This window comes from Vibrio zhanjiangensis, from assembly GCF_030161235.1.
Taxonomy (GTDB): domain Bacteria; phylum Pseudomonadota; class Gammaproteobacteria; order Enterobacterales; family Vibrionaceae; genus Vibrio; species Vibrio zhanjiangensis.
Genome location: NZ_BSPW01000068.1, coordinates 1 through 57,671, shown reverse-complemented (window position 1 = coordinate 57,671; position 57,671 = coordinate 1). Strand labels below are relative to the sequence as shown.

The 57,671-nt window shown below is 41.2% G+C and carries 51 protein-coding genes and 1 riboswitch; of the genes, 25 read left to right on the top strand and 26 right to left on the bottom strand.

Going from position 1 to position 57,671, the window contains the following annotated elements; genetic code table 11:
• Positions 1-394: 394 nt before the first annotated feature.
• Together QQK21_RS15625 and msrB are read left to right on the top strand one after the other, a co-directional pair.
• Positions 395-1,600, top strand: coding sequence for an aromatic amino acid transport family protein (locus tag QQK21_RS15625; RefSeq protein ID WP_284193118.1), 1,206 nt, complete (start codon positions 395-397; stop codon positions 1,598-1,600).
• A 143-nt stretch (positions 1,601-1,743) separates the two neighbouring features.
• Positions 1,744-2,874 (top strand): peptide-methionine (R)-S-oxide reductase MsrB, encoded by a 1,131-nt coding sequence (gene msrB, locus QQK21_RS15620; RefSeq protein WP_284193117.1) that lies wholly within the window; start codon positions 1,744-1,746, stop codon positions 2,872-2,874.
• Positions 2,875-2,949: 75 nt separating this feature from the next.
• On the opposite strand, the gene dbpA is transcribed toward msrB, so the two are convergent.
• On the bottom strand, positions 2,950-4,326 hold the full coding sequence (gene dbpA, locus QQK21_RS15615) for an ATP-dependent RNA helicase DbpA (RefSeq protein WP_284193116.1): 1,377 nt from the start codon (positions 4,324-4,326) through the stop codon (positions 2,950-2,952).
• Positions 4,327-4,437: 111 nt separating this feature from the next.
• Entirely contained in the window at positions 4,438-5,091 is a 654-nt protein-coding gene (gene folE, locus QQK21_RS15610) for a GTP cyclohydrolase I FolE (protein WP_284193115.1), read from the bottom strand.
• Between the two features lie 231 nt (positions 5,092-5,322).
• Between folE and moeA the strand changes: the two genes are divergently transcribed.
• The 5 genes from moeA to QQK21_RS15585 all read left to right on the top strand — a co-directional run bounded on the left by moeA (position 5,323) and on the right by QQK21_RS15585 (position 9,383).
• Complete coding sequence (moeA, locus tag QQK21_RS15605) at positions 5,323-6,558, top strand: molybdopterin molybdotransferase MoeA (RefSeq protein WP_284193114.1); 1,236 nt, start codon at positions 5,323-5,325, stop codon at positions 6,556-6,558.
• 8 nt (positions 6,559-6,566) lie between these two features.
• Positions 6,567-7,328: a molybdopterin-synthase adenylyltransferase MoeB gene (gene moeB / locus QQK21_RS15600; RefSeq protein ID WP_284193113.1), complete on the top strand. Its 762-nt coding sequence runs from the start codon at positions 6,567-6,569 to the stop codon at positions 7,326-7,328.
• A 66-nt stretch (positions 7,329-7,394) separates the two neighbouring features.
• Positions 7,395-8,225, top strand: a complete 831-nt coding sequence (locus QQK21_RS15595) for a sulfurtransferase (RefSeq protein ID WP_284193112.1) — start codon at positions 7,395-7,397, stop codon at positions 8,223-8,225.
• Positions 8,226-8,307: 82 nt separating this feature from the next.
• A riboswitch (FMN riboswitch) is annotated at positions 8,308-8,449 on the top strand.
• Positions 8,448-8,657: a hypothetical protein gene (locus QQK21_RS15590; protein ID WP_284193111.1), complete on the top strand. Its 210-nt coding sequence runs from the start codon at positions 8,448-8,450 to the stop codon at positions 8,655-8,657. (Overlaps the previous riboswitch by 2 nt.)
• Positions 8,658-8,669: 12 nt before the next feature.
• Entirely contained in the window at positions 8,670-9,383 is a 714-nt protein-coding gene (locus QQK21_RS15585; protein ID WP_284193110.1) for a riboflavin synthase subunit alpha, read from the top strand.
• Between the two features lie 54 nt (positions 9,384-9,437).
• Here the strand turns inward: QQK21_RS15585 and QQK21_RS15580 are convergent, their stop codons facing one another.
• Both QQK21_RS15580 and QQK21_RS15575 read right to left on the bottom strand, forming a co-directional pair.
• Positions 9,438-9,626 carry a hypothetical protein gene (locus QQK21_RS15580; RefSeq protein ID WP_284193109.1) on the bottom strand — a complete coding sequence of 63 codons (189 nt, stop codon included), beginning with the start codon at positions 9,624-9,626 and terminating at the stop codon, positions 9,438-9,440.
• Between the two features lie 675 nt (positions 9,627-10,301).
• Positions 10,302-12,047, bottom strand: a complete 1,746-nt coding sequence (locus tag QQK21_RS15575) for a bifunctional metallophosphatase/5'-nucleotidase (protein WP_284193108.1) — start codon at positions 12,045-12,047, stop codon at positions 10,302-10,304.
• Positions 12,048-12,265: 218 nt separating this feature from the next.
• Here QQK21_RS15575 and QQK21_RS15570 point away from each other — a divergent pair, with 218 nt between their 5' ends.
• The gene (locus QQK21_RS15570; RefSeq protein WP_284193107.1) at positions 12,266-13,897 is read left to right on the top strand and encodes an ATP-dependent endonuclease; all 1,632 of its coding nucleotides are present in this window, start codon (positions 12,266-12,268) and stop codon (positions 13,895-13,897) included.
• 59 nt (positions 13,898-13,956) lie between these two features.
• Here the strand turns inward: QQK21_RS15570 and QQK21_RS15565 are convergent, their stop codons facing one another.
• Both QQK21_RS15565 and QQK21_RS15560 read right to left on the bottom strand, forming a co-directional pair.
• Positions 13,957-14,529, bottom strand: coding sequence for a YceI family protein (locus QQK21_RS15565; protein ID WP_284193106.1), 573 nt, complete (start codon positions 14,527-14,529; stop codon positions 13,957-13,959).
• Positions 14,526-15,065 carry a cytochrome b gene (locus QQK21_RS15560; RefSeq protein WP_284193105.1) on the bottom strand — a complete coding sequence of 180 codons (540 nt, stop codon included), beginning with the start codon at positions 15,063-15,065 and terminating at the stop codon, positions 14,526-14,528. The genes QQK21_RS15565 and QQK21_RS15560 overlap by 4 nt, the downstream gene beginning before the upstream one ends.
• Positions 15,066-15,464: 399 nt before the next feature.
• Between QQK21_RS15560 and QQK21_RS15555 the strand changes: the two genes are divergently transcribed.
• Entirely contained in the window at positions 15,465-16,100 is a 636-nt protein-coding gene (locus QQK21_RS15555; RefSeq protein WP_284193104.1) for a hypothetical protein, read from the top strand.
• A 66-nt stretch (positions 16,101-16,166) separates the two neighbouring features.
• On the opposite strand, the gene galE is transcribed toward QQK21_RS15555, so the two are convergent.
• Positions 16,167-17,183 (bottom strand): UDP-glucose 4-epimerase GalE, encoded by a 1,017-nt coding sequence (gene galE / locus QQK21_RS15550; RefSeq protein WP_284193103.1) that lies wholly within the window; start codon positions 17,181-17,183, stop codon positions 16,167-16,169.
• A 220-nt stretch (positions 17,184-17,403) separates the two neighbouring features.
• Here galE and QQK21_RS15545 point away from each other — a divergent pair, with 220 nt between their 5' ends.
• Genes QQK21_RS15545 through QQK21_RS15535 form a run of 3 tightly spaced genes read left to right on the top strand, consistent with a single transcriptional unit; the run spans position 17,404 to position 19,789 of the window.
• Positions 17,404-18,147 (top strand): 5-oxoprolinase subunit PxpA, encoded by a 744-nt coding sequence (locus QQK21_RS15545; protein WP_284193102.1) that lies wholly within the window; start codon positions 17,404-17,406, stop codon positions 18,145-18,147.
• Positions 18,148-18,149: 2 nt separating this feature from the next.
• Positions 18,150-18,860, top strand: coding sequence for a 5-oxoprolinase subunit B family protein (locus QQK21_RS15540; protein WP_284193101.1), 711 nt, complete (start codon positions 18,150-18,152; stop codon positions 18,858-18,860).
• Positions 18,857-19,789: a 5-oxoprolinase subunit C family protein gene (locus tag QQK21_RS15535; protein ID WP_431313126.1), complete on the top strand. Its 933-nt coding sequence runs from the start codon at positions 18,857-18,859 to the stop codon at positions 19,787-19,789. Before QQK21_RS15540 ends, QQK21_RS15535 begins: the two co-directional genes overlap by 4 nt.
• Before the next feature lie 54 nt (positions 19,790-19,843).
• On the opposite strand, the gene QQK21_RS15530 is transcribed toward QQK21_RS15535, so the two are convergent.
• The 3 genes from QQK21_RS15530 to QQK21_RS15520 form a co-directional block, all read right to left on the bottom strand.
• Complete coding sequence (locus QQK21_RS15530) at positions 19,844-21,283, bottom strand: FAD-dependent oxidoreductase (protein WP_431313127.1); 1,440 nt, start codon at positions 21,281-21,283, stop codon at positions 19,844-19,846.
• Between the two features lie 288 nt (positions 21,284-21,571).
• A complete protein-coding gene (locus QQK21_RS15525) occupies positions 21,572-24,004 on the bottom strand; it encodes an ABC transporter permease (RefSeq protein ID WP_284193098.1) in 2,433 nt (810 codons plus the stop codon).
• Positions 24,004-24,678: an ABC transporter ATP-binding protein gene (locus tag QQK21_RS15520; RefSeq protein WP_284193097.1), complete on the bottom strand. Its 675-nt coding sequence runs from the start codon at positions 24,676-24,678 to the stop codon at positions 24,004-24,006. The genes QQK21_RS15525 and QQK21_RS15520 overlap by 1 nt, the downstream gene beginning before the upstream one ends.
• Here QQK21_RS15520 and QQK21_RS15515 point away from each other — a divergent pair.
• The 3 genes from QQK21_RS15515 to QQK21_RS15505 all read left to right on the top strand — a co-directional run bounded on the left by QQK21_RS15515 (position 24,677) and on the right by QQK21_RS15505 (position 29,178).
• Positions 24,677-25,276 carry an arylesterase gene (locus QQK21_RS15515; RefSeq protein ID WP_284193096.1) on the top strand — a complete coding sequence of 200 codons (600 nt, stop codon included), beginning with the start codon at positions 24,677-24,679 and terminating at the stop codon, positions 25,274-25,276. The two genes, QQK21_RS15520 and QQK21_RS15515, sit on opposite strands and share 2 nt — an antisense overlap.
• Positions 25,277-25,560: 284 nt before the next feature.
• Positions 25,561-27,456: a putative bifunctional diguanylate cyclase/phosphodiesterase gene (locus QQK21_RS15510; protein ID WP_284193095.1), complete on the top strand. Its 1,896-nt coding sequence runs from the start codon at positions 25,561-25,563 to the stop codon at positions 27,454-27,456.
• A gap of 75 nt (positions 27,457-27,531) precedes the next feature.
• Positions 27,532-29,178: an ABC-ATPase domain-containing protein gene (locus QQK21_RS15505; protein WP_284193094.1), complete on the top strand. Its 1,647-nt coding sequence runs from the start codon at positions 27,532-27,534 to the stop codon at positions 29,176-29,178.
• 62 nt (positions 29,179-29,240) lie between these two features.
• Here the strand turns inward: QQK21_RS15505 and QQK21_RS15500 are convergent, their stop codons facing one another.
• A complete protein-coding gene (locus tag QQK21_RS15500; RefSeq protein WP_284193093.1) occupies positions 29,241-29,861 on the bottom strand; it encodes a DNA-J related domain-containing protein in 621 nt (206 codons plus the stop codon).
• A gap of 132 nt (positions 29,862-29,993) precedes the next feature.
• Positions 29,994-30,833, bottom strand: a complete 840-nt coding sequence (locus tag QQK21_RS15495) for a 2OG-Fe(II) oxygenase family protein (RefSeq protein WP_284193092.1) — start codon at positions 30,831-30,833, stop codon at positions 29,994-29,996.
• Positions 30,834-31,066: 233 nt separating this feature from the next.
• On the opposite strand from QQK21_RS15495, the gene QQK21_RS15490 reads away from it, so the two are divergent.
• Positions 31,067-31,690, top strand: a complete 624-nt coding sequence (locus QQK21_RS15490) for a DUF2238 domain-containing protein (protein WP_284193091.1) — start codon at positions 31,067-31,069, stop codon at positions 31,688-31,690.
• Here the strand turns inward: QQK21_RS15490 and cutA are convergent.
• Both cutA and helD read right to left on the bottom strand, forming a co-directional pair.
• The gene (gene cutA, locus QQK21_RS15485) at positions 31,654-31,974 is read right to left on the bottom strand and encodes a divalent-cation tolerance protein CutA (RefSeq protein WP_284193090.1); all 321 of its coding nucleotides are present in this window, start codon (positions 31,972-31,974) and stop codon (positions 31,654-31,656) included. The genes QQK21_RS15490 and cutA overlap by 37 nt on opposite strands.
• A gap of 4 nt (positions 31,975-31,978) precedes the next feature.
• The gene (helD, locus tag QQK21_RS15480) at positions 31,979-34,054 is read right to left on the bottom strand and encodes a DNA helicase IV (protein ID WP_284193089.1); all 2,076 of its coding nucleotides are present in this window, start codon (positions 34,052-34,054) and stop codon (positions 31,979-31,981) included.
• A 195-nt stretch (positions 34,055-34,249) separates the two neighbouring features.
• On the opposite strand from helD, the gene yccS reads away from it, so the two are divergent.
• The 6 genes from yccS to glpD all read left to right on the top strand — a co-directional run bounded on the left by yccS (position 34,250) and on the right by glpD (position 44,250).
• Complete coding sequence (yccS, locus tag QQK21_RS15475) at positions 34,250-36,400, top strand: YccS family putative transporter (RefSeq protein ID WP_284193088.1); 2,151 nt, start codon at positions 34,250-34,252, stop codon at positions 36,398-36,400.
• Between the two features lie 210 nt (positions 36,401-36,610).
• Complete coding sequence (locus QQK21_RS15470; protein WP_284193087.1) at positions 36,611-36,772, top strand: hypothetical protein; 162 nt, start codon at positions 36,611-36,613, stop codon at positions 36,770-36,772.
• Between the two features lie 57 nt (positions 36,773-36,829).
• The gene (locus tag QQK21_RS15465) at positions 36,830-37,108 is read left to right on the top strand and encodes a hypothetical protein (protein ID WP_284193086.1); all 279 of its coding nucleotides are present in this window, start codon (positions 36,830-36,832) and stop codon (positions 37,106-37,108) included.
• A gap of 88 nt (positions 37,109-37,196) precedes the next feature.
• On the top strand, positions 37,197-38,456 hold the full coding sequence (locus tag QQK21_RS15460; protein WP_284193085.1) for a hydroxymethylglutaryl-CoA reductase: 1,260 nt from the start codon (positions 37,197-37,199) through the stop codon (positions 38,454-38,456).
• Positions 38,457-38,690: 234 nt separating this feature from the next.
• Positions 38,691-42,311, top strand: a complete 3,621-nt coding sequence (locus QQK21_RS15455) for an Ig-like domain-containing protein (protein ID WP_284193084.1) — start codon at positions 38,691-38,693, stop codon at positions 42,309-42,311.
• Between the two features lie 406 nt (positions 42,312-42,717).
• Complete coding sequence (gene glpD, locus QQK21_RS15450) at positions 42,718-44,250, top strand: glycerol-3-phosphate dehydrogenase (RefSeq protein ID WP_284193083.1); 1,533 nt, start codon at positions 42,718-42,720, stop codon at positions 44,248-44,250.
• Between the two features lie 87 nt (positions 44,251-44,337).
• On the opposite strand, the gene luxQ is transcribed toward glpD, so the two are convergent.
• The 6 genes from luxQ to QQK21_RS15420 form a co-directional block, all read right to left on the bottom strand.
• Positions 44,338-46,905 carry a quorum-sensing autoinducer 2 sensor kinase/phosphatase LuxQ gene (luxQ, locus tag QQK21_RS15445; protein ID WP_284193082.1) on the bottom strand — a complete coding sequence of 856 codons (2,568 nt, stop codon included), beginning with the start codon at positions 46,903-46,905 and terminating at the stop codon, positions 44,338-44,340.
• Positions 46,905-48,002, bottom strand: coding sequence for a substrate-binding domain-containing protein (locus QQK21_RS15440; protein WP_284193081.1), 1,098 nt, complete (start codon positions 48,000-48,002; stop codon positions 46,905-46,907). Before QQK21_RS15440 ends, luxQ begins: the two co-directional genes overlap by 1 nt.
• Before the next feature lie 194 nt (positions 48,003-48,196).
• A complete protein-coding gene (locus QQK21_RS15435; protein WP_284193080.1) occupies positions 48,197-49,336 on the bottom strand; it encodes a conjugal transfer protein TraF in 1,140 nt (379 codons plus the stop codon).
• Positions 49,337-49,491: 155 nt separating this feature from the next.
• A complete protein-coding gene (locus tag QQK21_RS15430; protein WP_284193079.1) occupies positions 49,492-49,824 on the bottom strand; it encodes a GIY-YIG nuclease family protein in 333 nt (110 codons plus the stop codon).
• On the bottom strand, positions 49,825-50,484 hold the full coding sequence (locus tag QQK21_RS15425) for a YceH family protein (protein ID WP_284193078.1): 660 nt from the start codon (positions 50,482-50,484) through the stop codon (positions 49,825-49,827).
• Between the two features lie 29 nt (positions 50,485-50,513).
• Positions 50,514-50,708 (bottom strand): hypothetical protein, encoded by a 195-nt coding sequence (locus QQK21_RS15420; protein WP_284193119.1) that lies wholly within the window; start codon positions 50,706-50,708, stop codon positions 50,514-50,516.
• 190 nt (positions 50,709-50,898) lie between these two features.
• Here QQK21_RS15420 and QQK21_RS15415 point away from each other — a divergent pair, with 190 nt between their 5' ends.
• Positions 50,899-51,219: a DUF496 family protein gene (locus QQK21_RS15415; RefSeq protein WP_284193077.1), complete on the top strand. Its 321-nt coding sequence runs from the start codon at positions 50,899-50,901 to the stop codon at positions 51,217-51,219.
• Positions 51,220-51,703: 484 nt separating this feature from the next.
• Here the strand turns inward: QQK21_RS15415 and QQK21_RS15410 are convergent, their stop codons facing one another.
• From QQK21_RS15410 to QQK21_RS15395, 4 genes are all read right to left on the bottom strand, one after another.
• On the bottom strand, positions 51,704-52,336 hold the full coding sequence (locus tag QQK21_RS15410; RefSeq protein WP_284193076.1) for a hypothetical protein: 633 nt from the start codon (positions 52,334-52,336) through the stop codon (positions 51,704-51,706).
• Positions 52,337-52,890: 554 nt separating this feature from the next.
• A complete protein-coding gene (locus QQK21_RS15405; protein WP_284193075.1) occupies positions 52,891-53,715 on the bottom strand; it encodes an alpha/beta fold hydrolase in 825 nt (274 codons plus the stop codon).
• Positions 53,716-53,847: 132 nt separating this feature from the next.
• Positions 53,848-54,297 carry a hypothetical protein gene (locus tag QQK21_RS15400; protein WP_284193074.1) on the bottom strand — a complete coding sequence of 150 codons (450 nt, stop codon included), beginning with the start codon at positions 54,295-54,297 and terminating at the stop codon, positions 53,848-53,850.
• A 110-nt stretch (positions 54,298-54,407) separates the two neighbouring features.
• A complete protein-coding gene (locus QQK21_RS15395; protein WP_284193073.1) occupies positions 54,408-55,118 on the bottom strand; it encodes a hypothetical protein in 711 nt (236 codons plus the stop codon).
• 380 nt (positions 55,119-55,498) lie between these two features.
• Between QQK21_RS15395 and QQK21_RS15390 the strand changes: the two genes are divergently transcribed.
• Both QQK21_RS15390 and QQK21_RS15385 read left to right on the top strand, forming a co-directional pair.
• Positions 55,499-55,780 (top strand): type II toxin-antitoxin system TacA family antitoxin, encoded by a 282-nt coding sequence (locus QQK21_RS15390; RefSeq protein WP_284193072.1) that lies wholly within the window; start codon positions 55,499-55,501, stop codon positions 55,778-55,780.
• Positions 55,780-56,058: a type II toxin-antitoxin system RelE/ParE family toxin gene (locus tag QQK21_RS15385; protein WP_284193071.1), complete on the top strand. Its 279-nt coding sequence runs from the start codon at positions 55,780-55,782 to the stop codon at positions 56,056-56,058. The genes QQK21_RS15390 and QQK21_RS15385 overlap by 1 nt, the downstream gene beginning before the upstream one ends.
• Positions 56,059-56,148: 90 nt before the next feature.
• On the opposite strand, the gene QQK21_RS15380 is transcribed toward QQK21_RS15385, so the two are convergent.
• Together QQK21_RS15380 and QQK21_RS15370 are read right to left on the bottom strand one after the other, a co-directional pair.
• Positions 56,149-56,334: a hypothetical protein gene (locus QQK21_RS15380; RefSeq protein WP_284193070.1), complete on the bottom strand. Its 186-nt coding sequence runs from the start codon at positions 56,332-56,334 to the stop codon at positions 56,149-56,151.
• 297 nt (positions 56,335-56,631) lie between these two features.
• A complete protein-coding gene (locus tag QQK21_RS15370; protein ID WP_284193069.1) occupies positions 56,632-57,069 on the bottom strand; it encodes a hypothetical protein in 438 nt (145 codons plus the stop codon).
• Positions 57,070-57,671: the final 602 nt, after the last annotated feature.

Sequence of the window (57,671 nt, the reverse complement as noted above, 5' to 3'; positions counted from 1 at the left end):
TGCGTCTATAAGCTCAAGACTTTCGTCGTTTACGATTTGGTCATTCATTCTGACCTCCTTATGTACAATAACATCTGGGATTTATCTTTATCCCGACCAGACTATAAGATGCGCCTCTCATTTTTACACCAACTTTATGACAATTTTTTGAAAGAAATATTCATCCACGCAGAATAGGCGGCATATTGTCCGTGAGATTGAGTCCTGTTATCAGCCAAGCACAATGATGGATGTAAATTTTAAATTACAGTCATGGGCAAATGATATGTACACTAAGCTTGAAATTGTCCGTTTTTTTTTAGAAAATATTCGACACAACATGGTTTAATGAGATATTTGTCATATTCAGATAGCATTAATACCCCCACCCCAATTACTGTAAAGAAAATAATACATGAAGAAATCAAAAGTACTGGGCAGCACTTTGATCATTGCAGGAACAACCATTGGTGCAGGAATGCTCGCTCTACCACTTGCTTCTGCTGGGATAGGATTTTCGGCATCCCTAATTATTATGTTCGCGTTATGGGCATTGATGTCATACACCGCACTATTAATGGTTGAGTTACATCAACACGCTGATTCAAGTGCCACCTTGCACACGCTGGCTAAACAATTTTTAGGCAGCAAAGGAAAATGGATTGCCAGTTTTTCTATGTTTTTCCTCTTCTATTCTTTGTGTGCTGCATATATAGCAGGAGGTGGCGCTCAATTTGGGCAACGTCTATCCCACTTTACAGGGCTAGAGCTAACCAGTACCTCGTCAACCGTCTTGTTTACATTCATTGTTGCTTCTGTAGTCACAATTGGGACAAGTACAGTAGATAAAGTTAATCGTATCCTGTTTACAATTAAACTGGTTGCCATGGCAATTGCCCTGAGTTTTTTGGCACCTAATGTGACCGAGTCATATTTACTCAGTATGCCAATAGAGCAAGGACTCATCATTGCCGCAATTCCGGTTATTTTTACTTCATTCGGATTCCATGGCAGCATTCCTGCGATCGTTAACTACTTAGATGGGCACACTTCTTCGCTACGTAAAGCCATTATTATTGGTTCTTCTATACCTTTGCTGGTTTATGTCTTTTGGCAAGTGGTAACGCTGGGAGTCGTAAGTCAAGATGCCTTATTGGAGAACCAAGGCTTAAGTGGTCTTATCGCGACTTTATCAACCAAAGTACAACAGTCAAATCTCAGTCAGGCTATCGGTGTTTTTGCCGACCTAGCACTTCTGACCTCATTTTTGGGTGTGAGCTTAGGCTTATTTGAGTTTTTAGGAGACAGCTTTAATAAGGAAAACGCAGCTTCTAATCGTGTGATCATCGGTGCTGTAACCTTCTTGCCACCAATGGGATTTGCGCTTTTTTATCCACAAGGCTTTATTATGGCATTGGGATATGCAGCAATATCGCTCACAGTTCTTGCGATTTTCTTACCCGTTTTGATGATTAAAAAGTCGCGTGTTATTCAAACCAATCAAGAGACTTACCAAGTAATGGGTGGTAACTGGGGACTCATGGTTAGTGGTTTTGTTGGGGTTGTTATCATTGCAGCTCAGATCCTCATTACTACAGGCGTCCTCCCTTCTTTGGGCTAAGAACCTATCTTTTAAATCAAGGCAACGTTAGGTTGCCTTTTTTGTATCTTACGATTCGTAGTGTAAAAACTCACTTTGATTGCAATTTTTTCCAGTGATTGCCTTTCTTATTAATCAAAGGCAAAGCATTATAAGAGGTTGATATGAGAGTTAAGTCAAAGATAGTCCTTTCTACTCTAGCTTTAATCGCGATTTTATTATCGTTTTTTAGCACTGCGAAAACTGAAATAAAGAAAGAAACCAAGAATCAATATGAAACAGCAACGCTTGCTGGCGGTTGTTTTTGGTGTACTGAGTCGGATCTGGAAAAACTGGAGGGTGTGATTGACGTGGTATCGGGTTACTCAGGTGGTGACTTGGAAAATCCAACATACAAGCAGGTTTCCTCCGGGACATCTGGACATATAGAAGTAATCGAAGTGAAATTTGATCCAAATACCGTCAGTTATGAGCAAGTGTTGGATCAATTCTTTCGTCACATAGACCCTACGGATAATAAAGGCTCGTTCGTAGATCGTGGTCCTCAATATCGTCCAGCTATCTTTTATCACAATAATGAGCAAAAACAGATAGCGCAAGATTTTATGGATGAAATAGAAAACCTTGGTATTTTTAAGAAACCTCTAAAGACGGAATTGATTGAATTTTCGAAATTTTGGCCAGCTGAGGCCTATCACCAAGATTATTACAAACATAATAAGATTCGTTACAACTACTATCGTTATGCATCAGGTCGAGACCAGTATCTCAATGAAATATTTGGCGACGACAGGGAGAAAAACCCCAAGACACTTCGTCAATTGATTGATGAACGCAACGCAGTTACCAAGATAAAGCCCTATACAAAGCCAACAGATAAAGAAATTAAAGCAACACTTACCGAATTGCAGTACTACGTTACTCAGAAAGAAGGCACTGAGAAAGCCTTTAAAAATGAGTATTGGGACAATAAAAAAGAAGGTATCTATGTTGATATAGTCTCTGGTGAACCGTTGTTTTCCTCAACCGATAAATACAAATCTGGTACCGGATGGCCTAGTTTTACCAAACCTATTAACGAAGGATACATAGTCACCAAAACAGATTACTTTCTTGTTTATCCGAGAACTGAGGTTCGAAGCCGCTTCGCTGATTCGCATTTAGGGCACGTGTTTAAAGATGGCCCTGCTCCAACGGGATTACGTTATTGTATGAACTCCGCAGCAATGAAATTTATTCCCAAAGAAGAATTAAAGCAACTGGGTTATGCTGAGTACTTGTACTTATTTGATTAGTTAAGAAGTACCATTGGCCTTACTGGTGTTTATCATGTAAGGCCTTATGCTATCGGATACTTAGAATCAATAACGCTACTTCATGACTCGCGCTTTAAAGTTTCGACCTTTCATCTTTCCGTTCTGGAGTTGTTTGAGCGCTGGTTTTACAAGCTCATGTTCGACAGCAACATAAGAAACCATAGGTAAAATCTTTATTTTGCCTATTTTCTTTCCATCCAGCCCTGCTTGCTTTGTGAGGGCCCCTAGAATATCACCAGCACGAACTTTTTGCTTTTTACCACCCAAAATCTGGATGGTTTGCATCTTGGGGTAAAAAGGTCTTTCATTGGGTTTGCTAGGTAAGGATATAGGTAAAATTTCAATATCCATATATTCATCAATTTGCGCGACACGATAAGACTCTTTGGCATTAAAAAAGCTAAATGCGACACCTTTTGATCCCGCACGCCCTGTTCTTCCGATGCGATGCACATGCACTTCTGGGTCACGAGATAACTCATAGTTAAAAACCGCGTCTAGGTTGTCTACATCGAGACCTCGCGCTGCTACATCCGTTGCAACCAATACAGAGATACTCTTGTTCGCAAACATGGTTAATGCTTGTTCACGATCACGTTGTTCCATGTCACCGTGGAGTTCTGTAACACTGAAACCTCGATGGCTGAGTTCATCGGCGACATTCTGAACTTCTTTTTTTGTGTTACAAAATACAACCGAAGACTCAGGTTTGTGCGTTAAAAGCAACGTTTCGAGCGCTTCATCTCGCTCTTCTACTGTGTCAAGTTGGAAGAATTGCTGTTCGATGGTACTCATTTGATGTGTTGATTCAACCTTTACCATCAGTGGTTCCCGCATCACTTTCCCTGCCAACGCCTCAATATTGGCAGGGAAAGTAGCACTAAATAGTAGAGTCTGTCTTACTCTAGGTGCTCGCCTAGTAATGGCATCGATGGCATCTTCAAAACCCATTTCTAACATTCTATCGGCTTCGTCCAATACTAGAGTGTTGAGATCATCTAAATTGATACGATCTTTAGACAAATGATCAAGTACTCGCCCAGGCGTACCCACTAATATATGTGCGCCATGCTCAAGCGAGCCAATTTGTGGCCCCATAGGCATTCCACCGCACAAGGTTAATACTTTGATATTGTGAATTCCGCGAGCAAGTAAGCGTATCTCTTGTGCGACTTGATCCGCCAATTCACGAGTTGGGCACAAAACCAGTGACTGAACCCGAAAATGCTTTACTTTTAGGTTGCTCAATAGTCCAAGCGAAAAAGTAGCCGTTTTACCTGAACCCGTTTTACCTTGTCCTATAACATCTTTTCCTTCCAGTACAACGGGTAACGCTTTCTGTTGGATCGGCGTCATCTCAATAAAATTTAAACTGTCCAATGTTTCAATTAGTTCATGTCTTAGCTTCAGACTCTTAAATGTGTTGGTCACAAGGAAACCTCAAAAATGACCTGTGTATAAATTTACCTAGGTCGTTCAAAGCAAAAAACCGCTTCGAGCGAGAAGCGGTTCATACATAGTTAAGTTAACTAGATTTAAAATCTAGCGGATGCCATGCAGAAATTCATGGCGCGTGGCTGGATTACTCTTAAAAATACCACCAAGAGCTGTGGTGGTTGTTTCGCTGGTTGCGTCCATAACACCACGAGATTTAACGCAATAGTGAGTAGCATCAATAGTCACAGCCACATCATCAGATTCAAGCAGGGTTTGCAAAGCAACCAAAATCTGCTGTGTCATTCTTTCTTGAACTTGAGGGCGCTGAGCAAAAAAGCGAACAATACGGTTAATTTTGGATAAGCCAATGATCTTACCTCTAGGAATGTATCCAACGGTGGCTCGACCATCAATAGTGACCAGATGGTGTTCGCAAGTACTGGTGACCGTGATGTCTTTGACACGAACCATCTCGCTCATGTCCATCTTGTTTTCGATCACCGTGATTTTGGGGAAATTTGAGTAATCAAGTCCAGAAAAAATTTCATCCACGTACATTTTGGCTACTCGATGCGGCGTTTCTTCTAGGCTATCGTCCGTAAGATCGAGCTCTAAGAGAGACAAAATTTCGCGCATATGGTGCTGAATTTTTTCTTTCTTCTCTTCTCGATTCATCAGATTAGGTACCATTGGCGTCTCTAAGCCCCTGCTTTCTAACGCTTTCTTTACCAATTTTGCGGATTCGCTCAGACCTGACATCCTACTTCCTCTCAAATTCTATTCGCCAAACAAACATTCATTCACTTAGAGTGATTACACTTTCTGTCGTGAAAGGGATCAGTAGCTTTTTCTGACAGACAAGGATACTCGTATTTTTGCACAATTACACCCATATTTTATCCGTGGCTATTATTGTGACTACGATTATGTGTGATACCATAATAGTCATTGAAATATATACCGACATTACAATTAATTAGGGGTAATCTAATGGGTTGCTGCGACGCACTAAACTTAATGCCAGTTGAAGAAGCAATAGACAAAATGCTATCGTCGGTTAAACCGATTCAATCAAGCTTACTACTTCCTCTCGTCGACGCTATCGGTTATGTACTTGCAGAGAACATCCACTCTCCTATTTTCGTCCCTCCTTTTGCCAACTCCTCTATGGATGGTTTTGCTGTACGTATCAACGAAGTGAGTCGTGACCAACCTCTTCCAATTGCAGGGACGTCTTATGCGGGGCAGCCCTATACTGACCGATGGCCTGAGAATACTTGTATAAAAATCATGACAGGAGCACAGATTCCAGAGAGTTGTGATGCTGTCATCATGCAAGAAGAAGCCAAAGAAACAGCACAAGGTGTTGTATTTGAACAGGCCAAGATCAAGCCACAAACCAATATTCGACCTAAAGGTGATGATGTTTGTGAAGGTGACTTGGTGTTACCAAAAGGCGCTCGCTTGACCGCTCGGGACATACCGATGATCGCAACCTTAGGCATTAGCCATGTGAGCGTTTTTAGAAAGCCACGTGTCGCTTTTTTCTCAACAGGAGATGAGCTGGTCGCACTTGGTGAGCCTCTTCAAACCGGCCAAATATACGATAGCAACCGCTATGGGATTAAACCTCTTATAGAGAATTTTGGTTGTGAGGCCATCGATCTTGGTATCGTTCCAGATTGTCCATCCCAACTACGTTTGGCCTTTGAAAAAGCACAAAACCTAGCAGATGTTTTGATTACCTCAGGTGGTGTGAGTGTCGGTGAAGCTGACTATACGAAAGATATATTATCAGATATGGGTAAAATTGATTTCTGGAAGTTAGCAATAAAGCCCGGCAAACCGTTTGCGTTTGGCTCTTTACCCAATGCATGGTTCTGTGGACTTCCTGGAAATCCGGTTTCTGCGGTTGTCACCATGTACGTTTTGGTCCAACCTTTCTTAGCAAAATTGGCAGGACACACTCAGTGGAAATTTCCCGAATCGATACCCGCCACAACTCGAACTGCCTTTAGAAAGGCCCCTGGACGTACAGACTATCAACGTGCGATATATAGCATCGAAGATGGCCAGTTTTTTGTAGAAAGTACAGGAAATCAAAGTTCGGGAGCTTTTCGTTCGATGAGTCTAGCCAACTGTTTTGCTGTTCTTGAACAAGAACGTGGCAATGTTGAACTAGGTGATACCGTAAATATCCAAGTATTCAATTCGTCACTCTACTAGGAAGCCATTTGAGTATTCTTTCTGATCAAGAAATCTTGCGCTACAACCGCCAAATTATTTTAAATAACTTCGATTTTGAAGGGCAGGAAGCGCTAAAGCAAAGTCGACTCCTTATTATCGGACTTGGTGGTCTCGGCTGTGCGGCTAGTCAATATTTGTCAGGAGCTGGTATTGGTCACTTGACCTTGGTTGATGATGATATTGTTGAGCCATCCAACCTTCATAGGCAAGTTTTACATCATGACATGAATCAAGGGCAGCACAAAGTATATTCTGCTGCACAGTCTCTTAGACAACTCAATCCGAATCTTGATATCTCCTCGATACCTAAGCGCTTGGACGAGCAAGAGCTTGAAGCCGAGATCAATCAGCATACTCTTGTTGTTGATTGTTCAGACAATCTTGAGACTCGTAATCAGCTAAATCGTCTTTGTTATAGGTTAAAAGTCCCTTTAGTTTCGGGTGCAGCGATAAGAATGGAGGGGCAAGTGAGTGTCTTTACGTATGAAGATGACAACCAGCCATGTTACCAGTGCCTCAGCTCACTATTAAACCATACACCTTTAAGCTGTGTTGAGTCTGGTATCATGTCCCCAATAGTGGGTATCATCGGTGCTGTCCAAGCCTTAGAGGCAATCAAAATTGTTGCAAAATTTGGACAATTAAAACTGGGGAAACTTTTGCTGATGGATGGAATGAGTATGACATGGCGAGAAATGAAATTGGTCAAAATAGCACACTGCACTGTTTGTGGCCGCAATCCTAGTTAAACATCTGATTTTTGGAAGGTTTTGTATCACACAGTAAAACTCGACACATTTAAATAAGGAATATTTATGTCACCGATCGTCACGCCACAGCAGCTACAAGAGTTACGTAACACGGGAAGATTAATTATCTTAGATGCAAGTATAGAGTTTCAGATTCCATCCGCTCCTATAAGTGATAAAGATAATATTATTCCCGATGCGATTCGCTTTGATTACGACAAAGTCTTCTGCGATCCTAATTCTTCACTTCCCCATATGATGCCCAGTGAAGAACGGTTTAATTCACTCGCCCAAGAGATTGGGTTAAACCAAAATTCGATCATTGTTGTTTATGACAACAGTGGAACTTTTGCTTCACCGCGAGCGTGGTGGATGTTTAAAGCGATGGGGCATAAAGAGGTTTATATCCTAGATGGAGGGCTGACTGAGTGGAAACGCTTGGGTCTTGAGATAACAACATCTTATCGAGACATCTCCTCTAAGGGTGACTTCAGCGGGCAACTTAACCCGCATTATTTTGCCGATTTTCATGTTGTCTTAAGTCATTTAAACAATTCAGATTGTCAAATCGTTGATGCTCGTTCTAAAGAGCGATTTGAAGCAAAAGTTGCTGAGCCAAGGGCTGGTATACGTTCAGGCCATATTCCCAATTCAATTTGCCAGCCGTTTATGGATCTAATTGATGGACATAAGTTTAAGTCTCCATCCGAGCTAAAGCAGGTCCTTTCTTCGAGCCTTGGTGCTAACAAGGCAAAGTACATATTTAGTTGTGGTTCTGGCGTTACCGCTGCGATTGTCTTAGCGGCTGCTCATATTTCAGGTTACCAGCATCTAAGCATATATGATGGCTCTTGGACAGAATGGGGGGCAAATTATGATTTGCCGATCGAAAACTAACACCTTACGAGTCAGGTGTACCTCTGTCTTCCCTATTAGTTTGAAATGAATTATCCTGCCAAAGTCCAAATCTTGGACTTTATATTATTCTCAGGGCGGGGTGAAATTCCCCACCGGCGGTGAATCTCAATCAGATAAGCCCGCGAGCGCTCGATTATTCGAGGTCAGCAGATCTGGTGAAAAACCAGAGCCGACGGTGATAGTCCGGATGAAAGAGAATGAGTGTCCGCATTCACTTCAATTCTTTTGGAGCGTCTAGTGCTGCCTCTTATCCCATACAGCCCTGATTCAGGTTCACAACCAAGGAGTATCCATGAATCAGAATCATCAAATCAGCAATTATCTAGTGACAAAACATCCACAATATCCGCTAGCTCTAAAGGTAAAGCAACCTCGCTTGGTTTTCAGTTTATTCTCGATTTCAAAGAATAGGAGAAAGCGCTAATGTTTACCGGAATTATTTCGTCAATAGCAGTGATTCTAGATATTAAGGATCACAACGGAATTAGAACTTTTGAGATTGAATTTGATAGAGATTTTTGCCGCGATATTAATATTGGAGCAAGTGTTGCTGTCGACGGAGTATGCTTAACTGTCACTGAGCTTAAATCTACATCCCGTGTCACTTTTGACGTAATGCTCCCGAGTATTAAGATCACCACTCTTGGAAGTTGCAACGCAGGTGCACGAGTCAATGTTGAACGAGCAGCCAAAGACGGCGCAGAGATCGGAGGTCATCCTCTGTCTGGTCATGTTGACGATAAAGCAGTAATCACCGAGATAGAAGCAATAGAAGGTAACTACAGGGTCAGGTTTGACCTGCCTCAATCACTTAAACCCTACGTTTTTTCAAAAGGATACATAGCTATCAACGGGGCAAGTCTTACCATAGCCGATGTAAATAAATCGAATAATTGGTTTGAAGTTTGGCTTATCCCAGAAACGAGACGCCAAACAACATTTGAAGATAAGCAAGTTGGCGAGCATGTTAATATAGAAATTGAGCGTGGTACCCAAGTTGTGGTTGACACAATAAAAGACACACTGAACGAAGCTATAGGGCCGCTTTTGCCTGACTTTGAACGTTACCTAAAAACAAAAAATACCGATATTGATTCTATTGCAGGGGCAACCGTTCACCACCTTGCCAAGAAATAAAAGCTAGAGATAAAAAAGCCAACAATAAAGTTGGCTTTTTTATTTAACTTTCAGTTAGCGGTATAAACCAATATCTTTTTGCAAATGCCCAGACATATCAGTCGCATAATATGCTCGAGGGGTATTGTCTGTAAAAAGAATATCTAACAGGTGTGCAATCAATCCTTTGAATGAAACCGTGTAGGTTTTCTTGTCCATAGAGATGGGAGCTTCAATAGTTCCGATACGCATTGCTTGTGCCATGATTGCCTCTCTATAAATTTTGGGTAACTGTTTTCAATGCATGAATATTAGGCAATATTTCATTGTTCAAAAAATGACTATTTTTTTGATTTGACATTAGTTTTTCTAATGAAACACATTATTAACATTACAGAATGGGAAAATTCACTAAAGCATCAAAAATGTGGATATAAAGCTAAATTTAATACATATTTAGTCTATAGATAGAGCGAGATACATTTATCTTAACAAACTATTTACAATAATTTTTTTGTAAAAGTTCATCTATAAAATCAATATTTAAACGAAACCACCCCCCACTGACAACCCACCGAAAGATGACAATATAATGACAAATGGATTGCAGCTAGTCATTAAGCAGTATTTGGGACACTGAGTACACAGGTAAGGAAAGATTGACGTTATCTTTTGAGAATTTTGGAATACCTAAACTTATAGATATCTGTCGATAATCAGGTCAGAGCGTTTTGTAAAAATTTGAGAGCAAAAGGTTGTATTAAAGCCCATGGGGATAGCATCCCCATAAAGCTTCTATCGGAAGGCTATATCCCTCCTGACGGGATAAAATAAACCAGTGCTGACCAGACGCCGACCCAACTCACTACAACGACAATATCGAACCAATTTCTCTTTAACATAGGTCCCCCAGAAAGTAATATTAGCTCGATAAAAAAGCTAGCAACCTTTGTGCCACCATGTTTGCTGAGTTAGCTGAGTCCGATTAAGTTCATCAGGCTTATCTGTGAGTAGCTCGATAAAACAGTCCGTCATCGACTTGTCTGTAACAATCTCGTCTCCAGAAATATTGAGCAAGGCTTCATAACCTTCCTTGCCTTTCATCGTATAAGCTGAAGAACTGCCCAGATAAAATTTATTTGGATCAATTGGTTGCCAGCCTAACTCAGGGGAATATATCTCAAAATCGACAACCCTTTGCCCTTTTGGAGCGTCACTTAAGTATGTGAAGTTGAGATTATAGGTATATGGATAAGAGCCATCACCTGTACCTTTTACGCCATTATTGAGAGCATTGTTAATCGCCCCTTCAAGCGCTGCGGCAATATCCTTCCCTTTTATTTTATAAACCCCAACTGGAACGGCAAACGGAAGTAACTTTCCGGCAATATCACCCACAGAAACATTGCCCTGATGAAGTGAATTTCTCACGCCACCGGCATTGTGAATCGCAAACTCCACTTCATAACCGAGTTTCTGCATAGTATACGCAAAAGACTCTGCGACAAACGGAGCCAATTCGCTTGCTCCTATTTCATCAGGGATACGTACATGTCGCATGGGTTTATTTGCTATCGCTACGATCCTATCTTGTAGCTTTCGAACCATAGGGACATACTTAGTATTCAATATTTCCTGAACATCCGGATCTTTTTTGCAGACAACAACATTGGGATGACTGTCGATAAATTGACGGGCATGGGTGTAAGGTATTTGATCCGTCGCTTTTGTCATGCTTGCATCAAGAAAAACCCTTCGTCCTAATAGCAGTTCATTTTTTCCGTTGAAACGTACAATTTTGCCATTCGCGTCAAAATCAATGTCACAATGTCCCATGCTAAGTGAATGATAGCCAGCCTGCACAATATAGGTATCATTTACCACCATCCCATAGTCATCGTCTTTTTTAAGGCCCAAAGCACTAAAGTCACCTTGCAGGCGATGGCTGTGCCCGCCAACTATAATGCCAATTCCCTCAACCTTTTCAGCGAGCTCAAAATCAGCTTCATAGCCCATATGACTAAGTAAGATAATGTTGTTGATTCCCTGAGACCGGATTGCTTTCACCGTATTTACGGCTGTCTCAATTGAATCAACAAAAGGTGTATCATGATCTGGATTTGAAATATCGAGCATTTGGTCAAGCGCCAAAGAAAAGATGGCTATAGGCTCTCCCTGAGCATACTTTACAATCCATTGAGCCGTGCAAGCTAATGGATCATAAGCATAAACATTTTCCCTGCCTCTTATTGTTAATTTTTTGTTACTCGCTTCTTGCGAAAGGTCCCAATTCCCTGCAAGCAAAGGGAAATTGATTTGCCTAACAAATTTTGCAACAGGTAAGTTACCCATGTCTAATTCGTGGTTTCCCAGAGCCATAGCATCAAGATTGAGTGTATTCAGCATTTCTGCGTTAGCTTCCCCTTTAAACAAGGAAAAATACAAGGTGCCTTGGAAACAGTCGCCCGCGTGGAGAAAGACCATTTCTCTTGTGTCACAAAGTGTTGCTTCAAGCTGCTTTTTTCTTGCGGCAATACGGGCAAACCCACCCGCACTGACATAAGGGGCTAATGTTTGTCCTGATAGCGAAATTGACAATTGCAGAGAGGTTGGCTCGAAGTGTGAGTGGGTATCATTAATGTGTATAAGTCTTATTTTGGCCATTTTATTATTTTTATCGTGCATAAATTATTCTCATTATCACACATATGTTATCTCATCACTTATGACAATTTCATTAACTTTCAATTTTTTATACATTTTAGCTTTGCAAATACCCACAGTACCACTGCATAAAACAGCGTGCGCAATTTTAAAATTCGTAACTTTGTGAGCTAACCTTCTGCTTATTCGAATGTTTTCTATTATGCTTTTATGAATAATAGCTCATTTGGAGTCTGTCAATGCTTCTAGAGCGGATAGAAATTTCCGGCTTTCGTGGGATCAAGCGACTTTCCATCGCATTTGAAGAGCTTACGACCCTTATCGGGGAAAATACATGGGGGAAATCGTCACTATTAGACGCACTGGCGGTCGCTTTGCCCCCCAAAGGTATACCATATCAATTCGAAATGGCAGACTTTCACGTCGATTATTCCGTTGCGCATCCACAGACTCAACATCTACAAATCGTACTCAGCTTGATTTCCACTGACAAAAAAGAAATCAATTCAGGTCGATATCGCAAAATTAAACCAGTGTGGATTCAAAATGCACAAGGCGTCAATAATATAATATACCGCTTAAGTGCCAGTCGAGAAGGCCATGAGGTAAAAACTCGTTACGCATTTCTTGATAATCAGGGGAATCCCCTACCATTACATCACTCTGAAAAGCTTGCCCAAGAGTTAATGTCACTTCACCCCGTGATACGGTTGAAAGACTCCCGCCGTTTTGAACGACCGATAAGAAACGGTGGGGATACCAGTGACAGGATAGAAAAGCGAATCAATAACACTTGTAGGCGTTTAATGGCTGTACCTGGGCATGTCAACAAAGGAGAAATGAAAAGCAGCCTAAATTCAATGAATGCTTTAGTTGAACACTATTTTTCCTTTAAATCCAATACGCGAAAAAACCTTCGCAAACAAAGAGACGGCATCTTTTTTAACAGCTCACCGAGCAATAAAAGTATTTCTCAAATCGTCGAAGAGACACAAAGTAAGCAGACTCGATTATTGTTTATGGGATTACTGAACGCTTATTTGCAAGCTAAAGGCCCTAACAAGTTACGTCGGTGTGCAAGGCCACTGCTTATCTTAGAAGATCCTGAGGGACGTCTGCATCCTACGCATTTAGCGCGAGCTTGGAGCCTGCTTCAGCTATTGCCAATGCAAAAAATACTCACAACCAACAGCGGCGATCTGCTTGGGCAAGTGCCACTGAATAGCATTCGACGTTTAGTTCGCCAATCAGATAAAACCATAACCACTTACCTTCCGGCTCAAGGTTTTTCCAAAGATGAGCTTAGACGCATCGGGTTTCACATTCGATTTCACCGCTCAGGAGCACTGTTTGCTCGATGTTGGCTATTGGTAGAAGGAGAAACAGAGGTATGGCTGTTTAATGAGCTCGCCAACCAATGTGGTTATAATTTAGCAGCCGAAGGTGTACAAATTATCGAGTTTGCTCAATCTGGCTTAAAATCATTGGTCAAAATAGCAAAAGCCTTTGGTATTGATTGGCATGTCGTCACAGATGGTGATGCTGCGGGGAAAAAATACGCCTCAACCGTCCGTGCTCAACTTGGTAACGATCAAGAACGCCATCGGCTAACAGAACTTCCAGACCGAGACATTGAGCACTATCTATATAACAATGGGTTTGAAGCGTTTTTTAAAGACATGGTCCGAATACCCTTAGACCACCCCATCCCAGCTAAAAAAGTCGTCACTCGAGTACTTAAAAAGTTTGCTAAGCCAGATTTGGCACTGGCTATTGTCTCCTACTGTGAAACTCGCGGTATGGATTGCATACCAATCCTACTCAGATGGACCTTAAAACGCGTAGTCACAATGGCCAATGGTAATACGTGATTCATGGATATATTTTAATAACGTAAGCCCCCAACACCTATGCTGGGGGCTGCTAGTTACTATTTTTTAATACCTTCGACATGCAGCTCCATGTCTACGTAACTGGAAGAACCCATCACCGGAATTTTAAAATCGGCAAGCTCAAGTCGAACAGTACCATTAAAACCTGCTCTCTCTCCACCCCATGGATCTGCACCAGATCCTATAAATTCAGCATCAATCGTTATAGGTTTGGTTACACCATGAAGATTTAAGTCACCATTCACTTCCAATTTACCGTCACCCTTGTCTACCACGCTTGTACTTTTAAACGTTGCGGTCGAAAATTTTGAAGCATCAATGAAATCACCGCTTCGTATATGTTTATCGCGCTCTGCATGGTTAGAATCTAAACTGGTTGTATCAACAGTGACTGAAACCTTTGAGGCACTGACATTGCTAGGATCATAGGAAAAATCACCTTCAAATTTATTAAAACGCCCCTTTATAAAACTGTATCCCAAGTGGCTAATCTTGAAGTTAATTGATGCATGAGCACCCTTGGTATCAATAACATAATCCGCAGCACTAGCGCTAAACGGCAATGCAATAGCTAAAATAGCCAGTCCAGTGGCGAATACATTTTTTCTCATTTCGAAGCTCCTATCATCTTGCGTAGAGTATTGTCTTTGGTTATCACGTGGTGTTTGATAGCTGCCAGCGCATGTGCTGCAGCCATAATAATAAGTGCCCAAGCGCAGTAAAAATGTACTTCCCCAGATAGATCGGCTTGGTTTTCAAATAGAGCTCCAAGGCCGGGGATAGAGAACCAATCAAAAACGTCGATACTGCGGCCATCTTCTGTGGAAATTAAATACCCTGAGACAAACAGTGCAATTAAAATCAGGTACATAAAACTATGGGCTAGTCTAGCGGCTAAAATCTCATACGGTTTACCTTCTATTTCAGGTGAACGAGTGACTTTTTTCCAAACGATACGAAAAAGGGTTAAACCAGCTAAGAGCATTCCAATCGATTTGTGCCAGTGAGGTGCCGTTCTGTACCACTCACTGTAATAACTCAGGTCAACCATCCACAATCCAACGGCAAACATACCGACCACCACAATGGCAGACGTCCAATGAATAGTTCGGGCTACTAGGTTGTAGTTTTTTACTGCTGAAGTCATTGCATGTTATCCAATATTAAATACGTCTCTTTATCAACTAGATTATCCCCGAGTTGATACCTAGAACAGATTATTTACCCTTCTTTACATTCATAAAATAGGTAAAGTTTGGTCAAGTCATTCAGAAATTTTGAATGACATTTACGCACGTCATACCTTTCCATCGACGCTACTGATTTTCTCGCGGCTTCTAAATCAAATCAGAAGACGTTAAACGTTTAGTTGATCTTTTTGAGATAGCAACAAGCAAGAATGCAATACTTGCTTGTGTTGTGACACAAATTCAATCTTAACGATCAGCCTCTAAATATCTTCATAGTTTCTATATTTAAATGTAACTAAATAAGAACTTAGCATGCTAATCTTTTTGATAGCACCATAACCTTGGAGAGAAACCTCTTGCTTCTAGATGTGCTAATCCAAAGCGTTAATGAATTTCAGACGGATTGTATCAAGCTTTGTCAAGAGCATTTTCCGACGATACATGACAAAGGAATGAGTCAACATCATTTAAGTTTGGCGTTCTCTCAAAGACTTTCGCATACGCTGACCGAATTTGGTCATGATTGCGAGTATGTCGCTTTGGACTTTAATACAAATTTACATCCTATTCATTATTACAGAGTGACTTCAGATGTGGGCACCATTTGGGTTTTGACATCCCATTTAGCCACAGGGGGTAATATGTGCAGGAAAAGGTTTATTCACGCCATTAATCATTGGCAAGAAGAGTACTCTTTTGCGATCCAACCAAATGATCTGTTGCTATTAATCGGTGACCATTGGTTTTCACGCAACAAGCTAAGCAGGGAACTGCTGCATTGGTGGACAGGCCAGCTCCCTGATGATGTCGAACAGTATAAGGTGCAAGGCGTAAAATTGTCAGAAGGCAGCACATTATTAAGTAATTTACTAGAGGACTGCTTTTCACTTAGTCCATATTTTGTTAAATGTACTCACCCACTGCAACGTTCATTAGACAAAATGGCGGTTCGAAAATATGTCCAGCTCTATTGTGTAGCCCAACTTAGTTAAGAATACCATTTCCTTTTCTCGTCCCATTGTACTGTAATGAAGACCTTCGAGCATTAGGTAACGGGTTCAGTGATCTGGATAGCCATTCGGGTTATTGGACTGCCAATACCATGTGTCTGTCGTCATTTGTTGTAGTGTTCGTTCGGCTTTCCAGTTTAACTCTCGCTGTGCTTTTGATGGATCAGCCCAACATTCGGCGATATCGCCAGGACGTCTCGGGGCAATTTTGTACGGGACTTTCTTTCCAGATGCCTTTTCAAATGCCGAAACCATCTCCAATACACTATAACCGTTTCCTGTTCCTAAGTTATAAATATGTAAGCCACTGGTTTGTCCCACCTTATTCAGTGCACAAACATGCCCATCAGATAAGTCCATAACGTGAATATAGTCTCGCACACCCGTTCCATCCTTTGTTGGGTAATCATCACCAAACACGGATAAATACTCTCTCCTTCCAACAGCGACCTGAGAGACAAATGGCATCAAATTGTTCGGAATGCCCGATGGGTCTTCGCCCAACTGACCAGATGGGTGAGCGCCGACTGGATTGAAATAACGCAGCAGAGTAATGCTCCACTCGGAATTGGCCTTTTGAAAATCAGTTAAACACTCTTCTACCATAAGCTTACTACGGCCATAAGGGTTGGTTGCACTGGTTGGAAACTCTTCGGTAATAGGGACACTAGCAGGATCCCCATAGACTGTTGCTGATGATGAAAAAACCAACGATTTCACGCCAACTTCACGCATTGCATCTACTAATACCAGAGTACCGTTTACATTATTGTCGTAGTATTCAAGAGGCTTCTCTACCGATTCACCTACCGCTTTTAAACCTGCAAAATGTACTACAGCACTAATACTTTGCTCTTTGAGTACCTTAATTAGCTTCTCTTTGTCACGAACATCACCTTTAACAAATATAGGGGATGCACCTGTAACCATCTCGATACGCCCTAGCACAGATTCGTTGCTGTTGTACAAATTATCAAAAATCACTGGTTTTATACCGGCTTCCAGCATTTGGATACAAGTATGGCTCCCGATATAACCAAGGCCACCAGTTACTAATACATTCATATTAAAAACCTTATTATTATTTTCAAGCACATACTAACGGGTGTTAGATTAAAAATATAGCGCATCTATTTAGTTACTACCTGCGTCTCTATGTTGAATGTCTTCAGTGTCATGAAATTCACGGTAAGCCTCAACGAATTACAAAAATAATGAAAAAGATCGCCGATTGTTTGTTATTTTTATAACATATTGAATAAGCTTGGCTATTGGAACCTACTCGATGACAAAACGAACAATTACTCTCAATTGCGATATGGGTGAGAGTTTTGGAAGGTGGAAAATGGGTAATGACGAAGCCGTGATGCCATGGGTGGACATGGCGAACCTCGCCTGCGGATTTCACGCTTCTGATCCTGATATTATGCTGCACACGATTAAGCTCGCAATTCAACATGACACCCAGATAGGAGCCCATCCAAGTTACCCTGACCTACAAGGGTTTGGCCGGCGTAAGATAGATATGGATAAAGAGTCCATTACCAATATGGTTATCTATCAAGTCGGGGCTTTGAAGGCACTAGCAGAAAGCCAAAATACTCAGATTAGCTATGTAAAGCCTCATGGGGCGCTCTATAACGACATGCTGCGAGACTTGACTATTTTCGATGCCATTGCGGACGCTGTTGCATGCTTTGGTGTTCCGCTTATGATGTTAGCTATCAAAGACAACGAAAGGCATCTTGAAATTGCTGATAAGTATGAACTGCCTATTTTCTTTGAGGCTTTTGCCGATAGAGCTTATTTGTCCTCTGGAGAGCTTGCCCCTCGCTCAATGTCTGGTGCAGTGCTGGATAAAGAAGACGATATTTTGGATCAAGTCAAACAGATTGCCCACTACGGAAAGGTAAGAACAATTGACGATTTCCTGATACCAATCGAAGCCGATACCATTTGCGTCCATGGTGATAATAAACAATCAATCGAGATGATACATAAGATAAAAAATGTCCTTTTAGGAGACTGAGAGTGAATATAGAAACGTCCGTTGATCCCGTGGCTGAATGCTCAATACTTATTCGATTTGAAGCAGAATGTAGTCATAAACTTTCTCTATTGATTGGTGAGATTAGCAGATACATAGCCAATCAGTTAGGTGCAATGATTATGAACGTAACACCATCAATGGATTCGATATTGATAGACTATCTACCCCATCGAGTATCTATATTCGAGTTTATTCCCTATTTAGAAACCCTGGTGACTGAAGCAATAAAAGCCTTACCTGATGATACCGATTCTGACGTGATAGAGCTTCCTGTGTACTACCACCAAGATGTAGGCCCTGAACTTGAACAATACCATTCAGCAGGTCTTAACCTTGATGATGTAATCGGCCTACATACAAACAATGAGTACACCGTAGGAGCCATTGGCTTTGCTCCTGGGTTTGCTTTTTTATCATCTGTAGCAAAACCGCTTCGTTTGCCACGAAAAACGACCCCTAGACTACAAGTGCCAAAAGGAAGCGTTGGCATCGCAAATCGCAATACCGCCGTTTACCCCTCCACTTCTCCCGGTGGGTGGAATATCATAGGCAATTGTCCTCTCAACTTATATACACCTGAAAAGTCACCCATTCTACCTTTTAGTATCGGTACAAAAGTGCGCTTCAAGCCCATTTCTAGTGATGAATTTATTCGTCTTGGTGGACAGATTATAAGGGGATGGAACCAGTGAGCGATATCCACGCAATTACAGCCGTTAAACCAGGCCAGCAAACACTTATTCAAGATTTTGGACGTTTTGGATTAGCCCACTTGGGTATAACTCAAGGAGGCCCCGTTGATGATTATGCCTATAGCTGGGCTAACCACTTACTTGATAACCATACAAACTGCCCCTCGTTAGAGATTACGTTGGGACAAGCTGAGTTTCTCATTCATTCCAGCTGTGAAATGGCAATAGCAGGTGGTGATTTACAAGCCAAATTAGATGGTCAACCTATTGAAAATTGGTCTTCATTTAATACAAAAGGGGGACAGACTCTCACTTTTGGGTTACCCAAAAATGGACTTCGTAGCTACTTAGCCGTCAAAGGGGGCTTTAAGGTTCTTCCTCATTTAGGGAGTACAGCAACGGTGGTACGTGACCAACTTGGTGGGATTATGCATGGGAATCCAATTAAGACTGGGGATGTGATTCATTTTGGCCCACACAATCTTGGCACAAAAACAAGGCAGATGACTTTCAGATACAAACCAGATTACGATCTCCCCCTAGAACTAAGAGTCATTGAAGGCTATCAAGCAAACGATTTTTCACCTGATGCTTTACATTCCATGTATAACCAAACATTTAGTGTCAGTAAACTGGTTGACAGAATGGGCTACCGTCTATGTGATGGCCATATTGCTCCACCAAAGAAAGAGTATTTGAGTGAAGGTATTGCACTCGGTGCGATTCAAATTACACCCGACGGTCAGCCCATAATCTTGCTCAATGACCGACAAACCATAGGCGGTTATCCCAAGATAGGGTGCGTCGCGCGTATTGACCTCCCTAGACTGGCACAATCAAGGCCAGGTCAAAAAGTTAAGTTTGTCAGAGGTGACTTGCTTGGACTCCAGGAAGTTTGGTGTCAATGGGCAAAGTTTTTTGGCTACTAATTTGAACCCTGTTTGTTTTCAAATTTTTAACTTAACTATGTGTATTATGGTACTTTAAAAGCCATAAACTTTTGCAAGTTCAGGCGGATAGTTACGCAACCGTGCAAGATCTTCTGCCTTTCGTTCCACTTCACAAGCTGTCAGAGACATACTCACTGGGTGCATGGATTCAATACTGGTATTGGCATACTCAAATAATTGCCATTTTGTAACGACTTTCACAGCCGCTTCCAACGCCGAAGAACCTTTAATCACTTCAACTCTAGCATAATCGTTTCCTTCAAAAGTCACATCAGCTGCTCGGAGGGTTTTATCAGTTCCCGGTATCTGCTGTGCACCAAATAAAGGATTTCCCAACTCATGCGCAGTCTTATAGCTTGGAATGAATTTCGCCATATGCTCAATAGATCGATGGGTTCTCTCAATCATCACTGACGCATCCCATCCGGCCTTAATTTTACGTTCCAATTTCTGTGGTAACTTGGGTTGGGATGTCTGTTCATCGGATGAAACAAACCCATCATCAAATAAGGTAATCTCTTTGGTCATCCCATGAATTTGAAAAACACCATTGGCGTACGGCGTTAATTGAGCCATACCGCTCGGTGTACCCCTTGGACCATGAAAAACGACCTCTGGCCAAAACTCATTACATTCATCCCAACGAGTAACATAAGCGGCTTTAAATTCAACCATTCTCTGACGAGGCGTATGTGCCAAGTCATCGATTATACCTGTTTCGTAGCCACAGGCATTAACCAAGTAATCAGCTGAAATATCAAATTTCTCACCGCCTGATTGCAAACATTCTAACTGCCATCCTGACACGCTCTTGTGTAAACCAATCACCTGTGTTTTTGTGTGCAGCTTACAATTCTCCATCGACTCCAAAGCGAGTGTCGCTGATGCCGCAATACGAAAAACACTCCAACCGTACTCTTGGACGACGACAACAGGGAATTGCAATGAATCCATATCCGTGGCTTTAGCAAATGGGATAACCCACTCGTCTGTAGAAACGGGCTCAGACTCTTGCTGATGTTTAGACAATTGCTCAAGGTCATCGCGGTTATACAATTTGTAATATTCAGAGGGTGGCCCGAGAACCTGATTTTTCTCATCCGCATCAACCAAGCTCTGGTAACAAGATTGAATGATATCTAACCGCTCTATAAGTTGTTCAGGGCTTCCGCTATCCGCTTTAGGTACAGCGATTATCGTTGGGCGTCGATTAATAGTATGAGGATAAAGACGCACAGAATCGATTGATTGCTTTAGTAAATCGACACATTGAGAGATAGCAATATCTCTGTATAAATTCCCTCCCGCATGCAAATGACAAATAGGTGGACCGCTAACTAAGCTAGGTGACTTTTCAAGCAGCACAACATTGAGACCAATTTCGGCTAGGTGCAAAGCGCATGTTGCTCCAGCGATCCCACCACCAATGACCGCGATAGTCGGTATCTCCAAATTTTTGTTCTCTACTAACATATGTGCTGCTAATTTGTTCATTGTCAGTACATTTTACTGAGTTTATTCGGCGAAAAAAATCACATTTTTTGAATGGGATAAATAGGACAATTTCAAGTAAAAAAAATAAAAAAAGCACTTGACTAATATCTTATGAAATCCACAAAAATTACTACTGTGAATAACAAAATATCTCGACACATTATGCCAACTGGCTTTAAGAGACATGACGAGTTATCTACAGGCTAAGTTATCCCAAAGTTTATCCACTGTTTTTGTGGATAACTAGATAACTTGCCTAGAAGAGGTCTAAGTAAATTCTTTATTTATCGGGGATAGCAGCTGATTCAACAAACTATTAATCACTAGGAAAAGTGTGCAAAACGTTAACGCAGGGAGAACAAACCACATGGAAAAATGGAGGCTAGGAGAAAGTTCAAAACCAAACGAAATGATGCCGGCTACCACTAACTCAGCTCCAACCACAGCAATCAAACCCGCCATGACTGACAATAATCCATATTCGGCCCAAATGGTTCTTGTGACGCGTTTTTTACTCGCACCTAAGGTTCTGTAGAGTCGTACTTCCGATTGACGTTGACCTAAGCTAAGACGTAACAGAGTAAAAATAAGTAATATTCCAGCGATAACACCCAATCCAGCCAGAAGGGTAATAGACGACACCATTTGCCGCAACAGTTGCTGAATCTTATCCCCCATCTGCCTGATATCCATTAAACTGACAGTCGGATAGCTTCTTGATAAATCGTTAAGAAATGAGTCTTGATTCTCATCCACCCTAAAACTGACTAGGTAGGTCGCAGCAATATCTTTAAGCACGTCGGGGGTGAAGATAAAATAGAAATTGGGCTTCATATCTCGCCATTCTACCTGACGTATGCTGTTTACTTCGGCAGTGATGACTTGACTATTGATAACAAACTCTAAGCTATCACCTATTTTTAGCCTCAAATCCTTGGCCACATCGGCCTCTACTGACACGCCGTGTTTTGATGTCCAATCTCCTGTTAACACAACATTGTGTTCAGGGATCTGTGAGGAGTATGTAAAATTAATCTCTCGCCGGAGAACGTCGGTACCTTCCCCTCCCTGAGCCGCATTTTTCGCTTCCTTACCGTTTATTTTACTTAATCGACCTCTAATTATCGGGTAGGCTTTAGAGCGTTCAATACCATTATCATCAATGGCTTTGAGGTATCCGTCTTTTTCATAAGGGGCAATATTGAGTGCAAACGCGTTGGGAGCATCTACGGGGACAGTTCTTTGCCAATCCGAAAGTATATCGCTGCGCACCAACCAAACGACTGCAACAAGCATCAAGGAGAGTGCCAGTGCACCAAACTGTAAACCAGTTGATATTGGCGAACGATTCATTCTACTTAATGCCAGTTTAAAAGAAGTCGGCAACGCAATTGTTGCCATAGCCTTCATCATGCAAACACTCACAAGTGCGAGCACAATAAGCAGCCCTATAATACCACCCAACACTACCCATATTAGGGCATTGTCTTTATACACCCAAAGCATTGGCAATGCAGGAACTAAAAGTAGCCACAATGTCCAGCGACTTCTTTTAGTATGAGTATTCGGCTGCATCACTTCCAAAGCACTAATAGTTAATAATCGTTGCAAGGGGATGCCAAGCGCAGGTGTGGATATCAGCACACTTGTTACAATCGCGATAACAAAAGGACTTAGGCCATAGTCTGGCAAAGGACTTGGCAGCAAGTCAACCAATGGGATTCGCAACAAAAATTCAAGCAGAATACCTACGCCAATCCCCACCACTACAGCTGCGATAAGCAAAATCATAATTTGCATTGAAATCCAGCGGGTTAACCAAGTTTTGCTGGCACCCAAACTTTTGAACATAGCAATCGTTTTTCGTCGAGATGTGACATAGTGCTGACACGTAAACACTAATGTTGTCGCTGCCATGATAACGACAATAGCGACAGATAAAGATAAATACTGTTCAGTACGCTCAAATACCTCACTCGTTCGACTTGATGTGTTCTGATCTTTCCACCGATCACTAGGAGTCAACTTCAATGTTTGCTTTATTTTGTTAATGGCTTCTTCTTCACCATTGATAAAGAGACTATAACGTACTCTGCTCCCTAGCTGAATGGCTCCTGTTTTGTCGAGGTCTGAGCTATGGATATACACCGAAGGCATTTGTTGAAAGGGATTGAAACTCATTCCTGGTTCTTCAACGACACGTCCTGATACCTGTAAGTTGGCATCACCTATTGTGACGTTGTCACCTATCGTAATATTGAGGATAGCAAACAGTCTTTCATCTAACCAGAGTTCACCAGAACGAACATTGACGTGTGTGTCTTGGTCATTTGACAAGATAAGATTACCGCGCAATGGATAACGATCATCCACTGCTTTTACCATAACCAATTTCATACTTTGATCACTAAACGCCATGGTTGCAAAACGAGTTTGCTGGGCAGTGATTAGCTCCCCAGAATCCGTCATTTGAACAAGTTCACTTGGTATTGGATTGGATGAGACAAACACCGTATCTGCGGTTAGCGCTTCTTTTCCTTGTTTCACAACCGCTTGTTCAACCCTTTCTGCAAGTGCTGTTATCGCAAAGATACAGGCGATAATTAAACTGATTGCTACGGAAACAGGCCATAAGTTAGCATGACGTATTTCAGAGATGCTCCATGATAACTGCCGGATAATCGTTGTTTTAGAGCGCATCACAGCTCCTCCAAATGTCCGGCTTGAATATGTAATCGACGATCGCATAGATTAGCCAATTGCATGTCATGAGTGACTAAAACGAGTGTGGTGTGATGCTGTTTGTTGAGTTCAAACAACAAATGAATCACCTTCTCCGCCGTTACTTGGTCAAGATTTCCTGTCGGCTCATCAGCGAATAACACTTTAGGTTGAATCATAAACGCGCGAGCTAAAGCAACACGTTGTTGCTCTCCTCCAGATAACTGTGTGGGGAAATGATGTATTCGATGCTCAAGACCCACTGAAGTGAGAAGCTCTGTAGCACGCACCTTGTTTTCACTTTCACCTTTTAGCAAGCAAGGTAGCGTCACGTTATCTAAAGCACTTAAGCTGGGAACTAAGAGAAAGCTTTGAAAGACAAACCCTACTGACCTACTGCGAATCGCGGCTCTCTCTTCATCATTCATATCACTTATTTGTTGGTCTAGCAGAGAAATTTTTCCTGATGTCGGAGTATCTAAGCCGGCAAGCAGTGTCATTAGCGTCGATTTTCCAGCCCCAGATGTCCCAACAATAGCAATACTTTCACCTTCTTTAATATCCAAGTTTACGTTTTCTAGGATTGTCAATCGCTCCTGTTTAGTAGAGACTAACTTAGACAATGACTCTGCTTTTATGATGGATGGGTACATGATTCGACTAGTTTCCTTAATGCTTTTTATCTTTTATATGAATCCGTTGAGCGCTGCTAAGCTTCTAATTTTAGGTGACAGTTTAAGTGCAGGCTACCAGATGTCGATTGATAAAGCTTGGCCTACTTTGTTACCAAATGTCATGGTTCAAAACAACAAAACAATAACGGTCGTTAATGCCAGTATATCTGGTGATACGACAGGAAACGGTTTGGCTCGATTGCCCAAATTGCTAGAGACACATAAGCCAGATGTTGTCCTTATTGAATTGGGAGCCAATGACGGCCTGCGAGGCTTTCCTCTCAACCTGATACAAAATAATTTACGTCAAATTGTTCATTTAGTTCAGTCTTCGGACGCACAAGCACTACTTATGCAAATCCACATCCTCCCCAACTATGGAAAACGTTATACTCAAGCCTTCGCAGACTTGTACCCTTCGATAGCAAAGCAACTTGATATCCCTTTACTGCCTTTCTTTTTGGAAGGTGTCATTACTCGGCCAGAATGGATGATGGATGATGGCCTTCACCCTAACGAAAATGCTCAACCTTGGATTGCAAAATTCGTTGCGAATGAACTACTTAAACATATCTAAGTTATCGGTTGGATTGATTGGACGCCAATATTCTCACAATTAAGACTTGTTGCACAAACGCGTCTCACTTGTGAGATTGTATTTAACACAGCACTCATAAAGCTGATTTAGAGATCACAAACAAGTAGGATTGTCATTTTCTTAAAATTAAGAAAGTGGAAGTATCCAATCTCTGTTACGCTTCCTATGTTTTAAAATGACAAAATTATGAAGAACGAAAACGGCCAACCTTTTCATATTATATGAATTCAAACAAAAAGTTAGCCGTAAAGGATTCGGTGCAAATGTCGCAAATTAATACTGCCAACTTGATTATTCCTGAGAACATCTCGAATAGCTGGCAACACAATGTCAACTTAATCGCTGAAGTCATCTCTGTTCCAACAGCTTTGATTATGCGTTATGACTCTCAGCTTGAAGTTCTCTCATCAGGTAAAAAACATTCTGACACATACTCTGATAAGCAAAAAAATAACACAGATATTCATAGAGATATTGATTGCAGGCAACAAGACAATATCCTAAAACAAATGATAGTTAATCAAGCTGATAGGTCAATTTCTTTATCGGCAGATCACCCAATTTCAAAGCTAGAATTAGAGTCGTGTCATGGTATGCCTGTTAAATGGCCCAATGGCAACAAATTCGGTACTATCTGTGTTTTCGATAGCGACGAGTATCTTTTCAAGTTTAATTACCAAAAACTCATTCGAAATTTTCGCAATTCGATTGAGTCACAATTATCCACGCTCTACCAAAATGAAAAACTCAAACAAACTAATCGAGAATTGAAAAGTCGAATTTATACTCGCAACCGAGACATGAGCAGGCTAAATGGCCATCTTGACCAAGAGATTAAAAAGCGTAAGCTAGCAGAAAAAATGGTTTGCTATCAACAAACGCATGATATTAATACTGGGTTTTTAAATCGCTCAGCTCTGGAGGATGAAGTTGTACAACTCATAAAGAACACTCAAAACCGATCATTACTCGGTGCTGTAATTCATATAAACTTTTATAATGGACAGATAATTCAAGAACAACATGGCTGTCCTACATGGCAACAACTCTTAGTTAAATTTCGCCAAAATATCGGCAATATAGATAACTGCACCGTATTGACTACTCTTTCAACATCGGTCGATTTGGTTTTACTTATTTACGCTCCGAAAAAACAAGAAATACTGACAAATTTATCTCAACACATAGCTAAAGTAAGTCAATTAGAATATATCGTAAACGGTAAAAGACATCATCTGAACGCTCATATAGGAATTAGCACAACTAACGACACCTTGTGCCCCCAAAATCTTTTGCTATTTGCCTCAAAAGCGGTCCAATCATGTAAAGATAGTGGCCATAGTCACAGTTATTATTCACAAACCTTTCACAAGTTGACCGAAAACATTTATCAACTAGAAGCCTATTTGCTTGATGCGATACGCAATCGCAATCTCCTACTTTACTTCCAACCTAAAATTTGTAACCAAAATGGTGGTTGGATTGGTGCAGAAGCCCTATTGCGTTGGAAGCACCCAACTATGGGGGATATTTCCAGCGAAACCTTGATCAATATCGCAGAAGAAAATGGTCTCATTTTTGAGCTCGGGCGCTTTGTCCTAAACGAGGCGATCCAAAAGGGTGCTAAGTGGGTGGAATTGAATCCTGAATTTAAAATTGCAGTCAATATCTCCGTCGTTCAACTGAATAGCCTTAACTTTGTCTCTGAAGTTGAAGAACTACTCAACCTATACCAACTTCCCGCTGAAAATCTTGAATTAGAGATTACAGAAAGCGGGATGATTATCGATGAAAAAGTGATGAAAAACACTTTAAATGACCTACGCTTTCTAGGAGTGACGTTGTCACTCGATGATTTTGGTACTGGCTATTCCTCTTACGACTACCTCAAAAAATTTCCATTTCACTCGATTAAGCTAGATAAAAGTTTTATCCAGAAGATTGACGAAAGTTATGAGGACCAGGAAATTGTTCGTTCTATTATATCCATAGCCAAGAAGTTTAATCTGACAATCACAGCTGAAGGTATTGAAAACCAAAAGCATGAAGAATTCGTCGTCAGTCAAGGTTGTGAGTATGGTCAAGGCTATTTCTACTCTAAACCAATGCCTTGCAGAGAATTTGAAGAAAAATTGCAGACGCAGGTTTTATCTCATTAACACGGATTCACTTTACTCAGTGGCGAGCCATTCATATAATCCTCGCCTTTAACATACCCCGCCCGAGATCGTCTTATGGAACAGCTAACCGCGACACTTAAAAAGATAGAAAAACAAAACTACCGTGCTTACCAGAAAATTAGAGGTGAGTACGATTTCGGTGATTATAGGTTCCTAGTCGATCAGGTTCAGGCAGATCCCCATGCTTCAGCATCAAGGGTTAGAGCAATACGTCCGTGGTCATTAACAGGTTTGGAGTGGCTTCTGGATAAATCTCAGGCATATCAAATTGCTGCCAGAGACTTCATTGGACGCCATTTTGCTCAACTATCGAAACAAGAAAATAGCATTGATATCTCTCTAACAGGCCAAACGGTCCTAGACTCTACTGCAGTGTTATTTACCGATGAGGGTATTGAACTTAGATTTCGCGTTAACCTGCCAGCCGAGGGGCGATCTGTTCTCGGCAAGAAAGCGATTAATCTGCTCACTTTTCACCTACCAAAATACATTCGCCGGTCAACATTAGAAAGAGAGCTGGATAAAAGTGCACTAACACGGCATTGTGAAGTAATTGAAGATCAAGAGTTCATGCGTGATGAGCTTGACAAGTTGGGACTCATTTCTTTTGTTGGGAACGGGTCAATACTGCCAAGAATAGCTGGAAATTGTGATTTACCAATGGAAGGTGCGTTACCTTTTCAAGCACCTGAGTCGATGACTATCGATATAATAACGCCAAATCAAGGTAAAATTAGTGGTCTAGGAATTAAAAAAGGCATCACTTTAATTGTTGGCGGCGGCTTTCATGGCAAATCAACATTACTCAACGCGATTGAACGATCTGTCTATAACCATATTCCTGGGGATGGGAGAGAAACCATCGTTTCAAACCGTGACACATACAAAATACGAGCTGAAGACGGCCGATGCATCCACGGATTAAATCTATCCAACTATATTAACCATTTACCCATGGGCCGTGACACAACTAATTTCTCCACGCAAGATGCTTCAGGCTCAACATCACAAGCGGCATGGCTTCAAGAATCCGTAGAAGCGGGTGTGCAAGGTGTTCTGCTTGATGAAGATACCTCAGCGACTAACTTCATGATTCGTGATGAGCGAATGCAGGCGCTAGTATGTAAAGGCGAAGAGCCTATAACTCCCTTAGTCGACCGGATAGGTCAACTCAGAGATTCATTGGGTATTTCAACCATATTGGTTATGGGTGGCTCAGGAGATTACTTCGATGTAGCCGATCATGTTATTCAAATGCACGCTTATCAGGCGATTGACGTCACCCAAAAAGCGAAAGAAGTGATCAAACAACACCCAACTCAGCGCTCTAACGAATCAGAATGTGCCCTATCAACATTTGCACCTCGCAAGTTAAACCGTTCCGTATTGCAGAAGATTCTCGCTGACGGAAAATTTAAAATCTCAGCCAAAGGGACTAACTCGCTACGATTTGGTAAAGAGCATATCGATCTTTCTGCTTTGGAACAGCTAGAGTCAAGTTCTGAAATAAACGCCATTGGATGGCTATGGTTTGAGCTAGCACAAATATCTGGTGTATCCGATAACCCCACCCAAGATATTCGAAAAATACTTGATGAAGGATGGACGACAAATATGCCAGTACATGGCGATCTCGCAAAACCACGAGCACTAGATGTGGTTGCCGCTCTAAACAGAATGAGAAAAGCAAGATTTCAATAAAATCGGGGAATATTAGGCACTGCCTAAAACCATCCATCAGATAAGTGCGCATAGCGCGCTTATCAATTTCTCAGCACGTGCCACGCTTCGCAAAGCACTCTAAAACGGTCACTGTTACCATTTTCTCTATCAGGGTGCCATTTTAACGCTAGCTTACGCCAAGTCTTACGAATTTCAGTTTGACTCGCGTCTACGGGCAACTCAAACAGTGACAATGCTTTATTTCTGTCCATGTCACCTCCCCCGTCGGCGCTACCCACAAACTCTCTATATCGAGTCCAAAATTCATTGAGTAAGCGTTTTACCTCACCTTCTTCGGCTTCATAATTATGCCAATCAAGGTAGTAGTCTCTGAGAGGATCGGCATGATCAATTTCATGTCCAAAGACCTGAGATTGAGGCATTAAAACAATGTCCATCGCTTGAACCTGTAACCAACTCTCTGGATATAAAGTTTCCTGCAATTGGTATAAAGCGTTCATGATAAGAAAATTGCGCTTAAAAAGGTCCTTTTCTGGAGAGGCATCAAGCACGGGTAAGAGTTCAAGATCACACAAATGGGAAGAAAGCGTATGCACTTTCCATCCAGAAGGTTGGTTTTTAAACACTTCCATGATAGGCCACAGCAATGGATTTTCCATGTACTGCTCGAATTGAGCGACAACTTCCTGATGTTTGTTCATATCCAATTTATTCAGTGTTTATTTATAATACAAAACCAAAATTGCCGATTTGTCGAGTTGATGCCGAAGAATTCACGATCATTATCCATAAAAGAGCCAATAAACACTGGCTCTATCAGTAAATAACAAAATCTACAAAACCCCTAATTCTTTAAGCCTCTCGGTTAGATATGAATCTGCCGTATGACGCTCAGACAAAATAACTTCAGGCTTAGGATGCAAGAAAAGTGGTAACGAAATTCTAGAAGCCTCTTGGCGCTCTCCTGTTGGATTGATCACTCTATGGGTTGTCGACGGAAAATAGCCATCGGAAGCTTCTTGAAGCATGTCGCCGATATTGATAATTAAATTTCCAAAATCACATGGGACATCTATCCATTGACCATCTTTACCCAAAACTTGTAAACCAGGCTCATTAGACGCTGGTAAAACAGTAAGAAGGTTGATGTCTTCGTGAGCAGCAGCTCGAATCGCTCCTGGCTCTTCGTCGCCAGTCATTGGTGGGTAATGTAAAACTCTTAAAAGCGTCTTCTCACTCCCGTTGATCATCTCAGAAAGTGCCACAGAAAACTTATCCTGAATTTCCGATGGCGCATATTTTTCAACCCACCCCAGCAATACTTCAGCAAACTCATTCGCTTGCCGATAGTAATCCAAAATTTGTCCCTTCAATTCCTCAGGAATTTGTCCCCACGGATAAACGTGGAAATATTCTTTGATGTCTTTAACTGAGTGCCCTTTAGCAACTTCTGAAACAGATGGTGGAAAATAGCCATCTTGAGTTTCAACATTGTAGGCAAATTCGTTCTTGCGCTCAGTCATAAAAAACTGATACCAATTTTCGTAAATTGACTCAACTAACTCTTGGGGAATTGGATGATTCTTTAACACTCCGAACCCTGTTTCACGTAGTGAGTTTACAAATTGTTGAGCTGCATCGTCAGCTCTATAATCGACAGTTTCAAGTTTCATGACTTTACTTTATTTCATTATGCTATGGTTGAAGCAAGATTCTAAATCTCGCTGAGTTCTAAATCAAACTTTGGTAATAAACAAGACATAAGTTTGTGCTTTTTCTGTGTGATATTTGGACATTTCAACACGAATAGTGCGTTAATTGTGGGCCTAGTTAGTAGAAAACAACAATTGAACGTTGTTTTATTTAATGACAATATAGGCCTAACCTTGCTTAAGGACATCATTCAATGGATGCAGAAAACAACAACATTTCTCGATCACTTTTAGTTTGGCTCACTCTTGGGTATGCAAGCGTATTTGTGTTCTCTACTATCAACCCCTCTTCCCGTGCAGTATGGGTCGCTGAGATAATACCCGTCTTGGGAATATTATCTCTTATTTGGTTCATATCGAGACATTTCAAGTTCTCTCCTACAGCCTACATTCTGATGTTTATTTGGCTGACGCTACATACGATTGGCGCAAAGTACACGTTTGCTGAAGTCCCCTTTGAATGGTTCAATAAACTGATTAGCTCAGAACGAAATAATTTTGATCGTGTTGCTCACTTTTCTATCGGACTATATGCCTACCCTATTGCGGAATACCTAATTAGAAGGCAATGGATGAGCCAAAAACTAGCCATCTGCTTTGCACTCTTTTCTATTATGTCACTCGCGGCCAGCTATGAAATCATTGAGTGGTGGTACGCGGTAAAAGCTGGTGGAGAACAAGGCATCGCATTTCTCGGGTCTCAAGGAGACATTTGGGACGCTCAAAAAGACATGTTAATGGACACACTTGGAGCATTAGCTTCATTGATTTTGCTATCTTTTCAACAGCGTGTTGTTTGCTCTAGCCATAATAAGTAAGGGTGATAACCACCTGTAATAGGTATTTTAATCACTTCAGGCAACTCATAGCTATGCGTTGATGTAATCGCTTCTTCAAGCTTCTCATAACAGGATACTTTCGTCTTAAAAATCAGCAGCATTTCGTTGTCGTGGCATACCTTCCCCTGCCATCGATAACTGCTTTGAATAGGCATACTTTGCACACAAGCTGCTAGCTCCGACTCCAAAGCCATCTGAGTCATTTTCTTTGCTTGATCGGGGCTATCTATTGTCGTTAGTACGATACAAAACTGCTCTTTCATAATGCTATACACCTCGCTTTCTGATAAGGACTGGATAATTCTCATCTTTCAGTTCACGAACAAAACTAGAACCTGAGCCTGAATACGTCACCCATACATGTTTTTTTGCCCGAGTGAGAGCGACATAAAACAAACGACGTTCTTCAGCATATGGGAAAGTATCACCCGATTGAGTCAAGGCACCATCAATGTGCAAGGTTTTCACCCGCGAAGGAAATTGCCCCTCATCCACAGATAGGATAATGACATAATCCGCTTCTCGCCCTTTACTCGCATGACAAGTCATAAAAGTAATGGATAACAGCGCAAACTGCTTTTGCCATTGAGACAATAGTTCTGGCTTATGATAATGATTTCGACCAAGTAGCAATATTGACTGAATACTTTTTGCTTTACGATTAAGCTCATCTAGAATCTTTTCTATTGAATTACTTGCAGACAAGGTGACAGATTTGGATTTCTTCAGTTTGACGCTTTGCAAGGCTTTTTCCAATTGAGCGGGATTACGCTGTATAAATTGATTAGCCACTTCACCAATTTGGTTGTTAAAACGGTAAGTTGTATTCAATTTATGTATTGTGGAATGCGGAAAACGTTTTGTAAAACCGGTCGTCAAATCGACATCAGCACCTGCAAATTCGTAGATAGATTGCCAATCATCACCCACAGCAAATAGGACACAATTTGGACCATCACACCGGTTACACAGTGCTTCGACCAAACCTAGACGCTGTGGTGAAATATCTTGGTATTCATCAATCATGATGTATTTCCATGATGGTTGATATTTTCCTTTTACAACATAATCAATGGCTTTACTGATCATAATATTGAAATCAATATGTCCCTCTTCATCAAGTTTTTCACGCCATGCTTGATAGCAAGGCCATACCAAGGCGAGTTCACTGTTGAGACGGGTATAATCCGCATGAGACACAAGCTTTTCTTGAATACTTTTCTTTGTACCACCAAAAGTAGAGAGTTGATTAAGTTGCTTCTTTATCCAATCAATCAACTTAGGGTTTTCGACGTGACTTTGCAGTTCATCATCCCCTGATATGTAGGCGATTGGCCAATTATTTAGGTGCTTTTGCCAACGCTTAAATGCTGTCGGCGATGACCAATGTTTCTTTAGCCATTCAATACACCAAGCAGCCTTCAAATTTTCATCTGTTGCTAAAGGTGAAAGGGTGACAGGAGAAGCTTCAACATGATTTAGGATAGATAGTCCAAGTTGATGGAATGTCGTTACTTGAACTTGATCTGCGCTCAAACCAATTTTGTTCTCCAAGCGCTGACGCATTTCACTTGCCGCATCACGCCCAAACGCCAACATTAGGATATCTTCTGGCTGAGCAAGATGACTTTGAAGAAGGTAGGCAACTCTTGCTGTTAAAACACTGGTCTTTCCAGAGCCCGCGCCAGCCAGAACCAGATTATTGTCATCATTGAGCAGCACAGCCTGTTGCTGTGACAGGTTCAAAGGCGATGACTCAATTTGAGAAAAAAGTACTTTCCAATTATCTAATTCTGTTTCCATCCAACGTTGATTGCGCTCTTGTAAAACCCGTTCAGTATCTGTGAACCAAGGTAAGATAGTCGCCATTTTTTCAGGCATCATCAGTGTTACATCATCTAAAGTCATTTCCATAGAAGTTAAATCTGAAGATATCTTACCCAGTTGAAAATCGAGCGTGGAATGAGTGAGGTAAGCCGGTTGGCGTTCAATTCCTTGAAAAGTCATCTCCCATTGGGGAAAAAATGCATGAAGCTGTGCGCACTGATTGTTGTGCCACTTTTGATAGCACGCAACAGCTAAACGGGCGAACTGACGACAGCTTTGCCACGACAAACCTTCAATGAGCCAAGAATACCGACGGCCATCTTTAGAATGTGAAAAAAATTGCAGCCCACCCCATAATAAGCCACGTTTAATGCTAACTTCACCATTCCATATACTAAACGGAATACGTTCTTCACATTGCTTAGAGCTCAATATGATGAAGTCAGATTCCAGACGAACTTGATTGTATTCGCTTTGAATCAGGTAGAGTGCAGTCCTGGTGGCGCTTAGCTGCATTGTTGTATTCCCTTAATTCTAGTTACACACATGATAACGCAACCAAATCAAACAGTGAAAAGATCTTGTCAATAGATAATGAGTACACTTAAAGTCAAAACTCCATCAACAAACTCATTTCTTTATCTAAATCATAATTTAAACATGTATTATTAGATAACATAGACATTAAGAGATCATTTAAAGATAAATACTGTGCAACTTTTGAGTCAACTCCGCCTATTATGGGTAAACAAAACAATCAACTATGGGATGCTAATTCTTATTGCGCTGGTGGGCGTTGTTAGTTTTAGCTGGTACCACTCACTCAACACCCATGTTATCCCTCTGATATTAGGGGTCATTGCCGCTGCGCTATCAGAAACGGATGACACCGTAATGGGTCGGGTAAAGTCAACTTTTATAACACTGGCTTGTTTTGCTATTGCTTCCTTCTCTATTGAGTTACTCTTTTCTACGCCTATTCTATTTGCACTTGGCTTATGCAGTTCAACTTTTGGTTTCATTATGCTTGGCGCGATAAGCACGAGGTATGCGAGTATAGCTTTTGGCTCGCTACTACTGGCCATCTACACTATGCTTGGGGCAGAACAAAGCGTTAATCTTTGGCAACAGCCCGCTTTGCTTTTGTCTGGCGCCAGTTGGTATTTTTTGTTATCCATTATTTGGTCAGCATTGTGGCCTATGCAGCCAGTACAACAAAGTTTAGCCAACGTTTTCTTTCATCTCGCGAATTACTTAGATTCAAGAAGTCAACTGTTCCATCCCGTCTCTGGGCTAGATCCCCAACCGTATAGAATTCAACAAGCTGCACTCAATGCTGCTACGGTGACGGCTTTAAATCAATGTAAAGCGATACTACTCAGTCGTTCCAAAAGGGGGCATTTTGATTCAGGTAGCGACAAATTCCTTAATATTTATTTTCTTGCCCAAGATATTCACGAACGAGTCAGCTCAAGCCACTATCGCTATCAAGAGCTTTGTAAGCAATTCGAACGCTCAGATGTACTGTTCAGATTTAAATACCTTCTAGAAACTCAAGCAAACGCTTGTAGAGCAGTCGCAAAATCTATTCAATTGAGTAAAGAATACTCTCACACTGGCCAATCTGTCCTAGCTCTTGATGAGTTAGTGAGTTCACTCAATGCTCTAAAAGAGAGAACAAGTGAGACAAGCAGGTCACTACTTAACCAACTTAGCTACCTTTTTAATAACCTTGCTACCGTTGAAAAACAACTCAATAGCATAACTACCCCACATTCAAACCAATTTGAATCAACTGAGCTTAATGACACCGAGGTCCATACAGTAAGAGAAAAATGGCAAAGAGTTGCATCGCAGTTTAACAAAGAGTCTTTGTTATTTCGCCATGCGGTAAGAATGTCTACCGCTTTAACCATCGGATACAGCCTGATCCAGTTCACTAATATGAACCAAGGCTACTGGATACTCATGACCACATTATTTGTTTGCCAGCCCAACTACAGTGCAACGCGGAGCAAACTTGTTGCTAGAGTTGTTGGTACCATACTCGGCCTATTAGTTGGTGTCCCCTTACTTGTGTTATTTCCCTCACAAGAAAGCCAATTACTCCTTATCGTTGTTTCTGGTGTCGCATTTTTTATGCTGAGACTGGCTAACTACGGGTATGCCACTGGTTTTATCACCATCTTAGTCCTATTCTGCTTCCACCAGTATGGAGAGGGTTATGCCGTCGTTCTTCCTAGATTGGCGGATACACTTATTGGGTGTGCCCTAGCTGTGTTATCAGTTAGTTTCATATTACCTGATTGGCAATCCAAACGTCTTCATAAAGTTATGGCAGAGGCCACTCAAGCAAATCGAGAATATCTCGCACAAGTGATCGGTCAATATCGAATTGGAAAGAAAGACAGTTTAGCCTATAGAATTGCAAGACGTAATGCGCACAACCACGACGCAAATCTCAATAATGCGATAAGCGCAATGCTTTCCGAGCCAGGACGATACCGTACTGCAGTAGATGAAAGTTTCCGTTTTCTAACATTAAGTCACGCATTACTGAGTTACATTTCCGCTCTAGGTGCACATAGAAAACGGGTCAATGAAGCCAAAACACATCAACTCATTTTAGAAACACACAGAATTATCAATCATCACTTAGAAGGCCTTACTAAACAACTTAATAAGTCTGTAGACGGTAGCTCTGCCAATATTGATATTGACATAAAAACTCGCTTGGAAGAGTGGCGAGAAGACGATGACACCTCAATCAAAATGGTATTGGAACAACTTTATCTCATCTATAGAATGTTACCTGAGTTCCACGCCCTAGCTGAAAAACTCACTATTCAGGCAAAAAACTAGATCAATTTAATGACAATTTAATTACCGAATCCAGGCGCATTTGTGGCATAGTTCACTAATAACTGAAATCCACCTGACATTATTCGGACACAATTTAAGCAAGACTGCATAAGATAGTGGCGTAATTATAGAAAATAGGGTAAGACGATGAAAGGAGACATCTCTTGCTTTTCGGACCAAAAAAACGACTTGATTCGGAGGCAAGCCAGTATGAATACAAAACAATTTGAAGTTCTTAAAAAACAAATAAAATACATGACGCCTTGTCAACTTCGCACATTGAAAACTGAGATATCTCAGACATTAGAAGAACCTAAACGTCTTATGTTAACCGACGAAGAACAGCAGCTTATCGCAAGTCTATTTCGGTAGCATAACTTGCCTAAAAAGCAAACTAGGATTAGGCTTATTGTTATAAAGGGGATGATTATGACAGTGTCTGCAGTTCAGCCCGGTTATCAGTTAATTGAACAGTCATCTAAGCTGGCTGAGGAAGCTTCGCGCGAAATTTATCAAGCCCAGATCTCCAACCCAGTAGTCAAAGACTCTTCTTACCAGTTCAATAAGGTTGAATTTAAGCCAGTAGAATCCTCTCCGATGGAACCGATTACAAAACTGGTACAAGCAGATAAATACAGTCGTATTGGCACTAACGTACTGCAAAGAGACCAAGAAATGATCGGCACTTTACTTGATATTCATGTGTAAATTAAAATTCAGACTAATCGGCCAATAAATATTGTCTTCCTCTCAATAGACGCTAGAATCGCCCGACAACACCTTTTTTATCATCGTCATGCCCAAACTTAACTTATCCCACCGTAACAAAACATCAATTTTCGACCAAGAATTACATTCAGGTACGATAGAGAAAAGACTTAGGCCTAATTGTGCACCAGCAAAGCAACAACTGACAAAGGGGCCCTACATCTCTGTCAAAAACTTAGATAAACGCTGGGATGTTCTGGAAGAGTTAACACAGAAGCAGCATTTGCTTGATCCTATGACCGACCAACACGCACAACTTTATAATAAGAATATTGAACACTTTATCGGTACGGTAAAAATCCCTGTTGGCGTGGCCGGGCCGCTAAGAGTTAATGGTCTGCATGCTCACGGTGATTACTTAATCCCCCTCGCGACCACTGAAGCAGCATTGGTCGCATCCTATAACCGAGGCGCTATGCTTATTACAGCAGGCGGCGGTGCAAGTGCAATGCTTCTCAATGAAGGGGTTACACGGACACCAGTCTTTGAATTTCTGGAGCTTTCTCAAGCAGGGCAATTTGTCGCTTGGGTGGTAACCCAGTATGAACAATTTAAAAAAATTGCAGAGTCCACTACCGCTCATGGTCGTCTCAGTGACATCAATGTCAATATTGAAGGCAATCGTGTATATCTCATCTTCGAGTTTCAAACAGGAGACGCGTCGGGTCAAAACATGGTTACGATTGCAACCAACGAAGTATTCAATTACATATCGACACACTCTCCTATCCAACCACAAGACGCTTTCCTAGATGGGAATTTGTCAGGCGATAAAAAGCCAAATGCCCACACATTGAGACATGTACGAGGAAAAAAAGTCTCCGCTGAGATAAATCTGTCTAAACCGCTGGTTGAAAAATACCTGCACACAACCCCTGAGAAAATGGTTAAGTTTGGCCAAATAACAGCAGTAGGCGCCTCAATCAGTGGAGGAATTGGCGTCAATGCCCACTACGCAAACGCGCTCGCCGCTTTATATGCCGCTTGCGGACAAGACATCGCATGTGTCGCAGAGTCTGCCATCGGTGTGACTCGCATGGAAATGAATGCACAAGGTGGTCTATATGCGTGCGTAACCTTGCCCAATATCATGGTCGGTACCGTAGGTGGTGGCACACACCTACCAAGCCAAAAAGCATGCTTAGAGATTATGGGCCTATATGGCACTGGAAAAGCAAGAGCGCTTGCCGAAGTGACCGCCGCTCTATGTCTAGCCGGTGAGCTTTCCATCGTCGGTGCTTTTTGTGCTGGTCACTTTTCTAGAGCACACCAAAAGCTCGCACGATAAATCAATCAGCCCGCCCCCTCATAATCAACACACGCTAATCTAAAATTGGCGAGTGTTGATTACGTCAAAATGTTCCCAGCGTTATCTTGTCAAAAATATAAAAGTCTCATAAAAACATTGAAAAATCGTGATTTCACTATTGATGATATTGTAACAAACGAGAACTTGTTCAATCCTATTTGAGTTATTTTTTACTTAAAAAAAACCAATCAAGATGACTCGAAGGGATAGCAAATGAATAAGAATACACTAGCAATAATACCGAGTGTATTAGCACTGGCGATGGGTATGAGCTTACCTACCGTGCAGGCTGGCGTGAACACCGATGCAAGTATCGTCGGCTCAGAAAGCCAATGGTGGAATACATACAAAGTCACTCTAACAAACGATAGCTCAAAACCCGTCGAACTGCGTGACGCAAAAATTGTATTTGATTCGAACCTAACCATGTCAACACCCAATTGGTCAGCATCAGGTGTTAGCTACCCAAACATGACGTTCACCAGTAAATCCCAAGGAGATCTATTCAAAAACACGCTGGTTTTAGGCTTTGACGATGGTAGCTGGGTTAAGTCACAGCTTCTAGGGGGAAGCAGCATTGAACTGACTTTGGGCGTCGGAGGGGTATTGGATCTCTCTCTTCTTCAAAACACGATTCGCCTGATCGCCGATGACGATGGTGAAGTAGGTGAACCCGAGATTTCTCTTCAATTAGTCTCACCAGTTAACGGTGCCGAATTTGAAGAAGACCAATCAGTTACACTGCTAGCAAACGTAGAGGCAACGAACACCAATATAGAAGCCGTCACTTTTTTTGTTGATAACACTCAGGTTGCACGCGTAACACAATCCCCATATCAAGCCAACTGGACAGCGTTGGGTGTAGGCAGTCATGCTATCAAAGCCGTCGTAGAAGACACGTCTGGTTTAACGCAGCAGCAAGCGGTGAACATTTTGGTAAAAGAAAAACAAGTTGAGCCGCCAATTGTTCCTGAAGTACACGAGCTTAGCTTTGTAGCACCTACGCAAGGTCAAATACTCACACTAGATGAAGCAACGATGATTGAGGCTCGTGTTGAAGGAGAATTAATCACGAAACTTGAATTTTGGGCAAATAATCACAAGCTAAGCCAACAAAATATTACACCAACCCAAACCATGTACACACAGCCTTGGACACCAAACGAGGTTGGGAACACAACCCTTAGAGTGGTGGTTCTTGATCAAAACAATCAAATGGTTGAACAGCGTAGTATGGTCATTGCGGTAGAGGCAGGTCAGAGCTTCACCAAACCAGAGGTAAGTTTCTCTTCACCTTCTAACGCTTCAAAGTTTGACAAAAATGATTCGGTTTCGATTTCTGTTCAAGCAACGGATGCTGATGACGATCTGTCTCGCGTAACCGTTAAAGCAAACAACAAGCAAATCTGTGAATTTGATGCATCAGCCACAAGCCAATTCTCTTGTAATTGGACAGCGTCTGAAGTTGGCTCTGTAACTCTAGAAGCAATCGCGACCGATGCCAAAAATCTGACCTCCACTGCCAGTGTAAGAATTACCGTCGAAGAAGTAGAAACACCGACACCACCACCGAGTGAGCTATGCAGTGAGTTTAATGTTTATCCAAACTGGACTCGTGGTGACCACGCAACTGGTGGCGATATTATGGTTCACGATAATATCGCTTACTCAGCGAATTACTGGACACAAACGATTCCAGGTAGCGATGATTCATGGGGTTTGCATTTAAACTGTGATGGCACTGAGCCGGGCACAGCCCCAGCGTTATCACTGCGAAATCCAATGGACCCTGTTCGTCTAGAAGTAGCGGGGTGGCCTGCCACATTCGTTGTCGCAAGCCCTTCTACTCAAGCGCCAAGTACATTAACGATCGAGACTAGCAGCAGTGTGTCACTGTCCGACGTAGAACAACTAACACTTACCTTTGTTTCCTTGTTAAGACAGGCTGAAAATGCAGGTTCGACGTCTATTATTATTCAATCTGATGTTCTCGATCTGGCAACGCGAGATAAAGGGGCATCTTTTGGTACGATTGCAGTTAGACAGGCGTTAACAAACGCCATTGAAATTACTGGCAGCCGTATCGATGTGAATGCTATTCATGCATTGACTGACGATGTGAAGGGCTGGGCACTTGCTCACAATCTGATTTTCACCACCCTTGCCCCACAAGCGACATTTGGTTGGTCACTAAGCATTGGTGAATTTGCATACGATAAGCACTCGGGTCGTCAATCAGTATGGGATGAGGCTTCTGTTTTCACCGCTGATTTACTTGAAAGTTTTGAACTGTATAAGGCAAGTTCAGCCAACAAAGCTGATTTTGTTGTGTTCACCAAATCAAATACAACGGCTGCACTAAACAGCGAGCAATGGCATCACGCACTCGAGTACGTCAAGCAGGTGACAGATTACATTGAGACGCCAGCAATGCTCTCAGACATGCCGACAGAGCAGACGGTCAACTACTTTATGGGCAATACGCAAAGCGAACAGCAAATCCGTAAAGCTGCATACAGCAACGTGTTTGCATTAATGTATGATAAAGACTCTCAAGAACTTACCAACAAGATTAATCTATACCAAACTGCGAAAGTGCCACTGTACTACGTCGGTGAAGAGCTAGAAAAAGGTGCATTAACTCGTATTGAAGCGCTAAATGATGAACTGATCAGTGCTGAAAGTGTCATGAATAACGAAGTCTTCCTTTACGAAACACCACAATCTCAGTGGGTTCCGTCAACGGTATACAAATGGAACGATTTCCTAGACGGCCTCAATGCCATGCACAATATTGGTGTTGCTGGAAACAAATTTTGGTTGATGGACGATGGTGTTGACGATGACACAAACATCAAATATGCAAAAGTAGCGATTGCAGCTTTCCTTGCTCAAAGCATGCAAGAAACCATCCGTTACAACGCATGTGATGAGAACAACTGGTCTGAAATGAGATACGGTGCACCAACCGATTATCCGATGACCGCTAGCTGTGGTCAACTGGGTCAGAAATATGCGGATTATGGTGTAAACCCAATTTCTGGTTTAGATCACGCGTATTCTTGTCCTCGTAATGACAAGATGGAAGTCAGTGCACTCACCCATGCCAAATGGTACGGTGCACCTGCCCCTATCTTTGCCGCTCCAGATTCTGTGCTAGAAGAACGAGGTTTGCTCGTGAATGGTGCAGCTGGCCGATGGACGAATGAAGGTCACTGTAACGATGTACCTGAAAACGTAGACACATCCAAACAAGTTTGGGAACGCGACGATTGTAAGACCTATGTCGGCCAGAAAGCAGGTAAATTTATTTGGGATGGCAGTAGTCAAGAAAGCGTGGAAGGCTGCGGATGGTGGGGACGAGGCGTTATCCAAACAACAGGTCGTCAGAACTTCGGTACGCTTAACCACTATCTAGGTCGTTCACATGTTGATCCATCTACCATAGGTACAAGTGTTGATGGTGTAACCGTTGAAGCGCCACCAGAGAACCCTCTTTATGCCGAATTGGACTTTTGTTCGAATCCAGGTCTTATCTGTAGCTCTGAAGAGAATAAAGAGATCAAGTGGATAGCAGGTCTGTTTTACTGGGTAACATCAGTACAGGCCTATAACAATGATGGTGGTCCGTACGCAGATTGGAACTATTACAACGAACTTAAACAGTACGTGGAGGGTGGTCTTCAAGGCTCTCAATTTATTGATGATGTCTCAGGCATCGTTAATCGTGGTTGCCCTGATTTAAGCTGTTCGACTGGTGACGTTCACAATGTGGCAGAGCGTCGTGAGAACTTTAAGTTGGTACTACAAAAACTAGGTCTTAACCCTCGATAAATCACGCTGACCAAGCGTTAATAAAAACATGGTCGTTTAAGCAAGGCCTAGCCCTAACGCTAGGCCTTTCTCATTATGTTCGAGCATTTGCTGTTATCTCGTACCTTAACGATTGAGACCTTCAGTTAGGTTTGTCAACCCTAATCAGGCAAGGCTTCTTCCCACATAATGACTTGATGACGCGCTACCAATACCATAGTGGTTATCAACTTTTCGATTACATCCTGCCCCCCTTCAAGCTCTATTCTCTTTCACAAAAGTGCATTTTAAGTTCGCTATATTTTCGGTTCTGATTATTTTAATGATCTTCGTCATATTTAATCAGACAAAAACTGACAAACGAAGCTACAATATGGTTACATAACGAAAAGTAAATGCTCGTACGAACATTAAAAGTAGAGAAATTATGACCATCAATTATTTAAGTGACCAAAAAGAACAAGAAGTATTTGATATCATTGTTGTTGGAGGAGGCATTAATGGCGCAGGCATTGCTGCTGACGCTGCTGGACGTGGGTTAAAAGTGGGTCTTTATGAGGCTCAAGACTTCGCTGGCGCAACCTCCTCTGCTAGCTCGAAACTTATCCACGGTGGTTTAAGATATCTAGAACACTATGAATTTCGTCTAGTCAGTGAGTCCCTCGCAGAACGAGAAGTTTTACTGGCAAAGGCACCTCATATTGCTTTCCCTATGCGCTTTCGATTGCCTCATCGACCGTTTTTACGTCCTGCTTGGATGATACGAGCTGGTCTTTTCCTATACGATCATCTTGGCAAACGAACCTCTCTACCTAGCAGCAAAAAGATTGCGCTGGACAACAAAAATGTCATGAAATCAGAACTTAGTGTAGGGTTCGAGTATTCCGATTGCTGGGTTGATGATGCAAGACTTGTCATACTGAATGTCATTCAGGCTCGTGAGCTTGGTGCTGAAGTCAGTAACTATTGTCAAGTGACCAAAGCCACGCGCGAAAACGGTATCTGGCATATTGAGATCAACGATCAACGAACAGGAAAAAAACGAACAAGAAAAGCAAAAGTATTGGTCAATGCAACAGGCCCATGGGTTAAAGACTTCCTAACTGACACTACTCAGCTACCTTCACCGTATGGAATAAGACTCATTAAGGGTTCACATATTATCGTGCCAAAACTTCATGGTGAAAACCAAGCTTATATCATGCAAAATGAGGACCATCGAATAGTTTTTGTTATCCCTTATCTCGGACAATTTTCAATTATAGGGACAACCGACGTTGAGTATCATGGCGACCCACGACATGTGTCGATAAGTGATGAAGAAAAGAGGTACTTGCTTAAGGTAACGAACAGTCACTTCCGTAAGCAACTTACGATGGAAGATATCGTTTCTGACTATAGCGGTGTTCGACCACTTTGTGATGACGAGTCTGATTCTCCACAGGCAATTACTCGAGATTACACGCTGTCTTTGGACCATAGTAATGGCCAAGCTCCACTATTATCAATTTTCGGTGGGAAGCTGACTACCTATAGGAAACTTGCTGAAGCTGCTTTGCAACGTCTCTCTCCCTATCTAGATCTAAAACCAACTTGGACAAAAAGTGTTCCTTTACCCGGTGGTGAAAATTTTTCTTGGGATACTTTGGAAGCAAAGCTGGCCGAGCAAGTCCCCTTTGTCGACCAAGCAACACGTTTGCGTTGGATTCAAGCCTACGGTAGTCGAGTAGAAAACTTACTCAATGGCGTCAAAACAAAACAAGACTTAGGTATTATGTTCACATCGGACTTATATCAGATTGAAATTGACTATCTGGTTCAACAAGAATTTGCCGCTAATGCTGAAGACATTCTTACTCGTCGCAGTAAATTGCACTTGCTGTGTAAAGAGGACAGTTATGACATTATTGCCAACTATCTTGAAACCCAAGAGTGCTGTACAAACAAACAATGTGCGTAATGAGTACCATTAATATATGCTGCATTACACAAAGGCCTATTTTCGGCCTTTGTGTAATGATTATGTTTGAATAAAATGATTATAAAGCTAGATTTGCTGACGCTTAAATAAGTGGTTTTCTTTGTAATGAATAAACGCCTGATTCAATGCCAGCTCCTTAATCGGTTTAACGATGACATAGTCTGCACCAGCGTTTAAAAAGGCCCGCTTAGTATCTTGCATCCCATCAGCTGTACAGGCAAAGATTGGTGTTTCTAACTTCATCTCTTGACGGATAATTGCCGTCGTTTCTATACCGCCTAAGTTGGGTAATTGGTTATCCATCAAGATCAAATCGATATCACTCTGCTGCTTAAGTGTTTCGATCGCATTGTAGCCATCTTGAACCCATATAACTTTCATACCGTATTTTTCACAGAACGCCTTAGCGATAAATGCATTGGTATGGTTATCCTCAACCAATAAAACATTCAGCGCTCTATCAAATAAGCTCGCAGGGTCAATAAGGGTGTTAGTTTCAACTTGTTTTTGAGACTCAACCAATTCAATTGGAATCGATAAATGCAACCATGTTCCTTTGCCAATATGACTCTTTATTTCTATTTGCCCATTCAGCATTTCTACTAGGCTATGCACGATAGCGAGCCCGAGTCCACTTCCCCCATATTCTCTAGTTGTTGTAGACTCAGCTTGAACAAAAGGCTCAAAAATGTGCGTTATTCTCTCTTGTTCTATACCGATGCCAGTATCCTCGACAGTGATATTTAAGTAGCAACCGGTCAATTGCTTAAGGCACATGATCGATACAGCGACACTACCTTGATGAGTAAATTTGATTGAGTTACTCACCAAATTAAATAGTATTTGGTTTAGTCTAACTTGGTCACTATGCGCAAAAATTTCTTCACTGACGTTGGTTGTCACTTCAAACGCTATCCCTTTCTCTTCGCACAACGGAGTATAAATTTTCTCCACTGCACTCACCAGCTCAACCAGACGAAAATCAACAGATTGGATTTGAAACTTGCCCTGTTCAATTTTTGAAAAATCCAAAATATCGTTTAATACTGCCAACAGGTGTTCACCACTATTACACAAGACATCTAGATGTTCGACGTCTTGTGTGCCAGACAGTTTTCCTTTTAGCAGCTGAGATACTCCTAAAATACCATTTAAAGGTGTTCTTAATTCATGACTCATTTTCGCCAGAAAGTCAGACCTAGTTCTGGCGGTTTCTTCTGCTTCTTTCCTTGCTGCGAGACTCTGTACTTCGGCCTCAATAAAACTTGTCACATCTTGGCCTTGAGCTAAGACATGATTAACGCCTTTATCAACAAAAATAGGCGACAAATTCCAGCGATAGGTTTTATCCCTTATCGATATATTGATGCCTTTTAGAGCAGCCCCTTTGGCACATAAGCGGATATGAGGTCCAAGTTTTTCAATGAGTAGATGAAAATCTCCCTTATCGGTTTCATTATCAACCAAAAAACTTCTTTCAGCTGATGGATTGCTCCTCAATAACTGTCCTTGATCATCCCATAACGTCATGGGCGACAAAGAAAAATTGAACAAGTCAGCAAATTGTTTTTCTTGTTCATGGAAGCGCTGAAAAGAGAGTTCAAAAGAAGTGCCAATTTGGTCGAACTCCTCGATGTGCGAACCAGGAAAGCGGCTCATGCCCTTAGTTTCTACCGAACTCTCGGTATAATTCATGAGTTTTAGTAACTCTTTTGACACTCGATGGCCTAACCATATACGACCGTATATAGCGATCAAAAAAAGTAAGACAACGGCTATGGCGACCCACATGTAGTGACTGCGTACTAAAATGACGATTGGTTCATTATCTTGAATAGTGTAGATAGATAAAAAGGTTGGAACATCACTAATCGTCAGGTCGGTTCTAGAGACCATGTATTTACTTGCTGTAAAATCTAGCGCCGATTCTTCAAGCCAGTCGATATGGCTTAAATCAATATCTTTTGTACTCGATGCGACTACCTCAGAGCCCACGGCAAGCAGTACTTGATCAGCATTGCTTCCTCTTAGTACGGCGCTCATAAGAGAAAAGTTATTGTTTAACACAACTGCAATATGTAAGTAACCCAGAACTTCTCCTGAAGCCATATTGATAATCGGGACCCGTCTCACCATGAGGTAACGAGTACCAAGCAGAGAAGGCGTTTGAGACAAATGCCAACTACCTCCTGTCGTCATGTCCTGACTTATATGTGTTAACTGCTCCGTTGACAGTCCATAGAATTGATAGTTCGCATCATCCCAAACAATTTCTGATTGTTCGGTAATAAAGCGAAAATCAGGCGCAAGCTCTGGAGAACCCTGATCGATACCATTAAAGAATCTCGCTAACTGGTTGCTATCTGCTGCAATGAACGCATCGACAAGCGAACCATTACGACTGTAGCTATCTTGCTGAATTTCTAAAGCCTCTAATCTAAAATTCAGAATTTGTTGAACCAGACTCTGAGTCTGCAATTTCGAACGAGCGACCTCTTGCGAAACAACCTGTCTGTTTACTTGGTAGTTTTGCAACACCATCACCAAAGATAGCACGGCTATGGTGAGAAATATTGAACGAGTGAGTAATGTGGCAAGACGTTTTTTCGTCCTACGCCGAGCTAAAACTGACATCAGTTATCCGAATACCTAAAAGCACGCTGCTTCAATTTCTCAATTTTTAATGGGCTATCCGTTTTCAGTACCAACTCAAAATCTCCAGAATAAACATCTGGGACTTTTTTACCTTCAAGATCCCATTTAATTGCTTCTGCTAACGCAACACCTGTATCATCATTCATACGCATTGCAGTAACATCCAATTCACCTTTGCTTAGCGCTTCAAGCTCAGCACTGCCGCCCCCCCAACCATTGACAAGAACATCTTCGCGCTTTATATCTTTGAGTGCTTGCGCTGCACCAAGAGCCACATCGGTCGAGCAGGCATAGATAAACGAAATTTTGGGATCTTTTTCCACAGCTTTAATGGCAGCATTGTATCCAGACTCTCGCGTAGCGGTCGTATAGAAAGAAGATGACAGTTGATAGGAATCATGATGACTCATTTCTTCAATAAAGGTATCACCGCGAGCATCGCTTACATACCCCTCTGAGAAATACAGCACAGAATACCGACTTCCCCCAGGAACGACTTTTTTGTAATAACTTTCAAGCAGACGAGTGCCTTTGATATGGTCAAAACCAACATACATGAAAGGCTTTTGTTCCCCCCAAGCTCTCACTGGAGTCGTGATATTTTGTAGAACAAGTTTAGTGTCCGTCGAACTTAAAACGTTTTCTATAAACTTACGGTGACGGGTAGTATCTAAGGTAAAGATTAAGTAATCTGCTTTACTTTGTATCGCTTCTAGAAGAGACAGGCTTTGTTGTCTAACATCTAAATTGGGCCGAGTAAAAACCTGCTTAATCTCATAATTGACACCAAGCTCCTTGAGGCGTGACTCAAATGATTTAATATTTCTCACCCAATAGTCAGATACTTGCTGACCAGGATATACAACTGAGATAGATAAAGGTTTCGTTTGTTTGACTGAAATTGGTACCGCTTTACTTCGTACTGTTTCTATTAGATCTTTAGTTAGCTCTTTTTGCTCTGGATTGGCATCTAAGTACTCTTCATATTGCCAGTACCCACTTAACACTTGAGTCGTGTGCGCATAAGTTGCTGTCGGGACTGCTAAGGTTACTGATATTAGTGCTACCTTGAACATTTTTTGTCCTTTAAATAAAGATATTTATATTATCGCATATTCTACATAGTGCTTGCCCACCTTTCGAGCTGATTATCCAATGTTTGATGAGTTTTATTTCAGATAGAGCTTGCACTGAACCGACTCTTCGCATTACTGCGCTGGCAGATACAAGCTCTAAGCCAACATCATAGGACACGATGCAAACGACTTTATTAGAAGGTGAATGCCAAGTTTCCAGATAACCCATACTGGTTATCACCTGCATAGCTTGCGGCTAAATCAAAACTGACTAAATCTGCTGGGCTTATGCCAACACCAAATGTGACCGAGTTATCAAGTGTGTCCTCAAGGTCAATTTCATATCCTAGTCTTAACTGGGCCCATCCCATGGCATTACCTTCCACTCCAAAACGCCAAAATTGAGTATCATCTTTTTGGTCGGTAAACCTTGTTTGCTTGGTCAAATCAAAATCTGTTGTCGCGGTGAAATATTCCAGAGCATAGCTGCCAGATACGGTCAGCTGTGTGTTCAGTTTATAGGTACTGACGCCACCAACATTTTGTGTTTGAAGCTCTTGGGCAAATAGATCTTTTACTGCAAATCCCGCTCGAAATTGTTCGTACAGCCAAACTGCACCAAGATCGATATTAAATGCATTCTTTTTGGTTTCACTTTTGTCGTAATCACTGATGTCAAAATTTTCAACCGTAATAGCTTGTTTGTACGTTTTCATCGTTTGAAATTTAGGAGAAATACCTAAAGAGACATCCTGCCCCAACACATTGACACGTTTGGCAATTGCTACACCAAATTCACCATAACCAAAAGCAATCACATCAACACTTGAGTTTTCATAACGAGTTTGTGTATCCGCAGCGCTTGAGATATCGCTTTTCGCAATAATTTCGGCATAACCACGAGTAAATATATTGGTTGACAAAATATCTACTGGTAAAGCAACAGCAGCAACAATACCACCGTTGACCCCTAATGGCTTATCATCCGCAATTTGGTCGAGATAACTATTCAATTTTGCTTCCGCATTTGAGTCCGAAGGATTGGCTTCGAACGCTTTAATTTCATCTTGAAGCTTGTCTACGGTATCTAACGTTTCGTCGGTATCTCTTAGTCTTAAGCCGATACCCGGAAAAAGTACACCAAATTTATCTGAATCTCGATGGACTGCCACTAATGCTGGGTTATAAAAAGGCGCAAGGAGATAATCGGCTGATGTCACACCAGTATTTCCCATACCATTACCACGTCCATCTGGAACAACGGTGGCCGCATTCACCACTATCGCTATCCATGCTACAGACCAAACTATTACAGCTTTTATCAGTAATTTCATATCCATACCAACCTGAGTTTAATGTCATCTTAAAGGTTAATACAAAATGTAATTCTTCGCTGGTTAGTAAAGTGAAAACCTAGTAACTGATGTGGTTTCTGTGGCCTGAATTGAAAATTTTCAGGCAAATAGAAAAACTAGCGAGTCAGTGTATTCTATATACAGGGAGGACTTTCTTGGACTAGCTCAATGTTAACTAAGCCATCCAATTCCACGTCGCCTCGTATAAGAAGTTCCTTATGAACCTTGGGCAGTTTTTTAATACGATATTCATATTTGGAGGCAATCGAACGGCTTTTTCCAACAGCTTGGAACCATTCAAGTGTCAATGGTGTTTTGCCTTTTAAAGACTTCGCACCATTACCTTGGCAGTGCTGTGAATAACGGCGATTTACATCTGTTGTAATACCGCAATATAGTGTATTCAAACGTGTTCGAATCAAGTAGACATACCATTCCGAACACAGTTTTTTGTCAGATGATGGCATTTAGGACAAGATTTCTTCAACCTGATTGCGGAGTAGTTCAAACTGCTCTTTTAGCTCAGCAAGTTCAATTTCCAGAGCGTCAATCCTTGTTTGATCTGTCCCATGGCCAGCAGTCGAAGAAGGATTAGAAACCAGCATTGCTAGGTCAACTTCGCCACTAAACAAATGCATATAACGAGATTCACGCTTACCCGCTTCACGAGGCAATTTAACCACTAAAGCGCCATCATCACGTGATGCCATCGCCTCTAATACTGATTCGACCTGTTTCACATCAGCAAAATCAGCCAAACGATTGGTGCGTGTTCTCAGCTCACCTGGCGTTTGTGCTCCACGAAGTAGAAGGCAACAAACGATTCCTTTCTCTTGAGCCGTCAGCTTAAGGTCGCCAAACTCTGTATTGCAGAAACGATGCTGATACTTACTTGCTCGACTATTAAAACCACTCTCATCACTAACCAATCTACGTGCGATAAGCCCATCCACTGCTTGTTGGACATCGACCTCTGACAAAGTCATCACGGGTTCACGATTACTTTTCTGATTACATGCGCTAGTCAAACTATTCAAAGTAAGTGGGTAATAATCTGGTGTAGTCACTTCCTTTTCAATCAAACATCCAATGACACGTGCTTCTATATCGCTTAATTCAATATTCATTATCATTTCCTTAGTTAAGCTATCTAAGCTTAGTGCTCAGAAAGGTTCGATGGCTTTTTTATATTACCATACTCGTCAATCATAATGATTTTTCTACGATTTAATTCAACTTCTGTCAATTCTTGGCAATGGCGCTCTTTTCGATAAGCCTCAACAATTTTACTTGCCTGTTGAGATAATTCTGCCTTTTCTTGTTGTGGGACTACAATGTTAGACGCTCGCATAAAACTTAGCTTTTTATTTTTATTAATAACGAAATCATATCCTGACTGCTGCACAGGCTCAATCACTGGATTGACTTTTTGGTGATAAACTCATCATCATTAGAGAGTTATTGATCTTAAGCCTGTTCTCAGCATCAATGTTATGGTTTAATCAATGGCAGTTTAAGGTAAGTAAAAGCAGGAAAAACTAATGAGTGGAGTATTTGAAATCGTGGCTCAGGCTCGCAGAAAGAACAAGCTAAAGCGTGAGCTGCTAGACAATGAGAAAAAGGTTCGTGATAACCGTAAAAGGGTTGATCTTTTAGAAAATCTTATGGATTACATTAAGCCCGACATGACACCCGATGAAATTGTCACCATCATAAAGAACATGAAAGCCGATTACGAAGATCGTGTTGACGACCATATTATCAAAAGTGCTGAAATTTCGAAGGAAAGACGTGATATTAGTCGACGCATTCGTGAACTCACTGAAGAAGACAAACAAGTCATCCAAGGTAAGAAAAAATAATTCATCTCTTTATTTTGAACGCCCTCTAATTCAGACTTGATCTGACAGCTACCCACTTTTTCAACTCGGTGCCTGTCAGATTAACCCTAGGCTAGATGTTTTCTACCCCCTATTTAGTGTTGATAGTCATTTTGGGGTAATGGCATCATGGCTATGCACCTCATGCAATTAGGATCACAGGATAAACGATACGCAAATAGGCAGTGGCTTCTAGGCTAATTGGTTGGCTAGGTGTGGTTGTCATACGTGATCCTTCTTGTGTTACACTGCCTTTAGTTCACACCATTAGCCTAGAAAAGCCCACTTTCCTGTTTCAAAAGTACCCTACTTTTTAGATGTGGTTGGTTCGTTAGTTATAGAAAGACGTTTCTTAAGGTGTCTGTCCCATGAATTCTAATATCGATGAATAAACTTACTCCATCAACAGTTTTCGGGTTTAGGTAATAGAATTCTTATGATGATTTTTTGCTATTTCTCTAATATTCTAAGCAAGCAAAGCCTGCTGATTAGTTAACTCATCATACTTTCCTTTTATTTTTATTGGGAGTTTAGTCAGCTGATAGAATATGTCCAGACATATCCCGAATGCAGCTCCAGAAGGCGTCATTTTAAATATTTCGTTGCCCGTACCAACTACAAGTTCAATGGCTGCCCAACCCTTCTCTGCGTCTGTTTTTTCACCAGAAAAAATTAATTTCAACTTTTCCTTTGCATTTTTTATTATATTATATATTCCATTACCTATTGCCGTAACTGAGTGGCCGAGTATCCCGACACCTATATTTTTTGTTGTATCTAATATCATATCAAAGGTACCATCGATCTCTTGACGCACCGATTGTAAGAATACCCCCCATTGAACCATTTGGATAATGTCTGGGTTTTTATCATGATTTATATTTTTTTTGTAACAATAGTTACTTACTTTTCCCGTTTGTTCAGAAAATCCTATTCTTATATTTTTACTTCCTAAAAAATTTTTTTGGTTAATAAAGTCTTGATTAACATCAAGAATAGATTTATATTTCGGCATATTATTGATATTTATTTTTTTCTGAACAACAGTACTTCTAATTTCTCTAGTTTTCATCTCTTTTTTTTTCAATTGTACATACATAACTCAAACCTTCTTAAATAGGATTTTAATTATCGTCATAGGCTCCCTTCATTGCCTATAACACCCAGCAAGGCCCCGATAGACTTCACCTTGCCTATCTCATTAACATTCACCAGCCCAACAAGGCTTCAACCTCATATACAAGCGCACTGTTAAAGCCTTTCTGTAGACTGGCTGGTATATTCATTAACGCCTAGCAAAGCCGTACCAATTGCAGTGTTTACTGCCGATTCAATTTGGCGCTAGATTAGAAATTTAGCTAAATCGACTCGTGCTCAGTTATCCTGTGTTTTAATCCGCTTTACCTCCCTTGAGTACCTGTTTTATCTTGCTATGAGTTTACTTTAGGTCTGTTTTTGCATACTGACTTGGCGTAAATAACCAAGTAGTCGGTAAAGGGCAGGTTTTGAAAAGTTGGTGTTAAGAAATAGAAGCTTTAGGAGTCCAGTTATATGGGGATAATTACTAATAAAGCGAGCTAGTTCGCTCGCTTTGCACTTTGAAAAAATAAGTTGATGCTTCTGCCTGACTAGAAAAAGCACCTTAAAGACGGGTTATTTTTGGGCAATCTTAGTGATGAATTTATCCACCTCTTGGTAAAACTTAGACGGTTCATTTTGAACCCAATGATTGGCTCCTTCGAAAGAAACATTATTTAATGTAGAAATGAATTTTTCAGCACGTTCACAACCACTTAAACTCTGTGTACCCCAAAAGTAAACTTTAGGTATCGGCAAGCTTTCATAGATTTGTCCCCAACGAACAACACCCCGCGCATCTTGAGTGGCGTGCTGAGCATAAATTTCACTCGCGGTATTACCTAAAACGACGGGATCACAACGCCGAACAGACGATAAATACTTAATACCCGCCCCGTGGCCCCAAGACAGAGAAAAACATTGTGAAAAACCAGCACCTTTCACCCACTTAGAAAATTCATCAGAACTTAACTGAGAATATTGTTCAGCAATTATCTGAGACAAGATTATATTTTCTGCGTGGACGCCACCTTCAGCATTAATAAAACCCCGCACAATCCCTTTTGTATCGTGTTGGCAAACCAAGGTAGACGTATCGCCTCCCCAAGAGTGACCAAGGAGAAAGCAATCATCAATCTTTAATTGCTCAAGCGCTTTTAATATGCGCTTTGCTTGAGTTTCCGTTGAATGAGAAATAGCTGAAGCAGGAGAATAGCCGTAGCCACATAGATCAAACATGACTAGGTTGTAATTCGGCAGCCAGTCGATTGCATCCGCAAAACAGAGATGCGATTCACCCAAACCATGAATCAACACCAGCGTTTCTTGAGATTCTTTGCGCTCAGTAGCCAAACAATAAAGCTGGTCGCCCTCAATATCTAGCCATTTTTCTATTAACACACCACCCTCGCACTTCTAACCACTGAATAAGGGTTTATCATAACCAATTTAGCCCGAAACGAAAGATGGAATTGATGAAAAGCATTGTGACAGAAATTTAGAACACTCGCTAATTTATCCTTGGTTTCTAAACTAATTTTTTAAAGATAACTCCAATTGCTGATATGTAAATTCCGCATACCAGCCAATATAAGCAGGATAACCAAAAAGGCGCCTATCATCATGATAATAGGTTCTAACAATTCCAGTTTTATCATTCGGAATCCAGATACCACAATCCCATCCATGCATTCCTGCAACCATTTCTCTTTTATTTTCGATACCAATACAACACTTTGTATTCCGGTAAAAAACGCCTTCTGAATTCTGCCCTTCTGCGATATAAATGCCAGCGGAAACCCCTTCAACCCAAGATGTTGGGTACAAGCCTTTTATACCAAGAGCTCCACCAGTCCTTACTCTTGTTAAATCAGTCGTAAGCACTATGTACTCATCTTGATTAGTCGAATCTAACTGTTGCATATTAACACAGCCAAACAGAGTGAAAGAGAAAAGGAATATTACAAAAATTTTTGCTTTCATTTTTTAGAACACTAGAAATTTAGAGGCGCTAGATTATATGTATAGATTTAAACGGTAACAACCAATTATCATTGTAATATACCCATATTAACCAATTAATGCTTTAAGCCTCACTGGCGATAATATGCGATTGACCAAAAATTGAATTTCTCTCCTTTAGACACACACCAGTCCGCAAAAGGCTCATCTATACCTAACTCTGAGTATTCCATCCAGCAGCTCAAGAGGTTATTGTAATATTCCAGCTCTCCACGCATCTTTAATCTTACGTGCTTTGTGGTAAGCCTATCGATCAGAGACGCCACTAACTGCAAAGAGTTAGTGGCGTCTCTGATATCGCCCAAGAAAAGAGATTCAGATAAATGATGAGTCTGATAGTCCACATCATTTAAATGAGCCTGAGCAATTCGACTGATGCAAATCTCATCTGTGGGATCAATCTCAAGTGCTCTTTCGTAAGAGGATAAATCACCACCAATATAACCTAACCATTTGTGAGGTATAGGATTACTAGGCTCATCTAACGTCCACTGTTCTAGAACACTCTTGAGGAACTCCACCAATGGATGAGCCAAGAGCTGATGTATCTCGCTGTTCCAGACCCCGAGCGATGACAGCTCTTCTGCAATCTCTCTTTGTACTTTAAGTGATTTACTTTTGGAGACTGTTACAAACTCTTTTATTGACGAGACAGCTAGCTTTTTAAGCCCTTTTTCCTTTTGGAGGCAGTACTTTCCGAAAAGCTCATAGCCTTCAACTGCAGAGTATTTTTCTCCTACAGACTTCAAACCTTCAAAATTATCTTTATTCCAGTAATCCATATTAGAGATATAACGCTTTGCTGACCGGCAATTGAAAGTTGGCTAAACTTGCACGACACCAACTCTTAATTGCCTTGTGAGTTTACGAACAAACTTGAGCAACTTGTTATGTGGGACATACATCATTACCTTGTTCATTTACCTTATGTATAAGGCTATTAATCTAAACGATAACACAATAAGTTAGCAACCATTAAAACGTATTAGAGTATAAGGCCTAACGCGCTCAACATAGATTAGAGTAAGCACCTTGAAACCTTAATATAGTGTGGGGTATCAATAGCTCCAAAAATGAACTATTGCCGCTATAGTCTTTTGTTAGTTGCCCATCTCAAAGGCTAGTGCTAACATTTGTACACACAGCAATAAAGGAATACATCATGGACACTAGAATTCAATTTCGTGTTGATGAGGAAACGAAACGGCTAGCTCAACAAATGGCTGAGAGCCAAGGGCGCACACTGAGTGATGCTTGTCGTGAACTTACTGAACAACTCGCTGAACAACAAAGAAAAACATTATCTCATGATGCATGGCTAACAGAACAAGTAAACCTAGCATTTGAGAAGTTTGACTCAGGCGAATCCATTTTCGTTGAGCACCAAACGGCTAAATCTCAAATGGAAGAACGCAAAGCCAGAATCCGTAATCGAGATAAGTAATGATTTTATGGGAAGAAGAGTCACTTAATGATCGCGAAAAAATCTTTGAATTTCTCTATGACTTTAACCCTGATGCGGCAGAAAAAACTGACAACCTCATTGAAGTAAAAGTAGAAAACTTGCTAAAGCAACCTCTTATGGGTGTACAGCGAGACGGTATTCGTGGGCGATTACTTATCATTCCTGAGATTTCGATGATCGTTTCCTATTGGATAGAAGGCGACATTATCCGAATTATGCGTGTGCTCCATCAGAAACAAAAATTTCCTACGGATTAATCGCTTCCTGTGGGAACCTAACGGACAGGCATATAGCGGCATAATAGCAAAGCGCGGCTACGTTAATTTTGTATCCTTGCAGATGCAAAATCACTTCACCTTAAGTTCCATTACTACCCCATATTGCTCATCTTCTTCGGTGACAACAAACTCAAAGCGAGAATAGAATCTTCTCATGGCATGGCCTTGATATTTTACGTCCACCATAATGTGCGCAATATAAAACTCGTCTGGCAAGCCTTCCTCTAGCTCTTGATAATATTGCAAAAATCCCACAACTTCATCGCCTCAATAAATCGCTCGATTGACCTATTGGGGGATAAAAATGAGACTCGGCGATTGATTCAGAGTTAAGGGTGACATAATCTTCCTGCTCTTTGGTAATTACCAAATAAATGACTTCTAGCCAATTATCCTTTGTAACTTCTATTAAGCGGATATCCACAAATTTCCTGAAAGAACATAATGCTGAACAATACAGATGCTACCGCAAACTACCTTAAGTTACCAAACCCAATGCATAGCAAAAATGCCAAGCGTTGCTAATCACTCTTAAACAGATTGTATGGAAAATTATCTTCGTTTCTTAATGTTTCCTAGGTGTTTGCTAATTATTTCACTCGTCAAACCATTTTCAGCCATGTAATTTGACTCGTCGATCTCCAGATTTTCAATATCGCTGATCATAGCGTACACCGAATCAATTAGGGACGAGGGTAAGTATTCTCTATCAAACTCGATTTCATATCTCAGATAATTCCATGCTTTTTCTTTATCAACATCAAGCGCTGCCAAGAATGAGCTATCCGGAGACGTACGATCATGCCTCAAGGCGTTGTCCCAGTACATATTAAACTTCTTCAATGTATATATTGAATCAAGAACTTTATTCCAGCATATAATTTCTCTTTCAAGGCGTTTTTCTTTTATAAACTGCTTGAGAGACACTTGATAGGTAATATAAGAAACAGCTGCAGGTAGGATTAAACTGATAAAAATGTCCTTGAACATACAATACTCCATTTGTATAACGTCCAATTAACGGGTGAACAACACACTCCCCAAACCTATAGCATTGTGCCATAAACACAAAATTTGAAGTAGAAGCAAAAATGCCAAGCGCTGTGAATCCCTCTTAAATTGCTTGTTATATTTTTTTGCTTTGAAGTGATAACTGTTGCTGTGGTACATATACAATCCGATCTAATTTGGGATCGTAGCCCGCACAATTTCGCACACCACAATACAAAAACACCAACTCATTCTCATAGTTCCCAGCTTTGAAGGTTGTTTCGGGTTCATTTTGTATTGACTGAATTATTAAGTTTGCTCTTTTGACCCCTTCATTCTCGTGTATAAGAAGTAGAGCTACGAACCCTAGTGTCGCCATGAAAAGACCAACTGCGGCATTTAAGTGCAGTTGATAACGAACTTCTAGTTTCGTTGGTTTCTTTGTGGGGATTCTACACAGCTTCTTAAACCTAACTATTTTCCGTGCAGTTTTATACCCCTTGCGTACGTTGTAGCTAATTGAAACTCGCCATGTAGTATAAATTGTAGTGGTTTAATGATCCCGGACACCAAATTAGGTGGTAAAGTTTCCACCGTAAAAT

What these genes read in the sequence shown, in the direction of transcription:
- QQK21_RS15585 (WP_284193110.1), top strand. Translation starts at nt 8,670, where the DNA reads ATGTTTACCGGAATTATTTCGTCAATAGCAGTGATTCTAGATATTAAG.
- QQK21_RS15495 (WP_284193092.1), bottom strand. Translation starts at nt 30,833, where the DNA reads ATGAAACTTGAAACTGTCGATTATAGAGCTGACGATGCAGCTCAACAA.
- QQK21_RS15530 (WP_431313127.1), bottom strand. Translation starts at nt 21,283, where the DNA reads ATGTTAGTAGAGAACAAAAATTTGGAGATACCGACTATCGCGGTCATT.
- QQK21_RS15420 (WP_284193119.1), bottom strand. Translation starts at nt 50,708, where the DNA reads ATGCGAGCGTCTAACATTGTAGTCCCACAACAAGAAAAGGCAGAATTA.
- folE (WP_284193115.1), bottom strand. Translation starts at nt 5,091, where the DNA reads ATGTCAGGTCTGAGCGAATCCGCAAAATTGGTAAAGAAAGCGTTAGAA.
- QQK21_RS15470 (WP_284193087.1), top strand. Translation starts at nt 36,611, where the DNA reads ATGAATACAAAACAATTTGAAGTTCTTAAAAAACAAATAAAATACATG.
- glpD (WP_284193083.1), top strand. Translation starts at nt 42,718, where the DNA reads ATGACCATCAATTATTTAAGTGACCAAAAAGAACAAGAAGTATTTGAT.
- QQK21_RS15505 (WP_284193094.1), top strand. Translation starts at nt 27,532, where the DNA reads ATGGAACAGCTAACCGCGACACTTAAAAAGATAGAAAAACAAAACTAC.
- QQK21_RS15425 (WP_284193078.1), bottom strand. Translation starts at nt 50,484, where the DNA reads ATGAATATTGAATTAAGCGATATAGAAGCACGTGTCATTGGATGTTTG.
- QQK21_RS15625 (WP_284193118.1), top strand. Translation starts at nt 395, where the DNA reads ATGAAGAAATCAAAAGTACTGGGCAGCACTTTGATCATTGCAGGAACA.
- QQK21_RS15510 (WP_284193095.1), top strand. Translation starts at nt 25,561, where the DNA reads ATGTCGCAAATTAATACTGCCAACTTGATTATTCCTGAGAACATCTCG.
- QQK21_RS15400 (WP_284193074.1), bottom strand. Translation starts at nt 54,297, where the DNA reads ATGAAAGCAAAAATTTTTGTAATATTCCTTTTCTCTTTCACTCTGTTT.
- QQK21_RS15570 (WP_284193107.1), top strand. Translation starts at nt 12,266, where the DNA reads ATGCTTCTAGAGCGGATAGAAATTTCCGGCTTTCGTGGGATCAAGCGA.
- QQK21_RS15435 (WP_284193080.1), bottom strand. Translation starts at nt 49,336, where the DNA reads ATGAAATTACTGATAAAAGCTGTAATAGTTTGGTCTGTAGCATGGATA.
- QQK21_RS15455 (WP_284193084.1), top strand. Translation starts at nt 38,691, where the DNA reads ATGAATAAGAATACACTAGCAATAATACCGAGTGTATTAGCACTGGCG.
- QQK21_RS15440 (WP_284193081.1), bottom strand. Translation starts at nt 48,002, where the DNA reads ATGTTCAAGGTAGCACTAATATCAGTAACCTTAGCAGTCCCGACAGCA.
- QQK21_RS15580 (WP_284193109.1), bottom strand. Translation starts at nt 9,626, where the DNA reads ATGGCACAAGCAATGCGTATCGGAACTATTGAAGCTCCCATCTCTATG.
- QQK21_RS15430 (WP_284193079.1), bottom strand. Translation starts at nt 49,824, where the DNA reads ATGCCATCATCTGACAAAAAACTGTGTTCGGAATGGTATGTCTACTTG.
- helD (WP_284193089.1), bottom strand. Translation starts at nt 34,054, where the DNA reads ATGCAGCTAAGCGCCACCAGGACTGCACTCTACCTGATTCAAAGCGAA.
- QQK21_RS15465 (WP_284193086.1), top strand. Translation starts at nt 36,830, where the DNA reads ATGACAGTGTCTGCAGTTCAGCCCGGTTATCAGTTAATTGAACAGTCA.
- QQK21_RS15575 (WP_284193108.1), bottom strand. Translation starts at nt 12,047, where the DNA reads ATGCACGATAAAAATAATAAAATGGCCAAAATAAGACTTATACACATT.
- QQK21_RS15595 (WP_284193112.1), top strand. Translation starts at nt 7,395, where the DNA reads ATGTCACCGATCGTCACGCCACAGCAGCTACAAGAGTTACGTAACACG.
- galE (WP_284193103.1), bottom strand. Translation starts at nt 17,183, where the DNA reads ATGAATGTATTAGTAACTGGTGGCCTTGGTTATATCGGGAGCCATACT.
- QQK21_RS15390 (WP_284193072.1), top strand. Translation starts at nt 55,499, where the DNA reads ATGGACACTAGAATTCAATTTCGTGTTGATGAGGAAACGAAACGGCTA.
- QQK21_RS15395 (WP_284193073.1), bottom strand. Translation starts at nt 55,118, where the DNA reads ATGGATTACTGGAATAAAGATAATTTTGAAGGTTTGAAGTCTGTAGGA.
- QQK21_RS15560 (WP_284193105.1), bottom strand. Translation starts at nt 15,065, where the DNA reads ATGACTTCAGCAGTAAAAAACTACAACCTAGTAGCCCGAACTATTCAT.
- cutA (WP_284193090.1), bottom strand. Translation starts at nt 31,974, where the DNA reads ATGAAAGAGCAGTTTTGTATCGTACTAACGACAATAGATAGCCCCGAT.
- QQK21_RS15515 (WP_284193096.1), top strand. Translation starts at nt 24,677, where the DNA reads ATGATTCGACTAGTTTCCTTAATGCTTTTTATCTTTTATATGAATCCG.
- msrB (WP_284193117.1), top strand. Translation starts at nt 1,744, where the DNA reads ATGAGAGTTAAGTCAAAGATAGTCCTTTCTACTCTAGCTTTAATCGCG.
- QQK21_RS15410 (WP_284193076.1), bottom strand. Translation starts at nt 52,336, where the DNA reads ATGTATGTACAATTGAAAAAAAAAGAGATGAAAACTAGAGAAATTAGA.
- QQK21_RS15460 (WP_284193085.1), top strand. Translation starts at nt 37,197, where the DNA reads ATGCCCAAACTTAACTTATCCCACCGTAACAAAACATCAATTTTCGAC.
- QQK21_RS15370 (WP_284193069.1), bottom strand. Translation starts at nt 57,069, where the DNA reads ATGTTCAAGGACATTTTTATCAGTTTAATCCTACCTGCAGCTGTTTCT.
- QQK21_RS15525 (WP_284193098.1), bottom strand. Translation starts at nt 24,004, where the DNA reads ATGCGCTCTAAAACAACGATTATCCGGCAGTTATCATGGAGCATCTCT.
- QQK21_RS15500 (WP_284193093.1), bottom strand. Translation starts at nt 29,861, where the DNA reads ATGAACAAACATCAGGAAGTTGTCGCTCAATTCGAGCAGTACATGGAA.
- moeA (WP_284193114.1), top strand. Translation starts at nt 5,323, where the DNA reads ATGGGTTGCTGCGACGCACTAAACTTAATGCCAGTTGAAGAAGCAATA.
- luxQ (WP_284193082.1), bottom strand. Translation starts at nt 46,905, where the DNA reads ATGTCAGTTTTAGCTCGGCGTAGGACGAAAAAACGTCTTGCCACATTA.
- QQK21_RS15565 (WP_284193106.1), bottom strand. Translation starts at nt 14,529, where the DNA reads ATGAGAAAAAATGTATTCGCCACTGGACTGGCTATTTTAGCTATTGCA.
- QQK21_RS15385 (WP_284193071.1), top strand. Translation starts at nt 55,780, where the DNA reads ATGATTTTATGGGAAGAAGAGTCACTTAATGATCGCGAAAAAATCTTT.
- QQK21_RS15490 (WP_284193091.1), top strand. Translation starts at nt 31,067, where the DNA reads ATGGATGCAGAAAACAACAACATTTCTCGATCACTTTTAGTTTGGCTC.
- QQK21_RS15415 (WP_284193077.1), top strand. Translation starts at nt 50,899, where the DNA reads ATGAGTGGAGTATTTGAAATCGTGGCTCAGGCTCGCAGAAAGAACAAG.
- QQK21_RS15545 (WP_284193102.1), top strand. Translation starts at nt 17,404, where the DNA reads ATGACAAAACGAACAATTACTCTCAATTGCGATATGGGTGAGAGTTTT.
- QQK21_RS15520 (WP_284193097.1), bottom strand. Translation starts at nt 24,678, where the DNA reads ATGTACCCATCCATCATAAAAGCAGAGTCATTGTCTAAGTTAGTCTCT.